46 protein-coding genes (1 of these 46 running past the window's edge) are annotated in these 57671 nt (G+C 70.0%); 18 read left to right on the top strand and 28 right to left on the bottom strand.

The genetic code is table 11. The features are described from left to right. The 17 genes from D7W82_RS07760 to mraZ form a co-directional block, all read right to left on the bottom strand. On the bottom strand, positions 1-4860 hold the 5' portion of the coding sequence (locus tag D7W82_RS07760; RefSeq protein ID WP_233587368.1) for an Ig-like domain-containing protein. It extends 2784 nt beyond the left edge of the window; the window shows 4860 of its 7644 coding nt (coding positions 1-4860); the start codon lies at positions 4858-4860; its stop codon lies off the left edge, out of view. A 343-nt stretch (positions 4861-5203) separates the two neighbouring features. Next, complete coding sequence (gene ftsA, locus D7W82_RS07755; protein WP_014398878.1) at positions 5204-6439, bottom strand: cell division protein FtsA; 1236 nt, start codon at positions 6437-6439, stop codon at positions 5204-5206. Positions 6440-6480: 41 nt separating this feature from the next. Continuing rightward, complete coding sequence (locus D7W82_RS07750; protein WP_120617715.1) at positions 6481-7338, bottom strand: cell division protein FtsQ/DivIB; 858 nt, start codon at positions 7336-7338, stop codon at positions 6481-6483. Positions 7339-7473: 135 nt separating this feature from the next. Continuing rightward, positions 7474-8430 carry a D-alanine--D-alanine ligase gene (locus D7W82_RS07745; protein ID WP_120617714.1) on the bottom strand — a complete coding sequence of 319 codons (957 nt, stop codon included), beginning with the start codon at positions 8428-8430 and terminating at the stop codon, positions 7474-7476. Beyond that, a complete protein-coding gene (gene murB / locus D7W82_RS07740; protein WP_120617713.1) occupies positions 8427-9359 on the bottom strand; it encodes a UDP-N-acetylmuramate dehydrogenase in 933 nt (310 codons plus the stop codon). Before murB ends, D7W82_RS07745 begins: the two co-directional genes overlap by 4 nt. Before the next feature lie 3 nt (positions 9360-9362). Then, positions 9363-10787, bottom strand: a complete 1425-nt coding sequence (gene murC, locus D7W82_RS07735) for a UDP-N-acetylmuramate--L-alanine ligase (RefSeq protein WP_120617712.1) — start codon at positions 10785-10787, stop codon at positions 9363-9365. Beyond that, positions 10784-11935 (bottom strand): undecaprenyldiphospho-muramoylpentapeptide beta-N-acetylglucosaminyltransferase, encoded by a 1152-nt coding sequence (murG, locus tag D7W82_RS07730; RefSeq protein ID WP_120617711.1) that lies wholly within the window; start codon positions 11933-11935, stop codon positions 10784-10786. Before murG ends, murC begins: the two co-directional genes overlap by 4 nt. Then, positions 11932-13095 carry a putative lipid II flippase FtsW gene (gene ftsW, locus D7W82_RS07725; RefSeq protein WP_120617710.1) on the bottom strand — a complete coding sequence of 388 codons (1164 nt, stop codon included), beginning with the start codon at positions 13093-13095 and terminating at the stop codon, positions 11932-11934. The genes murG and ftsW overlap by 4 nt, the downstream gene beginning before the upstream one ends. Before the next feature lie 5 nt (positions 13096-13100). Then, on the bottom strand, positions 13101-14471 hold the full coding sequence (murD, locus tag D7W82_RS07720; protein WP_120617709.1) for a UDP-N-acetylmuramoyl-L-alanine--D-glutamate ligase: 1371 nt from the start codon (positions 14469-14471) through the stop codon (positions 13101-13103). Between the two features lie 32 nt (positions 14472-14503). Beyond that, positions 14504-15682, bottom strand: a complete 1179-nt coding sequence (mraY, locus tag D7W82_RS07715; protein ID WP_120617708.1) for a phospho-N-acetylmuramoyl-pentapeptide-transferase — start codon at positions 15680-15682, stop codon at positions 14504-14506. Continuing rightward, the gene (murF, locus tag D7W82_RS07710) at positions 15682-17082 is read right to left on the bottom strand and encodes a UDP-N-acetylmuramoyl-tripeptide--D-alanyl-D-alanine ligase (RefSeq protein ID WP_120617707.1); all 1401 of its coding nucleotides are present in this window, start codon (positions 17080-17082) and stop codon (positions 15682-15684) included. Before murF ends, mraY begins: the two co-directional genes overlap by 1 nt. A 27-nt stretch (positions 17083-17109) precedes the next feature. Beyond that, positions 17110-18648, bottom strand: coding sequence for a UDP-N-acetylmuramoyl-L-alanyl-D-glutamate--2,6-diaminopimelate ligase (locus D7W82_RS07705; RefSeq protein WP_120617706.1), 1539 nt, complete (start codon positions 18646-18648; stop codon positions 17110-17112). A gap of 49 nt (positions 18649-18697) precedes the next feature. Next, complete coding sequence (locus D7W82_RS07700; RefSeq protein ID WP_120617705.1) at positions 18698-20719, bottom strand: penicillin-binding protein; 2022 nt, start codon at positions 20717-20719, stop codon at positions 18698-18700. Further along, positions 20716-21108: a cell division protein FtsL gene (ftsL, locus tag D7W82_RS07695; RefSeq protein ID WP_120617704.1), complete on the bottom strand. Its 393-nt coding sequence runs from the start codon at positions 21106-21108 to the stop codon at positions 20716-20718. The genes D7W82_RS07700 and ftsL overlap by 4 nt, the downstream gene beginning before the upstream one ends. Then, positions 21105-22010 (bottom strand): 16S rRNA (cytosine(1402)-N(4))-methyltransferase RsmH, encoded by a 906-nt coding sequence (gene rsmH, locus D7W82_RS07690; protein WP_120617703.1) that lies wholly within the window; start codon positions 22008-22010, stop codon positions 21105-21107. The genes ftsL and rsmH overlap by 4 nt, the downstream gene beginning before the upstream one ends. Before the next feature lie 23 nt (positions 22011-22033). After that, on the bottom strand, positions 22034-22417 hold the full coding sequence (locus D7W82_RS07685) for an STAS domain-containing protein (protein WP_014398892.1): 384 nt from the start codon (positions 22415-22417) through the stop codon (positions 22034-22036). Between the two features lie 50 nt (positions 22418-22467). Beyond that, positions 22468-22920: a division/cell wall cluster transcriptional repressor MraZ gene (gene mraZ, locus D7W82_RS07680; RefSeq protein ID WP_120566798.1), complete on the bottom strand. Its 453-nt coding sequence runs from the start codon at positions 22918-22920 to the stop codon at positions 22468-22470. 238 nt (positions 22921-23158) lie between these two features. Here mraZ and D7W82_RS07675 point away from each other — a divergent pair, with 238 nt between their 5' ends. Then, complete coding sequence (locus tag D7W82_RS07675; protein ID WP_014398894.1) at positions 23159-23869, top strand: PilZ domain-containing protein; 711 nt, start codon at positions 23159-23161, stop codon at positions 23867-23869. Positions 23870-23902: 33 nt separating this feature from the next. Here the strand turns inward: D7W82_RS07675 and D7W82_RS07670 are convergent, their stop codons facing one another. Next, entirely contained in the window at positions 23903-25711 is a 1809-nt protein-coding gene (locus tag D7W82_RS07670) for an acyl-CoA dehydrogenase family protein (protein WP_120617702.1), read from the bottom strand. 181 nt (positions 25712-25892) lie between these two features. Continuing rightward, a complete protein-coding gene (locus tag D7W82_RS07665; protein ID WP_233587367.1) occupies positions 25893-26615 on the bottom strand; it encodes a hypothetical protein in 723 nt (240 codons plus the stop codon). A gap of 223 nt (positions 26616-26838) precedes the next feature. Between D7W82_RS07665 and D7W82_RS07660 the strand changes: the two genes are divergently transcribed. The 7 genes from D7W82_RS07660 to D7W82_RS07630 all read left to right on the top strand — a co-directional run bounded on the left by D7W82_RS07660 (position 26839) and on the right by D7W82_RS07630 (position 34520). Beyond that, on the top strand, positions 26839-29058 hold the full coding sequence (locus D7W82_RS07660) for a serine/threonine-protein kinase (protein WP_120617700.1): 2220 nt from the start codon (positions 26839-26841) through the stop codon (positions 29056-29058). A gap of 97 nt (positions 29059-29155) precedes the next feature. Beyond that, positions 29156-29371: a hypothetical protein gene (locus D7W82_RS07655; protein ID WP_120617699.1), complete on the top strand. Its 216-nt coding sequence runs from the start codon at positions 29156-29158 to the stop codon at positions 29369-29371. Positions 29372-29449: 78 nt separating this feature from the next. Continuing rightward, on the top strand, positions 29450-30409 hold the full coding sequence (locus tag D7W82_RS07650; RefSeq protein ID WP_120617698.1) for a CarD family transcriptional regulator: 960 nt from the start codon (positions 29450-29452) through the stop codon (positions 30407-30409). 87 nt (positions 30410-30496) lie between these two features. Beyond that, positions 30497-31009, top strand: coding sequence for a hypothetical protein (locus D7W82_RS07645; RefSeq protein ID WP_014398900.1), 513 nt, complete (start codon positions 30497-30499; stop codon positions 31007-31009). Further along, positions 30996-31946, top strand: a complete 951-nt coding sequence (locus D7W82_RS07640) for a hypothetical protein (RefSeq protein ID WP_120617697.1) — start codon at positions 30996-30998, stop codon at positions 31944-31946. The genes D7W82_RS07645 and D7W82_RS07640 overlap by 14 nt, the downstream gene beginning before the upstream one ends. Beyond that, positions 31943-33805 carry an ArnT family glycosyltransferase gene (locus D7W82_RS07635; RefSeq protein WP_370450950.1) on the top strand — a complete coding sequence of 621 codons (1863 nt, stop codon included), beginning with the start codon at positions 31943-31945 and terminating at the stop codon, positions 33803-33805. The genes D7W82_RS07640 and D7W82_RS07635 overlap by 4 nt, the downstream gene beginning before the upstream one ends. Positions 33806-33953: 148 nt before the next feature. After that, positions 33954-34520, top strand: a complete 567-nt coding sequence (locus D7W82_RS07630) for a hypothetical protein (protein ID WP_120617696.1) — start codon at positions 33954-33956, stop codon at positions 34518-34520. 80 nt (positions 34521-34600) lie between these two features. Here the strand turns inward: D7W82_RS07630 and D7W82_RS40005 are convergent, their stop codons facing one another. The 3 genes from D7W82_RS40005 to D7W82_RS07615 all read right to left on the bottom strand — a co-directional run bounded on the left by D7W82_RS40005 (position 34601) and on the right by D7W82_RS07615 (position 37020). Then, positions 34601-34912: an ATP-dependent DNA helicase gene (locus D7W82_RS40005; RefSeq protein ID WP_147439260.1), complete on the bottom strand. Its 312-nt coding sequence runs from the start codon at positions 34910-34912 to the stop codon at positions 34601-34603. 132 nt (positions 34913-35044) lie between these two features. Then, positions 35045-35581, bottom strand: coding sequence for a hypothetical protein (locus D7W82_RS07620; RefSeq protein ID WP_120617694.1), 537 nt, complete (start codon positions 35579-35581; stop codon positions 35045-35047). Between the two features lie 5 nt (positions 35582-35586). Beyond that, positions 35587-37020 (bottom strand): hypothetical protein, encoded by a 1434-nt coding sequence (locus D7W82_RS07615; RefSeq protein WP_120617693.1) that lies wholly within the window; start codon positions 37018-37020, stop codon positions 35587-35589. Positions 37021-37274: 254 nt separating this feature from the next. On the opposite strand from D7W82_RS07615, the gene D7W82_RS07610 reads away from it, so the two are divergent. After that, complete coding sequence (locus tag D7W82_RS07610; RefSeq protein WP_233587366.1) at positions 37275-37802, top strand: hypothetical protein; 528 nt, start codon at positions 37275-37277, stop codon at positions 37800-37802. Positions 37803-37882: 80 nt separating this feature from the next. On the opposite strand, the gene D7W82_RS07605 is transcribed toward D7W82_RS07610, so the two are convergent. The 4 genes from D7W82_RS07605 to D7W82_RS07590 form a co-directional block, all read right to left on the bottom strand. Continuing rightward, the gene (locus D7W82_RS07605) at positions 37883-38338 is read right to left on the bottom strand and encodes an ATP-dependent DNA helicase (RefSeq protein WP_120617692.1); all 456 of its coding nucleotides are present in this window, start codon (positions 38336-38338) and stop codon (positions 37883-37885) included. Positions 38339-38496: 158 nt separating this feature from the next. After that, entirely contained in the window at positions 38497-39681 is a 1185-nt protein-coding gene (locus tag D7W82_RS07600) for an iron-containing alcohol dehydrogenase (RefSeq protein ID WP_120617691.1), read from the bottom strand. Between the two features lie 18 nt (positions 39682-39699). Continuing rightward, the gene (locus tag D7W82_RS07595; RefSeq protein ID WP_171423376.1) at positions 39700-41163 is read right to left on the bottom strand and encodes a glutamine synthetase family protein; all 1464 of its coding nucleotides are present in this window, start codon (positions 41161-41163) and stop codon (positions 39700-39702) included. A gap of 67 nt (positions 41164-41230) precedes the next feature. After that, positions 41231-42718 (bottom strand): aldehyde dehydrogenase family protein, encoded by a 1488-nt coding sequence (locus D7W82_RS07590; RefSeq protein ID WP_120617690.1) that lies wholly within the window; start codon positions 42716-42718, stop codon positions 41231-41233. Between the two features lie 109 nt (positions 42719-42827). On the opposite strand from D7W82_RS07590, the gene D7W82_RS07585 reads away from it, so the two are divergent. The 5 genes from D7W82_RS07585 (at position 42828) to D7W82_RS07565 (ending at position 48992) form a co-directional block, all read left to right on the top strand. Beyond that, positions 42828-43565 (top strand): glutamine amidotransferase, encoded by a 738-nt coding sequence (locus D7W82_RS07585; RefSeq protein ID WP_120617689.1) that lies wholly within the window; start codon positions 42828-42830, stop codon positions 43563-43565. A 78-nt stretch (positions 43566-43643) separates the two neighbouring features. Then, positions 43644-44474, top strand: a complete 831-nt coding sequence (locus D7W82_RS07580; protein ID WP_120617688.1) for a triacylglycerol lipase — start codon at positions 43644-43646, stop codon at positions 44472-44474. 3 nt (positions 44475-44477) lie between these two features. Beyond that, complete coding sequence (locus D7W82_RS07575; protein WP_120617687.1) at positions 44478-44939, top strand: hypothetical protein; 462 nt, start codon at positions 44478-44480, stop codon at positions 44937-44939. A gap of 129 nt (positions 44940-45068) precedes the next feature. Continuing rightward, positions 45069-46286 carry an AI-2E family transporter gene (locus D7W82_RS07570; protein ID WP_120617686.1) on the top strand — a complete coding sequence of 406 codons (1218 nt, stop codon included), beginning with the start codon at positions 45069-45071 and terminating at the stop codon, positions 46284-46286. 138 nt (positions 46287-46424) lie between these two features. Continuing rightward, positions 46425-48992, top strand: coding sequence for an ATP-binding protein (locus D7W82_RS07565; protein ID WP_120617685.1), 2568 nt, complete (start codon positions 46425-46427; stop codon positions 48990-48992). Between the two features lie 22 nt (positions 48993-49014). Here D7W82_RS07565 and D7W82_RS07560 read toward each other — a convergent pair whose 3' ends face one another. Continuing rightward, entirely contained in the window at positions 49015-49335 is a 321-nt protein-coding gene (locus D7W82_RS07560) for a hypothetical protein (protein WP_120617684.1), read from the bottom strand. Positions 49336-49360: 25 nt separating this feature from the next. Continuing rightward, a complete protein-coding gene (gene rho, locus D7W82_RS07555; protein WP_120617683.1) occupies positions 49361-50974 on the bottom strand; it encodes a transcription termination factor Rho in 1614 nt (537 codons plus the stop codon). A 496-nt stretch (positions 50975-51470) separates the two neighbouring features. On the opposite strand from rho, the gene ligA reads away from it, so the two are divergent. The 4 genes from ligA (at position 51471) to D7W82_RS07535 (ending at position 57496) form a co-directional block, all read left to right on the top strand. After that, entirely contained in the window at positions 51471-53495 is a 2025-nt protein-coding gene (ligA, locus tag D7W82_RS07550) for an NAD-dependent DNA ligase LigA (RefSeq protein WP_120617682.1), read from the top strand. A gap of 10 nt (positions 53496-53505) precedes the next feature. Then, positions 53506-53793 (top strand): acylphosphatase, encoded by a 288-nt coding sequence (locus tag D7W82_RS07545; RefSeq protein ID WP_120617681.1) that lies wholly within the window; start codon positions 53506-53508, stop codon positions 53791-53793. Further along, the gene (locus D7W82_RS07540) at positions 53790-54233 is read left to right on the top strand and encodes a DUF3052 family protein (RefSeq protein WP_120617680.1); all 444 of its coding nucleotides are present in this window, start codon (positions 53790-53792) and stop codon (positions 54231-54233) included. The genes D7W82_RS07545 and D7W82_RS07540 overlap by 4 nt, the downstream gene beginning before the upstream one ends. A gap of 575 nt (positions 54234-54808) precedes the next feature. After that, positions 54809-57496 carry an Rne/Rng family ribonuclease gene (locus tag D7W82_RS07535; protein ID WP_120617679.1) on the top strand — a complete coding sequence of 896 codons (2688 nt, stop codon included), beginning with the start codon at positions 54809-54811 and terminating at the stop codon, positions 57494-57496. Positions 57497-57671 lie beyond the last annotated feature (175 nt).

The raw sequence follows: 57671 nt of genomic DNA, 5'->3' as shown, positions 1-57671 counted from the left end.
GTCCTTGTCCTCGTTGCCGTCGAGGATGCCGTCGTCATCCGAGTCGTCGTCGAGCGGATCCGTGCCGCCCACCTTGACCTCGATGCCGTCGGGGATGCCGTCGCCGTCGGTGTCCGGGTTGTTCGGGTCGGTGCCCTCGGCGACCTCCTCCTCGTCCGTCAGGCCGTCGTTGTCCGTATCCACCGTGCCCGACTGGTTGACGGTGAAGGTGGTGGTCGCGGTCGTGCTGTTGGTGGTGCCATTCGTGGACACCGCCGTGACGGTGTACGTGCCGTCCGCCAGCGGGCCCGGCAGCGCCACGGTCCAGTTACCGCCGGTCAGCGTTGCGGGATAGTTGGTGCCATTGAACGTGACCGTGACGCTGGTCGCGTTCGCGGCGGTGCCCGTCACCGTCACGTTCGGGTTCGTCACCGTGGAGCCGTTGACCGGCGAGGTGATGGCCACCGTCGGAGCGGCCGTGTTCACCGTGAAGGTGGAGGTCGCGGTCGTGCTGGTGTTGCCCACCGCGTCCACCGCCACCGCCGTCACCGTGTACGTGCCGTTGGCCAGCGGGCCGGGCAGCGCCTGGCTCCAGCTACCGGAGGCATCCACCGCGATGGGGCCGTAGTCCGTGCCCTGGAAGGACACGGTCACGCTGGTCGCACCGCCCGCGGTCGTGCCGGTGACCGTGACGTTGGCGCCCACCGTGGAGTTGTTGGCCGGAGTGCTGATGGCCACCGTCGGGCTGGTCGTGTCCACCGTGAAGGTGGTGCTGTCCGGCGTGCTCTCGTTGCCAGCCGCGTCCGTGGACACCGCGGTCACGGTGTACGTGCCATCCGCCAGCGGGCCGGGCAGCGCCTGGCTCCAGTTGCCGGAAGCATCCACCGTGATGGGGCCGTAGTCATTGCCTTCGAAGGTGAGCGTCACGGAGGTGGCGCCCACTGAGGTACCGGTGACGGACACCGTGTTGGAGGCCACCGTCGTGCCGTCCACCGGCGCGGTGATGTCGACTTCCGGCGCCGTCAGGTCGACCGTGAAGGTGGTGCTGTCCGGCGTGCTGGTGTTGCCCGCCGCGTCCACGGCCACCGCGGTCACGGTGATGGAGCCCTCCGGCAGGGACACCGGCAACTGGTAGCTCCAGTTACCCGTGCCATCCACGGGGATGGGGCCGTAGTTCGTGCCGTTGTAGGTCAGCGTCACGGACGTCGCGCCCGTGGAGATACCCGTCACCGTCACCGTGCTGGTGCCAACCGTCGTGCCAGACACCGGAGTGCTGATCTCCACCGTCGGCGCGGTCAGGTCCACCGTGAAGGTGGTGGTCGCGGTCGCGCTGGTGGTACCCGCGCCATTCACGGACACCGCGGTCACGGTGTACGTGCCCTCTGCCAGGGGGCCGGGCAGCGGGTAGCTCCAGGTGCCGTCACCATTGACCGTGACGGGGCCATGGCTGGCGCCATCGAACGTGAGCGTCACGGAGGTCGCGTTGGTCGTCGTGCCGGTGACCGTCACCGTGCTGGTGTTCAGCGAGCTGCCGGTCAGCGGATTGGAGATGGCGACCGTGGGGACCGTCAGGTCCACCGTGAAGGTGGACTCGTCCGGCGTGCTCTCGTTGCCCGCCGCGTCCACGGACACAGCGGTCACGGTGTGGGAGCCCGGCGGCACGGCCAGGGGCAGCGTGTAGCTCCAGTTGCCCGCGCCATCCACGGGGATGGGGCCGTAGTCCGTGCCGTTGTAGGTCAGCGTCACGGACGTCGCGCCCGAGGCCGTACCGGTGACGGTCACCGTGCTGGTACCGATGACGTCGCCGTCGCCCGGAGTGCTGATTTCCACCGTCGGCGCGGTCAGGTCCACCGTGAAGGTGGAGCTGTCCGGCGTGCTGGTGTTGCCCGCCGCGTCCACGGCCACCGCGGTCACAGTGTACGTGTTCTCGGCCAGGGGGCCGGGCAGCGGGAAGCTCCAGCTGCCGTCACCGTTGACCGTGATGGGGCCGTAGCTCGCGTTGTCGAAGGTCAGCGTCACGGTCGTCGCGCCCACGGACGTGCCCGTCACCGTCACGTTCGGGGTGTTGATCGTCGAGCCGTCCGTCGGGGTGATGATGGCCACCGTCGGAGGCGTCTGGTCCACCGTGAAGGTGGAGGAGGCCTGGGTGCTGTTCGTGCCCTGGGCGTTCGTGGACACAGCCGTCACGGTGTACGTGCCATCCGCCAGCGGGCCGGGCAGCGCCACGGTCCAGTTACCGCCGGTCAGCGTGGCAGGGTAGTTCGTGCCGTTGAACGTGACCGTCACGCTGGTCGCGTTCGCGGCCGTGCCCGTCACCGTCACGTTGGGGTTCGTCACCGTCGAGCCGTTGGCCGGGATGCTGATGGCTACCGTCGGCGCGGGCACGTTCACCGTGAAGGTGGAGGAAGCCTGGGTGCTGTTGGTCGTGCCGTTCGAAGACACCGCGGTCACGGTGTACGTGCCATTGGCCAGTGGGCCCGGCAGCGCCACGGTCCAGTTACCGCCGGTCAGCGTTGCGGGATAGTTCGTGCCCTGGAAGGTCACGGTCACGGACGTGGCGTTCGCAGCCGTACCGGTCACCGTCACGTTGGGGTTGTTCGTCGTGGAGCCGTTGGCCGGGGTGCTGATGGCCACTGTCGGGCCCGCCACCGTGAAGTTGGAGGTGGCCGTGCTGCTGTTGGTCGTGCCGTTCGAGGACACCGCGGTCACGGTGTACGTGCCGTTGGCCAGCGGGCCGGGCAACGCCACCGTCCAGTTATTGCCGGTCAGCGTGGCGGGGTAGTTCGTACCCTGGAAGGTGACGGTCACGCTGGTCGCGTTCCCGGCCGTGCCGGTCACCGTCACGTTCGGGTTCGTCACCGTCGAGCCGTTGGCCGGGGTGCTGATGGCCACTGTCGGGCCCGCCACCGTGAAGTTGGAGGTGGCCGTGCTGCTGCTGGTCGTGCCGTTCGAGGACACCGCAGTCACGGTGTACGTGCCGTTGGCCAGCGGGCCCGGGAGCGCCACGGTCCAGGTACCGCCGGTCAGCGTGGCGGGGTAGTTCGTGCCCTGGAAGGTCACCGTCACACTGGTCGCGTTCGCGGCCGTGCCGGTCACCGTCACGTTCGGGTTGCTCGTCGTCGAGCCATTGGCCGGGGTGCTGATGGCCACCGTCGGCGTCGCCGCGGCGGTGATGGTGAAGGTGTTGGTGTTGCTCTTGGGGCTCGCCTGGCCGTTGACCTCCGCGTACGCGTACACGGTGTGAGCCGCGACGGTGAGCTGGGTCGTGGGCGTGAAGGTCCAGTTGCCCAGGGCATCCGACGTCGTCCGGCCAATCTCCACGTTGTCCACGATGACGACGATGGTCGTGTTCACCGGGCCCGTGCCGCTGATGACGGGCGTCTGGTTGGACGTGGTGGAGCCGTTGGCCGGCGTGGTGACCACCGGAACCGCGGGCACGGTCAGCGCGGACGTGAGCGTGTTGACCACGCCGACATTGCCCGCCGCGGAGCCGTACGTCGCGCCGTCATAGATAGAGCCCGCGAGCGCCTGCGTGCCCGGCGCACCGCCCGAGGTCTCCGTGGCCGCCACGGTGTTGCAGTTGATGGTCGCGCCCTGGAGGAAGATGTTGCCGCCTCCCGCGCCTCCGCCCGTCCCGTGCTCGTCCGCGGAGCTGATGCCGCCACGGCCGCCCTTCGCGGAGATGTTGCCGGGGTTGCAGGTCAGGTTGCCATTGAAGCGCAGGGACAACGTACCGCCCGCGCCACCGCCACCCGCCGCGTCATTATCCGAGTCGCCGCCCGCCGCGCCGTCCGCATTGATGACACCGGCGCCCGCGAGCGAACCGCCGCGGATGAACACGGCACCACCCGCGTTGCCGCCACCACCGCCCACTCCGTCGTTGCCATGACCCGAACCGCCACCGCCGCCGAACAGCACGCGCGTCGGAGGCAGGAAGTTCATCTTCGCGCCGCCCAGGCCGCCCACCGGGCGCGCCGGGGCGGTGTCACCCGTCCACGTCCGGCCGCCGATACCGCCCTGGCCGCCGTTGCCGCCGCCGCCACCGCCGGAGTTGTGGCAGATGCCGGCGCCGCCCGCGTTGAGGATGTTGCCCCGGCCCGTGATGCCCTCGGCATCAGGGTACGCCGCCGGCAGCTTGAAGCGACCCGGCACCACGCCTTCTCCCTTGATGGCTCCGCCCGGATACACCTCGTCGAACTCCGTGCAGTTGTCGCCGTCCCCGTTGAAGTACGTCGCGCCACGGAAGCCCGCGCCACTGGCGGAGATGGTGCCGTTATTGATGACCGCGCCCTGGGCCAGGAACACCACGATGCCGCCCAGGCTGTCGATCTGGTCCTCGTCGTTGGACCAGCCCTTGGCGACGATGCGGCCCCCCGCACTGACGGTCACCGTCGTGTACTCGGGCACGCGGATGGCCTGGGCCGCGGTGCGGCGGGCCAGCTCGTCATCGTCCGGGCCGCCCAGGAACGGCACCGTGAGGGGCGAACCGAAGGTGAGGCGCGTGCCCGTCAGCGCCGTCACGCGCGCGAACTGCCAGCGGCCCACCGGGTCTGCTGAGAAGTCGAACGGCCCCTGGTTACCGGACGTCACCGGGCCCGCATAGCCGGTGGTCTGGTACACCATCACCAGGTCGCCGGCGGCGAAGCCCGTCGTGTCCGTCACCTCCACGAACGACTGCCCGGCGTTCGCGGGCTCCGTCAGTCGCGCGTAGGTGTTGATGGTCAGCGTCTGGCCGGCGCCGACCGTCAGCGCACCGTTGTGGCCATTGCCCAGGCCGAAGGTGTCAGGTTCCGCGTAGGCGGGTGGCGCCAACAGCACGGCACACAGCAGGGCCAACAGGCCTGCGGCCGAGCGGCGAAGTCCCGTGAGGGGCGTCAGCAACCGCGAAGTCTTTTGTGGAGTCATAAGGTCAGAGGCTCACCAGGAATGGAGAAATCCGTTCCGGGAGCCACGGGCTCCCATAGCAAGCCGGAAGCCATCCTCTGTCGAATTCCCAATCCGTCCAAATCCTGGAACTTGCACGACTGGCCGCCCGTACCTACGGCGGGAGTCCTGAAGCCGGATCCAGATTCCGGAATCTGGAAGACACTCCGCGTCCTGGACAGACGCGTCAGCGTCCCCCTCTGACACGTCAATCCAGTTCCCGGACACGCGCCTCCAGAAACGCGAAAAGGCCCCCGAAGGGGCCTCCTGGCTCAGCGCGTCAGCGGCGCCGGAAACCGTCCTAGAAGATCTCTTCCAACCACTCGCGCATCCGGCCCTTCACCTTCTTGTAGACGTTGCCGTCCTCGCGGATGCGGAACATGCGGCGGTCCATGTGCTTGGCTCCGTAGACCACGAGGCCCACGCCCGTGGCGTACATGGGGCTCTTCACCACGTCCACCAGGCCGCCAATGCCGCGCGGCATGCCCCGGCGCACCGGCAGGCCCAGCACCTCTTCCGCCAGCTCCGGCATGCCCGCGAGCAGCGTGCTGCCACCCGTGATGACGATGCCGGACGCGAGCAGGTCCTCGTAACCGCACTTCTGGATCTCCCGGTGCACCAGCTGGAAGATCTCCTCCACGCGCGGCTCCAGGATCTCCGACAGAATCTGCCGGCCCAGGACGCGCGGCTGACGGCCGCCCACGCTGGGCACTTCAATCGTCTCGTCCTTGTTGATCATGGACGCGAGCGCGCAGCCGTACTTCTGCTTGATGCGCTCGGCCTCGTGCGCGGGGGTGCGCAGGCCGATGGCGATGTCGCTCGTCAGGTTGTTGCCGCCCAGGGCGATGACGGCCGTGTGGACGATGGAGCCGCCGGAGAAGATGGCGATGTCCGTGGTGCCGCCGCCGATGTCGACGAGGCACACGCCCAGCTCCTTCTCGTCCTCGCTCAGCACCGCCTCGGCGGAGGCCAGCGGCTGGAGCACGATGTCGGAGACGTTCAGGCCGGTGCGGTTGGCGCACTTGACGATGTTCTGCGCGCTGGAGACGGCGCCCGTGACGATGTGCACCTTGGCCTCCAGGCGCACGCCGGCCATGCCCAGGGGCTCCTTGATGCCGCCCTGGTCGTCGATGATGAACTCCTGCGGCAGGACGTGGATGACCTCCCGGTCCAGGGGGATGGCCACCGCCTTCGCCGCGTCGATGACGCGCGCGATGTCCGCGTCGCGGACCTCCTTGTCCTTCACCGCGACGATGCCCTGGGAGTTGAAGCCCTTGATGTGGCCGCCGGCGATCCCCGTGTAGACGTGGGAGATCTCCGCCCCGGCCATCAGCTCGGCCTCCTCCACAGCGCGCCGGATGGACGACACCGTGGCCTCGATGTTGACCACGACGCCCTTGCGCAATCCCTTCGACGGATGCGTGCCGATACCGATGATGTCGATACCGCTATCGGTCAGCTCGCCGACGATGGCGCAGATCTTCGTCGTGCCGATGTCCAGGCCGACGATGATCTCCCCCGACTTCTGCTTCGCCATGACTCCTCCCAGGCTCCCTCACTTTCGTGAAGGAAGCATCCTCACTGCGTCGAGTCCCCGCTCCGCACGGAGTCGGACCCACTCGAAAGCCTCACCGCCACCCAACCCGGTCGGGCACGGTTATCCAGGCGAATGATCGCGGCTGCAAGCCCCCTTGTACTGAGCTCGCGTCGAACGCGCGCCAGCCGCTGGAGCTTGACTTCCGTATCGCCAGCACCGAGGCGCACCTCCTGCCCCGTCGCCGTCACCAGCGCAAGCCCGGTGTTCTCCAGGCGCACCTCGGACAGCCGGTCGGATCGCCCCGGCGACAGCCGCGCATAAGCACGGGTTACATCCAGCGCCTCGCGGAACTTCGAACGCACCGCGTCCGGGTCCGCCACGTACGCATCGCGCTCCACGCCCGTGACGAGCGGCAAATCCAACCCGTCCCCCGGGGTGACGCGCTTGAAGGGCTCGCCCTCGTCGTCCAGCACGTACAGGTCGCCCAGCACCGCCAGCGCCGCGGGCGCGTGCTCCGTCACCTCCACGGACACCCCGCGAGGAAACCGCCGCGTCACCTCCACCGTGCGCACCCAGGGGTGCTGGCCCATGGACCGCGCCAGCGCGGCCGGGTCCAGCGTCCACAGGTTCTGCCCCGCGGTGAGCCCGGACAGCTTCAGGAGCTCCGGGCGCGACGCGCGCTCCAGGCCGGTGAAGTTCACCGACTCCAGCGCGAAGCGCGGCGACACCACCGCCCAGGCGCGCAGCTCGATGCCGCCCCAGATGAGCCCCGCCGTCGCCACCGCCAGCCCCAGCGCCTTCGCCACCGACGGCCCGTGCGAACGGACCGCGCCCTTCACCGCGTCATTGCGCGGTGCGGCGTCCAGGCGGCGGCGGTTCTTGGATTTTCCGAAGGCCATGACTAGGGAGGCGCATGCTGCGTGCGGACATCGAACCACGCCAGTTTTTGGCTACAGGCACGTCGCTGTAGCGGCATGGGGGGACCACCCCGGCCCCGCAAGAGACCGGAACTCCAGGAAAGAACGCGGAGCGGCTCAAGCCTTGAGTGAAGCGCCCTGGAGCAGCCGCTCACAGAGGGCCGGGAAGTCGATGCCCCGCCCCGCCGCGATCTTGGGCAGGAGGCTGGAGGCCGTCATTCCGGGCAGCGTGTTGATTTCCAGCAGGAACACGTCGCCACTCTCCGTGACGATGACGTCCGAGCGCGACCCCCCGGAGCACCCCAGCGCCTTGTGGGCGCCCAGGGAGACCTCGTTGACGCGCGCGTACAGGTCCGGGGGCAGCGGCGCGGGGAAGAGATACTGAGTACCGCTGCCGGCCTTGTACTTGGCTTCGTAGTCGTAGAACTCGCGGGCGGCCTTCACTTCAATGACGCCCAGGGCCTCGTTGTCCAGCACCCCGCCCTGCACTTCCCGGCCCTTGATGAACTGCTCCACCAGGAGCGTGCCGGCGTGCTTCGAGGCGTCCTGGACGGCGGCGGTGTACTCCTCGCGCGTCTTGCAGATGTGCACGCCCACGCTGCTGCCCTCGCGGCTGGGCTTCACCACCACCGGGAAGGGGAACGGCAGCCGGTCCGCCTCCGCGAGCGCTCCTTCCGCCGAGTCGAAGGCGCGGTAGGGCGGCGTGGGGATGCCGCGCGCGACGAAGATCTCCTTCGCGTACACCTTGTCCATGCCCACGGCGGAGGCCATCACGCCGCTGCCGGTGTAGGGGATGAACATGGCCTCCAGGAGGCCCTGGATGCAGCCGTCCTCGCCGAAGCGGCCGTGCAGCGCGAGCCACGCCACGTCCACCTTCTCCGCGATGAGGCGCGCGGGCAGGTCCTTGCCCACGTCGATCTCCACCACGTCGTAGCCCAGCCCCTTGAGGGCGCCCGACACCGCGGCGCCCGTGCGCAGCGACACCTCGCGCTCGCTGGAGAGGCCGCCATACAGCACGCCGACGCGCCTGGCCTTCAACTCAGCGGGGGTGAAGCCTCGGGGACCGGTGGTCATGGCAGGAAGACTCCGACGAATTTGACTTCGGGGTGCATGACGACGCCGGAGGCTTCCTTCACCCGCTCTTGCATCAGGGTGATGAGGCCCCGCACGTCGCGAGCGGCCGCGCCGCCCAGGTTGACGATCCAGTTCGCGTGCAGGGTGGACACCTGCGCGCGCCCCAGGGTGTGCCCCTTCAGGCCCACGAGTTCAATGAGCCGCCCGGCGTGGTCGCCCGGCGGGTTGGTGAACACGCTGCCGAAGTTGGGCTGACTCAAGGGCTGCGTGCGCTTGCGGTAGCCCAGGTCCGCGTCCATGGCCGCCTTGCTGGCCACGACATCGCCCTTGGGAAGATGGAAGCGCACGCGGGTGACGATACCTCCGGCGGGCAGCGTGGCGTGACGGTAGGTGTGGGGCACCTGCGCTTTCGTCAGCCACCCCACCCCGTCCGCGGTGGCGACTTCAATCGCCTCCACCACGCGGAAGCACTCGCCGTTCTTGGTGCCGGCGTTCATGGTGACGGCGCCGCCCAGGGTGCCGGGGATGCCCGCGAGGAACTCCGCGCCCACCAGGCCCTGCGCGCGCATCACGTTGACGAGCCGCGCAATGGCCGCGCCCGTGCCCAGCGTCACCCGGCCGTCGTCCGGGCCCACGTCCAGCGCCTCCGGGAACAAATCCGGAGGCAGCTTCACGGTGAGCCCCGGCACGCCGCCGTCGCCCACCAGCGTGTTGGCCCCGCCGCCCAGCACCGTCACGGGGAGGCCCTCGTCGCGGGCCAGGCGCAAGAGGTCCACCAGCGCGTCCGGTGAGCGCGGACGCACCAGCGCCTCCGCCGGTCCGCCCACGCGCACGCTGATGAGCGGCGCCAGGGGCTCGCCCGGCTTGACGTCCAGGCCCGGCAGCCGCGCCACGCGCGCCGCCAGCGGTGTCACCTCGCCCGGCTGCATTCCCTACCCGCCCTTCGCCGCGCCCATCAGGCTCAGCAGGTCCGGGCCCACCTGGGTGATGTCGCCCGCGCCCAGCGTCAGCACCAGGTCGCCCTCGCGCACGCGCTCGTGGAGCGCCTTCGCCACGTCCGCGCGCTTCTCCACGAACGTCACGTCGCGGTGACCGTGCGCGCGGATGGCCTCCGCAAGCGCGTCGCCGGTGGCGCCGGGAATCGGCTCCTCGCCCGCCGCGTAGACGCTGGTGACGAAGAGCACGTCCGCGTCGTTGAACGCGGTGGCGAACTCCTTCATCAGGTCGTGCGTGCGCGTGTAGCGGTGCGGCTGGAAGGCGGCCACCACCCGGCGGCCGAAGGCGCGGCGCGCGCCGGACAGCGTGGCCATCACCTCCGTGGGGTGGTGCCCGTAGTCGTCCACCACGGTGATGCCGCCCACCTCGCCGCGCACGGTGAAGCGGCGCTGCACGCCGCCGAACTCCGCCAGCGCGGAGCGCACCGTCTCCAGCGGGATGTCCATCTCCTCCGCGATGGCCACCACCGCCAGCGCGTTGAAGGCGTTGTGCGCGCCCACCATGCGCACGCGGAACTCGCCCAGGTCCTCCTCGCGGCGGAAGGCGCGGAAGGTGGTGGTGAAGCCGTCCAGCGAGATGCCCTCCAGCCGGTAGTCCGCCATGTGCGAGCTGCCGTAGGTGACGAAGCGCTTCTCGATGCGCGGCAGCAGCGCCTGGACGTTGGGGTTGTCCAGGCACAGCACGTTGAGTCCGTAGAAGGGGACGCGGTTGCAGAACTCCACGAAGGCGGACTGGAGCGTCTCCAGGTCGCCGTAGTGGTCCATGTGCTCCGGGTCGATGTTGGTGACGACCGCGATGGACGGGTGCAGCTTGAGGAAGCTGCCGTCGGACTCGTCCGCCTCCACCACCATCAGCTCGCTCTTGCCCAGCTTGGCGTTGGAGTCGAGCACGTTCACCTTGCCGCCCACCACCGCCGTGGGGTCCAGGCCCGCCGCGGACAGCACCGTGGCCACCATGGACGTCGTCGTCGTCTTGCCGTGGCTGCCGGCGACGGCGACCGCGTACTTCAGGCGCATCAGCTCCGCGAGCATCTCCGCGCGAGGGATGACGGGAATCTTGCGCTGGCGCGCCGTCACCACCTCCGGGTTGTCCTTGCGCACCGCGGAGGAGATGACCACCACGTCCGCGTGCACCAGGTTGGACGCCTTGTGGCCCTCGTAGAGCGTGGCGCCCAGCTTCGCCAGGCGGCGGGTGATGTCGCTCTCGCGCAGGTCCGAACCGGAGACCCGGTAGCCCAGGTTGAGCAACACCTCCGCGATGCCGCTCATGCCGATGCCGCCCACGCCCACGAAGTGCACGTGCGCCGCGTGGCGCGTCTTGAAGAGGCTGCCGGGCTTGTTGCTGACGGTCTTGCTGCTCATGCCTTGCTCCCGGGTGCCTTCTTCACGTCCTTCTGTCCACGGTCGCGTCCGCCCGGGCCCCAGGCCTGGGTCGTGAGGTCCACGCACACGTCCGCCAGCTCCTTCGCGGCGGCGGGGCGGCCCAGGATGCCCGCCTTCTTCGCCATCTGCTTGAGCTTCGCCGGGTCCGTCATCAGGCCGCGCAGCGTTTCCGCCAGCTTCTGCCCGGTGAGCTCCGACTCGCGGAACATGATGGCCGCGCCCACGTCCACCAGCGCGCGGGCGTTCACCTCCTGGTGGTTGTCCGTGGCGTGCGGGAAGGGCACCAGGATGCTGGCCTTCTTGCACACCGTCAGCTCCGCCAGCGACGTGGCGCCCGCGCGGCAGATGACCAGGTCCGCCTTCGCGTAGGCGGAGGACATGTCGTCGATGAACTCCACCACCTGCGCCACGTCCGCGAAGCCCTTGTCCGCGTAGCCCTTCTTCACGCTCTCCAGGTCCAGCTTCCCCGTCTGGTGGACGATGTCGAGCTGGCCCTTCACGTCGCCCAGCGAGTCCAGCGCCTCCAGCACGCGGTTGTTGAGGCCGCGCGCGCCCAGGCTGCCGCCGAAGATGAGGACGGAGAACTTCTCGTGCGCGGAGCTGCTGCGCAGGTAGTTGTCCATCAGCTTCTTGCGGATGGGGTTGCCAATCATCTGCACCTTGGCTTCCGGGAAGTGGTTGCGCGCTTCCTCGAAGGAGGTGAAGACGACCTTCACGATGCGGCCCAGCACCTTGTTGGTGAGCCCGGGCAGCGCGTTCTGCTCCTGGATGGCGGTGGGGATGCCCATCAGCCACGCGGCCAGCACCACGGGCCCACTCGCATAGCCGCCCACGCCCACCACCACGTCCGGCTTGTGGCGCGACAGGATGCGGAACGACGCGAGGAACGCCAGAGGCAGCGCGATGAGCCCCTTGAGGAGGCCGAGGAGCCCCTTGCCCTTGAGCCCCTGCACCTTCACCAGCTCCAGCGGGTAGCCCTCCTTGGGCACCACGCGCGCTTCCAGCCCCTTCTCCGTCCCAACGAAGACGACCTCGTTGTTCGGGTGGCGGGTCACGACCTCCTCCGCCAGCGCGATGCCCGGGAACAGATGGCCCCCGGTGCCGCCGCCCGCGATGAGCACCTTCACGCCGTCACCTCCCGCAGGTCCGTGGTGCCCGTGCGCACCGGCCGCGTCGCGCCCTGCGTGTTCGCGCTGAGCGACAAGAGAATGCCCGCGGAGCCCATCAGCACCACCAGCGACGTGCCGCCGTAGGACACGAACGGCAGCGTCAGGCCCTTCGTGGGCAACAGGCCCATGGCCACGCACATGTTCACCGTGGCCTGGAACGCGATGATGGAGCTGATGCCCAGGCCCAGGTACGTGCCGAACGTCTCCCCCGCCGCCAGCGCCGCGCGGATGCCGCGCCACAGGACGATGGCGTACAGCACCACCAGGAGCCCCACGCCGATGAGCCCCAGCTCCTCACCGAGGATGGAGAAGATGAAGTCCGTGTGCGCCTCCGGCAGGAAGAACAGCTTCTGCCGGCCGTCCCCCAGCCCCAGGCCGGTGATGCCGCCAGAGCCGATGGACATCAGCGACTCCGCCACCTGGTAGCCCACGTCGTGCCGGTGGGCCCACGGGTCCAGGAACGCGAGGATGCGCTTCATGCGGTAGGGGCTGGTCGCGATGGCGACGAAGGCCAGCGGCAGCGCGAGCAGGATGGAGCCCACCAGGTACGACAGCTTCGTGCCCGCCGCGAACAGCAGCACGAAGAGCATGAACACCAGCAGCACGCTGCTGCCGAAGTCCGGCTGGAGCATGCACAGGAACACCAGGATGCCGCACAGGGCCAGGTGCGGCAGGAAGCCAATGGAGAACGTGGCCACCTTCTCCCGCTTCTTCGCCAGCGAATAGGACAGGTAGACGACCCACGCGAACTTGGCGAGCTCCGCCGGCTGGAGGCTGAAGCCCGGCAGGCGGATCCACCGCCGCGCGCCGCCCGCCGTGGTGCCGATGCCGGGGATGGCTACGGCGATGAGCAGCACGATGGCGATGAGCAACAGCGGGTACGCCAGCCGCGCCAGCTTCCGCCACCCCAGCTTCATGCCCACCGCCATGGCCACGAGGCCCAGGCCCGCGGCGGACAGCTGGCGCTTGAGGAAGTAGAGGCTGTCGCCCAGCTTGTCCTGCGCGAGCACGGCGCTGGCCGAGTACGTCATCACCAGGCCCAGCGCCACCAGCGCCAGCACCGCGCACAGCAGAATCGGATCGAACCGCACGGGGGCGGCCGGAGGAGAGGTCTTCATCACGGTCAGAGCGCCCCGACGAGGCGCTTGAACGTGTCGCCCCGGTCCTCGAAGTTCTTGAACTGGTCGTACGACGCGCACGCCGGGGACAAGAGGACCGTGTCCCCCGCCCTCGCCACCTCACGCGCCTTCGCCACCGCCTGGGCCAGATTTCCGCACGCGTGCACCGGCGCGTCGTTCGCGTACGCCCGCGCCAGCGCGTCCGCGTCCTGGCCAATGGTGAGCACGCCCTTCACCTTGCCCTGCCCCGCCTCCACCATGGGCGCGTACGGCGCGCCCTTGCCCTTGCCGCCCGCGATGAGCCACACGTCCCCGGCGAACGCCTTGAGCGCCACCAGCACGGAGTCCACGTTGGTGGCCTTGGAGTCGTTCACCCACTCCACGCCGTCCAGCACGCGCACGCTCTCCAGCCGGTGCGCCAGGCCCGGGTAGCTGTCCAGCCCCGCCTGCACCGCGTCCTTCGCCACGCCGCCCAGCCGGGCCAGCAGCGCCGCCGCCATCGCGTTCTGCGCGTTGTGCGAGCCCCGGAGCGAGCGATTGGTGAGCGTGTAGGACTCGCCCGCGAACTCCAGCTCGAAGCCGCCGGGCCGGGCAATGGCCAGCCCCGCCAGCTTCGGCGCATCCACCACCGGGCGGCCCGTGAGGCTGAAGCCGTACACGGGCGCGCGCGCGGAGGCCGCCAGCCCCATCACCGCCGCGTCGTCCGCGTTCACCACGGCGAAGTCGCTGCCGCCATCCTGGTTCATGAAGATGCGCGCCTTGGCCTCGCCGTACACGGCGTGGCTGGCGTAGCGGTCCAGGTGGTCCGGCGTGAGGTTGAGGATGGCCGCGCCCGTGGGCTTGAGCTGGTGGATGCCCTCCAGTTGGAAGCTGGACAGCTCCACCACCAGCGCGTCCCAGTCCCCGGGGGACATGGCGGCCTCCGCCAGCGGGCGCCCCAGGTTGCCGCCCACGAAGGTGCGCAGGCCCGCCTTCGCGTACAGCTCGCCGGTGAGCGCCGTGGTGGTGCTCTTGCCGTTGGTGCCGGTGATGCCCAGCAAGCGCGTGCCCGTGAGGAGGCGGCCCGCCAGCTCGATTTCGCCCCACACCGGAACGCCCGACGTGCGCGCGGCCTCCAGCTCCGGCAGGGACAGCGGCACGCCCGGGCTCACCACCACCAGGTCCTGGCGGGTGAGCAGCCCCGGGGGCGTGGCGCCCGTGACGAGCGTCACGCCCTTCGCGTGCAGCTCCTTCGCGACGTCGCCGAGCGCGTCCTCGGAGCGCGCGTCCAGCGCCGTCACCTGCGCGCCGTGCTGGACCAGCAGCCGCAGCGCCGCGACGCCGCTCTTGGCCAGCCCGAACACCGCGACCTTCCGACCGGACAGCGAGGGATTCATGGGGCGGGCCGACCTCGATGGGGGCAAAGCGACTAGCGCAGTTTCAGGGACAGCAGGGCCACGCCACCACAGAGGATGGCGACAATCCAGAAACGCACGATGATCTTCGGCTCGGCCATGCCCTTGAGCTCGAAGTGGTGGTGCACCGGGGCCATCTTGAAGACGCGCCGGCCCGTCATCTTGAAGGACGCCACCTGGATCATCACGGAGAGCGCCTCCGCGAAGAAGATGCCGTGGATGATGGCGGACACGACTTCGTTCTTGGAGAACACGGCCAGCCCGCCCAGCGCGCCGCCCAGGGCCAGCGAGCCGATGTCGCCCATGAACACGGACGCCGGGTAGGTGTTGAACCAGAGGAAGGAGATGCCCGCGCCCACGATGCTCGCGCAGAAGACGGCCAGCTCCGCGCCGCCCGGCACCTGGAGGATGCCCAGGTAGCGGTAGAGCGGCGTGGCCGTGAGCTTCGCGACGCCGTTCACCGTCTCCGTGTCCGCGATGTGCAGCGTGGTGCCCGCCACGTAGCAGAGCACGCAGAAGGTCACCGCCGACACGATGGTGGGCACGATGGCCAGGCCGTCCAGGCCGTCCGTGAGGTTCACCGCGTTGGACGTGCCCACGATGACGATCCACGCGAAGACGACGTAGAACCAGCCCAGGTCCGGGTTGAACCAATGGGACGGAACGAAGGGCAGCGTGAGCCGCGTGTCTATGAGCAGCGTGGGCCCGAAGGAGCCGTCCGCCTTCGTCCACGTGCACATCAGGCCGAAGATGGCGATGAGGAAGAAGAGCGTCTGCAGCGCCATCTTCTTGCGCCCGGCCAGGCCCTTGGAGTTGCGCTTGGACAGCTTGAGCCAGTCGTCCAGGAAGCCGATGAAGCCGTAGCCGAAGGTGAGGAGGATCATCACCCAGACGCCGCGGGACTTCAGGTCCGCGAACAGGAGCGTGCCCGCCGCGATGCAGATGAGGATGAGCGCGCCACCCATGGTGGGCGTGCCCTTCTTCTTCTGATGTGAGTCCGGCGTGTCCTCGCGCACGTTGCTCTGCCCGTGCTGCTTCAGGCGCAGCCGCGCGATGAGGCGTGGACCGATGAGCATCCCCAGGAGCAGGGCGAAGACGCCCGCGGCGATGATGCGGAAGGTCGGGTAGCGCAGGAAGTTGAGGACGCGCCCGGCCTCGGTGTTCTGGATGAGCTCGTACAGAAGGTACAGCACTAGTGACTCCCTCCGGGGGGGGCCGCGCCCGTGAGGGCCGCCACCACGCGCTCCAATCGCATGCCGCGACTGGCCTTCACCAGCACCACGTCACCGGGCTGAAGCCGGGGCGTCAACCACGCCACCAATGGCTCCACTTCGGTGAAATGGGCGGCGGAATCTCCCATGTCCGCGCTGCCCAGACCGCCCGACGAGCGGGGGCCGAAGAACGCGACCAGCTTCGCGTGCCGCGCGACGAGCTCACCCAGCCGGGCATGCTCCTCCGCCTCGCCCGCGCCCAGCTCCAGCATGTCGCCCAGCACCGCCACCGCCCGGCCGCCTTCCGGCACCAGCGTGCCCAGCGTGACGAGCGCGGCCTCCATGGAGGCAGGGTTGGCGTTGTAGCAGTCGTCCACCACCGTGATGCCGTGCCTGCCATCCACGATGTTGAGCCTGCGCGCGTACGGCCGCGCGGACTCCAGGCCCTTGACGCACTCCTCGGGGGAGTAGCCCAGGGCCAGCGCCGTCGCGAACGCCGCCGTCGCGTTCTGCGCGTTGTGCGGCCCCACGAAGTGCAGGCGCACCGGCCAGTCCTTCCCCTGGTAGCGCACGGTGGCCACCATGCCGTCGCGGCCCAGCGTGTGGACCGCCGTGAGGCGCACGTCCGCCCCTTCCGCCCGGCCGAACGTCAGGTGCTTCGCGCCGCTGCGCGCGGCCTGGCGCACGATGAGCGCGTCGTCCAGGTTCACGACGGCGGTGGCCTGGGGCAAGAGCTCGCGGAACATCTCTCCTTCCGCCTCCGCCACGCCCTCCAGGCTGCCCAGCCCCTCCAGGTGCTCCGGCTGGACGACGGTGATGACCCCGGCGTCCGGCTGCACCTTGCGGGTGAGCCTTTCGATTTCGCCCGGCTGGTTCATCCCCACTTCGATGACGGCCGCCACGTGGGACGGCTCCAGCCGGAAGAGCGTGAGCGGGACGCCCACCTCGTTGTTGAAGTTGCCCTCAGTCTTCAGCGCGGGGCCGCGCGTGGCCAGGATGGCGCCCACCATCTCCTTGGTGGTCGTCTTCCCGTTGGAGCCCCCCACCGCCGCCACCGGGATGCGGAAGCGGCGGCGGTGCAGCGCGCCCAGGCCGCCGAGCGCGGCCAGGGTGTCCTCCACTTCGTACAGGGCGAAGCCCGGGGGCAGGGCCGGCAGCGCCCTCCCCCGCTTCACCACCGCCCCGGCCGCTCCCTGGCGCTGGGCACCGTCCACGAAGTCGTGGGCGTCGAAGCGCTCACCCTGCAGCGCCACGAAGAGGCACCCGGGGGTGAGCGACCGCGTGTCGGTGCAGACCGCGGGGAAGCCCGCTTCCACGGGCTCCCCGCGCCGGGTCGCACCCGTCGCCTGCACCACCTCGTCATCGGAGAATCGAACGGCCATGGAGGGGGGGTGTGGCCTTGAGCAGGTTCAGCCCGGGATGCGGTTGGCCAGCGCGCGCGCGGCGACCTCGCGGTCGTCGAACTTGAGCTTCTCGGTGCCCACCGTCTGGTAGGTCTCGTGGCCCTTGCCGGCGATGAGGACGACGTCGTCGTCCTTGGCCAGGTTGATGACCTGCTCGATGGCGGCGCGGCGGTCCGCGTCCACCAGGTAGCCCTTCTCCCCGTTCTTCGCCTTGCCCTCGGAGATGCGGCGCAGGCCGCCCTTCTCCAGGCCCGGCGTCACCTCGGAGATGATGGTCTCCGGGTCCTCCGTGCGCGGGTTGTCGCTGGTCACCATCACCAGGTCCGCGCCCTCGGCGGCCACCGTGCCCATCAGCGGGCGCTTGCCCTTGTCGCGGTCGCCGCCGCAGCCGAAGACGACGATGACGCGGCCCTTGGCCAGCGCGCGCGCCGCTTCGATGGAGCGCTTGAGCGCGTCATCCGTGTGCGCGTAGTCCACCAGCACGGCGGGCGCCGGGCCGCCGCGGTGGTTCTCCGCGCGGTCCATGCGGCCAGCCACGCCCGTGACGAGCTCGATGCCGCTCTTCACGTCCGAGCGGCTGATGCCCGCGCCCAGCGCGATGCCGGCGGCGAGCATGATGTTCTCCAGGTTGTGGGGCCCCAGCAGCTTGCTCTTCACCTTGATGTCGCCCGCGGGCGTCTTCAGGGTGGCCTCGATGCCCTTGAGCGAATAGGCGGCGTCCGCGGCGGAGATCTCCCCCGCGCCCGTGCGGCTGAACTTCCACGCCATGCGCTTCTGGTTGCGCAGCTCCGTGTAGACGCGGCTGGCGAAGGTGTCGTCGCCGTTCACGACCGCGGTGCCGGAGGCGGCCAGGTTCTCCAGGAAGAGCTTGCGCTTCACCTGGAAGTACTCCTCCAGGTCCTTGTGGTAGTCCAGGTGGTCGCGGGACAGGTTGCTGAAGCCCGCGGCCTTGAAGGTGAGCCCGTGCACGCGCTCCTGCGCGAGCGCGTGGCTGGAGACCTCCATCACCACCGTCTCCACGCCCGCGTCCACCATCTCGCGGAAGATGCGGTGCAGCTCCAGCGGGTCCGGGGTGGTGTTGGCCAGCTCCGTCGTCTTGCCGCCGAACTTGTAGCCCAGCGTGCCGATGACGCCCGGCGCCGGAGAGCCGGTGTACATGGCGGCCGTGGCGAGGATGGCCTCCAGGAGGTACGTGGTGGTCGTCTTCCCGTTGGTGCCGGTGACGCCCAGGAGCGTCAGCTTGTCCGCGGGGCGGCCGTGGAAGTTGGCCGCGATGAGGGCCAGCGCCTTGCGCGCGCTGCTCACCTTGAAGAACGGCACCTGCGACGACTGGCCCTGCTTCTCCGACACGACGGCCACGGCGCCGCGCGACACAGCCTCACCAATGAACTGGGCCCCGTCTTCCTTCAGGCCCGGCACGGCAATGAAGAGATCCCCCGGCTTCACGCGCCGCGAATCCTGCGTCACTCCCGTGACGTCGACCGCGGAACGGCCGCCCGAGGTCTGCTCGGCTCCACACCCTGCGAGGACATCCGTCAGCTTCATCTCTTCCCCTTCACACGCATTGCTTGCGGGGCCTGGAAAGGACACGGCCTCATTGCCGTGCCGCCATTTCCAGCGTCACCCGGGCCCCCTTCTCCACCAGCGCACCGGCGGGGGGGGTCTGAGATACGACTCGTCCACTTCCTTGCAGCTGTGGCTCCAACGCCGCGGCGAGCAGCTTCACCACGGCTTCGCGTCCTGCCTGTCCCTGGACGTCCGGCACACGCACCGTGCCGGGCTCCGGGGTCTCGGTCACCGCATCCTCCAGGCCGGCCCGGACGGGCACGGCCTTCGCCAGCGCCTTCGGTGCCGGAGGGGGCACCACGGGCGTAGCGGCCGCGGCCACCTCGGCGGGTGCCACCGTCCGGGACGGGGGCACGGCCAGGTGGGCCATGGCGGCGGTAGCGATTTCCTTGAAGGCAGGGGCAGCCACGTTCCCCCCGTATACGTCTGTCTTGGGTTCGTCCACCACCACGAGAATCACGGCGCGCGGGGCCTCGGCTGGCACCATGCCCGCGAACGACGCGATGCGTTTGTCGGAATACCCCCGTGCCACGGGGTCCGCCTTCTGCGCCGTGCCCGTCTTTCCGGCCACCCGGTAGTCGTCCATGGCGGCCTTGGGCGCGGTCCCTCCCTTGACTACCACGCTCTCGAGCATGCCCACGACCTGGCGCGCCACCCTCTGGGAAACGACCCGGCGCAGCTCCGTGGGCTGGTTCTCCAGCAGCACCACGCCGTCCGGGTCCACCACCTTGGAGACCAGGTACGGGCGCATCAGCACGCCGTCGTTGGCCAGCGCCCCGTAGGCCGCCGCCAGCTGGACGGCGGTGGAGGTCATGCCCTGGCCGAAGGACTGGGTGGCCAGGGAGATGTCCGATTTCGGAAACGGGATGACGCCGCGGCTCTCGCCGGTGAGCGCCAGGCCGGTGCGCTCCGCGAAGCCGAAGGCGTGGTAGCCGGCGACGAACTTCTCGCGGCCCAGGGCGTCGGCGATCTTCGCGGCGCAGATGTTGGAGGACACCTGGAGGATGCCCTGCGCGTTGAGCCAGCCGTGCGGGTGGGTGTCCCGGATGGTGTGACGGCCGATGCGCAGGGAGCCGTTCTCACAGAAGAACAGCTGGTCCGGGGTGATGACCTTCTCCTCCAGCGCGGCGGCCACCACGAAGGCCTTCATCGTGGAGCCGGGCTCGAAGGAATCCAGCGCGGCGCGGTTGCGGATGGCGTTCTTCACGCCGTCTTCCGGCGTGTTGGGGTTGAAGCGCGGGTTGTTGGCCAGCGCGAGAATCTCCCCCGTGCGCGGGTCCAGCACCACCGCCATGCCCGCCGTCGCCTTGGCGTCGTCCACGGCCTTGGCCAGCGCCTTCTCCGCGACGTACTGGAGGTGCCGGTCCAGCGTGAGCGTCACGGTGGCACCCTGGCGCTCCAGCGGATCCATGGCGCCCTGGACCATCAGCTTGCGGCCCTTGGCGTCCCGGAAGCCGGAGGTGCGCGAGTTCTGCCCGGACAGCTCGTCCTCGAAGGCCAGCTCCAGGCCCTCCAGGCCGTGCCCGTCGGTGCCCACCATGCCGACGATGTGCGCGCCCAGTTCACGCTGGGGATAGAAGCGCTTGGGCTCCTTGGTGAAGCCCAGGCCCGGCAGGCCCAGCGCCTTCACCGCCTCCACCTCCTGGGGCTTCGCCTGGCGCTTCACCCACGCGAAGCGCCTGGCGCGCGACAGGCGCGCGACCAGGTCCTTGCTGTCCAGGTGCACGGCGCGGGCGAGCTGACGGGCCGCCTGCGGCACGTCGGGGAGCATGGACGGATCCACCCAGATGGAGTCCACCTCCACGCTCTGCGCGAGCGGCGTGCCGCGCCGGTCGTAGATGTCACCGCGCCGGGCCGGGATGTCGATCTGCCGGACGTACTGGTCCTGCGCCAGGCCGCGCAGCTTCTCCTGCTGGAAGACCTGGAGGTAGACCGCGCGGCCGAACGCCGTGCCCAGGAGCGCGAGGAACAGCCCGAACAAGAGCTGGACCCGCAGCCTGAGCCCCTTCGTGTTCGACTCCGGAATCCGAGCGCTCTTGAGATCCCTCACCGCCCGGTCCCCCGCTCCGCCACGCGGACGGCCGGGGCCGCCGAACGGGCCTGCGCGGTGCCGGAGCCCTTCACGCGCTCGTCGGCGATGGACACCACCGCGCCGCCCTTGGGCATGGCCATGCCCAGCTGCTCACGGGCCACGCGCTCCAACCGGCCCGGCGCCTTGAGCGTGGCCAGCTCCAGCTTGAGCCGGTCGTTCTCCCGGGTGAGCGAGCGGCTCTCGCCCTCCGCGTTGGACAGGCGGTAGCCCATGTCCACCACCAGCACGCGGCTCGTGACGTGGAGGATGCCCACGGCCGCGAACAGGGTGAAGAGCATGACGGCGGGCAAGAGGTGCATCAGCACGCCGGCCACGGACACGGAGGGACGCGAGAGGGCCTTGCTCATCGGATTTTCTCCACCGCGCGCAGGTGCGCGCTGCGAGAGCGGGGGTTGGCCTCGACTTCCGCTTCGGAAGCCGCGACGGCCTTCTTGGACACGAGGGCGAAGTCACCCTGGCTGTTGCACACGCACACCGGGAAGCCCGGCGGACAGGTGCACCCGCCCACCAGGGCGCGGAAGGCTTCCTTCACCTTCCGGTCCTCCAGGGAGTGGAAGGAGATGACCGCGGCGCGGCCCCCCACCTTCAGCAGCGAGGGCAGCGCGGCGAGCAGCGCGTCCAGCGCCTCCAGCTCCCCGTTCACCGCCATGCGCAGCGCCTGGAAGGTGCGGGTGGCGACGTTGATGCGGTCCGGCCACGCCTTGCGGGGCACGGCGCGCTTCACCACCTCCACGGCCTCCAGCGTGCGCTGGGGCAGCGCCTTCTTCAGCTCCCGCGCGATGGGCCGCGCGAAGGGCTCTTCGCCGTAGTCCTTGAGCAGCCTCGCCAGGTCGCGCTCGTCCGTTTCGGCGATGAGCTGGGCGGCGGTGATGCCGCTGTCCCCCATGCGCATGTCCAGCGGGCCGTCCTTCATGAAGGAGAAGCCGCGCTCGGCCACGTCCAGCTGGGGCGAGGACACGCCCAGGTCCACCAGCACGCCGTCCACGGGCAGCAGGTCGTGCGCCACATGGGGCAGGTCCGCGAAGTTGCCCTGCCGGGCCTGGAAGCGCGCGTTGCCGCCCATGCGGGCGGTGGCCGCGGCGAGCGCCACGGGGTCCCGGTCCACGCCCACCACCGTGGCGCCCCGGGCGAGCAGCGCCTGCGTGTGGCCTCCGCCGCCGAGCGTGCCGTCGAGGATGACCTTGCCCTCCGCCGGGTTCAGCAGCTCCACCGTCTCGTGGAGCAGGACGGTCTGGTGCTGGAAGTCCACGGGAGGGGCCTTGGGGTGCGGGGTCAGACGAAGGGAGCGCGCGCGAGCTGGAAGGCGGCCCGGGCATCGTTCATGTGCGGGTACAGCTCGAAGGCGTCATGGGCGCCGGCCGCGCGGAAGATGGCGGCCAGGTACGGCGACAGCCCGGACAGCTTCACGTCCCCACCGGCGCGGCGGAACGCGTCCGTGCGGGCCATCAGCGGGCGCACGCCGCGGTAGTTCAGGTGCGACACGTCCGCGAAGTCCAGGACGACCTGACGGGTGCCCCGGTGCAGCCGGTGCATCAGGTCCTCGCACAGCTTGAGCAGGTCCGCCTCCTCCAGCTCGCCCTCCAGCATCAGCGTCTCCACGCGCTCGGACGCCGCCACCACCGCCCTGTTCCGACGAACCTCCTGCACCTGGTCCATGCGCCTGCCCACCCTTCTCTTCGCGAAACCTGAAGCTGTCGACTTCCTGGCTACGGCTGGCGCAGCTCGCCCAGCACCCGCAACACGTCCGGGGAGGTGGCTTCCTGGCGCGCGTCCTCCTGCGCCTTCGCCCAGCCTTCCTGGCTCCAAAGCTCAATCACCTTCACCATCCCCGCCCACACCACTTCCTTCTCCAACTTCGCGTACGCCCTGAGCGACGGGGGAATCAGCAACCGTCCCAGCTTGTCCAGCGGGCACTCCTGCGCGCTGGCCACGTACAGCCGCATCAACGTCTTGACCCCCGGCTCCATGGGGTTGCGCCGGGCGAGCGCGGTTTCCAACGCCTCCCACTCCCGCACCGGGTAGGCGTGGAGGCAGGGGTCCAGGGCCGTGGTGACGATGAGCCGCTCGTCGTAGGCGCCCACCAACGTCTCCCGGAGCTTCGCCGGGAGGCTGGTGCGCCCCTTCGCGTCGATCTGGTGCTCATAGACGCCTCGGAACACGCGGGACGATCCACCTTTTCAGCCCGACACGGGACGGACCACCACTCCTTCCCACTTCTTACCCCTCTGCGGCCGGCATACATACGCGCCCCCCCCAGGGGGGTCAAGAAAGCGCGCAACAGGCTGGAACACCGCGCGCCCGGCGCCGGACATCCCCCAGGGCACATGCCGGACGGCCTACCTTTGAGGATGGGGTAAACTTGAGTTCTTTCGCTCCCAGGCTGAGACTGGCGGGCGCGTGAACACGAACGTTCGACTGAAGGTGGCCTACAAAACGCCGCAGTCGCTGGTCGGCGAGTACACCCGCAGCGTGGGTCAGGGCGGCGTCACCCTGGAGACGCGCAGGGCCCTGCCGCTGGGCACCCGCTTCACCTTCGAGCTGCACGCGGGCGGCATGCCGCGGCCGGTGGAGGTGCTGGGCGAGGTCGTCAAGGTGGAGCCGCGCCCCGGCGAGCGCTTCATGCTCACCGTGCGCTACGACGGCGCGGAGGATCGCAGCGCGCTGGACGCGGTGCTCCAGTTCATCTTCGCCCAGGAGGAGCAGAACGGCCTGCGCCGCTTCCCGCGCCTGCCGCTGCACCTGCGCGCGAGGGAGAGCGACCCCCGGGCGCCGTTCTTCTACGTGCGCGACATCTCCCGCGGCGGCGTGGGCCTGGAGGTGGACGCCCCCGCCCTGCCCCGCGAGGTGCAGGTGGGCACGCCCTTCTTCATGGAGATGGACATGACGGAGGGGCCGCTCCTGCTCCACGGCGAGGTGGCGTGGACGTCGTCCGTGCCGCGCAAGGGCGTGGCGCAGGCGGTGACGCCGGGCTTCGGCGCGACGTTCGGCCGGCTGCGGCCGGACATGCTCCAGCGGCTGGAGGACCTGATGGCGCTGGAGCACCTGCCGCCCGCGCCCTGGCGGGCCCGGGTCAGCTTCGGCCTGGATGCCGTGTCGCGGATGCCCTGACGCCGCGTCCAGGGCACCCGCGCGCTTCCGCCATTACAGCGGGTTGTACGGGTAGCCGCCGGCCTCTTCCAGGCCCGCGACGATGGTCTCGCGCAGCTCCGCCGGGTCGTACGGCGAGAAGGCGTCCAGCGCGGCCAGGCGCTTGAGCTCCAGCGAGAGCGCGTCACCCTTGAGCGTGGCGCAGAGCGCGCGGCGGGTGCGCTCGAAGGCGCGGGTGGTGGACTCCATCGCGTACAGCCGCACCAGCGCCACGCGCACCGGGTCCAGCACCCCGCTGGTGGCGCCCTGACGGGTGCGCGTCACCATGGAGTCCAGCGCGTACGCGTCCATCACCACGTCCGCCAGCGCGGCCATGACCTCCTGGTGCTTGTCCAGCTCCGTGCCGAAGGTCTCCGCGGCCAGGCGCATGCCGTGGATGGCCAGGTGCTTGGCGCACTCGGCGGCGATCTCCTCGTTGGCGAGCGCGTCGTGGCGGCCCGCGCGGGGACGCTCGCCGCGGCCCAGCTCCTCCGCCACGGAGCGCGCCTGCGCGAACAGCGGCAGGTCGCCCTTCACGGCGCGCTTGAGCAGCATGCCGGTGATCAGCATCCGGTTGATTTCGTTGGTGCCCTCGAAGATGCGGTTGATGCGCGCGTCGCGGTAGGCGCGCTCCACCGGGTACTCCTCGATGTAGCCGGCGCCGCCGTGCACCTGCACCGCGTCGTCCACGAGGAAGCCGAGTGCCTCCGAGCCGAAGACCTTCATGATGGAGGCCTCGGTGGCGAACTCCTCCATCGCGGCGATGACGTGCGCGTCGTAGTCCGCGTCCGAGCGCTCCTTGGACGCGAGCCGCCCGTCCACCAGCCCCGCCGTGCGGTACGTCATGCTCTCCACCGCGTAGACGAGCGTGGCCATGCGCGCGAGCTTCTCGCGGATGAGCGGGAACGTGGCGATGGGCGCCTTGAACTGCTTGCGCTCCTGCGCGAACTTCAGCGCGCTCTGCAGTTGCAGCTTCATGCCCCCGATGACGCCCGCGCCCAGCTTCAGGCGGCCGTAGTTGAGGATGTTGAAGGCGATGCGGTGGCCCTTGCCCAGCTCTCCCAGCAGGTTCTCCACGGGGACGAGCGCATCCTCGAAGTAGAGCGGGCACGTGGACGAGCCGCGGATGCCCATCTTGTGCTCCTCCGGGCCCACGGTGAGGCCCGGGGTGTCCTTCTCCACGATGAAGCCGGTGAACTTGTCGCCGTCCACCTGCGCGAAGACGACGAACACGTCCGCGAAGGCCGCGTTGGTGATGTAGAGCTTGGAGCCGTTGAGGACGTAGTGCTTGCCGTCCTGGGACTTCACCGCCTTCGTCTTCGCCCCGCGCGCGTCGCTGCCGCTGCCCTGCTCCGTCAGCGCGTACGCCGCCACCCACTCACCCGTGGCCAGCTTCGGCAGATACTTCGCCTTCTGCGCCTCGTTGCCGAACCACACGATGGGCAGCGACCCGATGCCGGTGTGCGCGCTGGACGTCACCGACCAGGAGCCCAGGAGGCTCATGGCCTCCGCGAGCAGCAGCGACGTCGTCTTGTCCAGGCCCGTGCCGCCGTAGGTCTCCGCGATGTCCACGCTCAGGAGGCCCAGCTCGCCCGCGCGGCGCAGGAGGTCGCGCAAGAGCGCGTTGTCCTTGCCCTCGATGCGCGCGGCCTGGGGCAGCACCTGCTCCCGGCAGAACTGGAGCGCCGTCTTGAAGAAGAGCCGCTGCTCCTCGGAGAACCCCTCCGGCGTGAGGATGCGGGTGGAGCCCACCTCCTGGAAGAGGAAGGTGCCCCCGGCGAGAACATCCTGGGGACGGGAAGCGGGCTCGGTTGCGGCGACCATCGACGACCTCCGGGGAGGGAGCATTGCCCTCCGAAGCCTTCAGGGGAAAAGGCGCGCGGCACATTAGGGCGCGCGGACCTCTGGGGGTAGTAGCGGCGAGCCCCCACCGCCTCAATGCGACGTGGGACTGCACCCCGGGTGCGTGCCCGCCCGCCAGGCGGGAGGCTTCGTGGCCCCTTGCCTACGGTGAACCCGCGTCCGGTGCGGACCGGGGCGTGGGGTACACGAGGCAGAGCGTGTCGAAGAGCGCCTCCTCCGGCGCGACGTACGTGCCGCCGAGCGCCCGCGCCACCTGCACCACCTCCGTGCCGAACGAGGGCACGAGGCACAGGTCGTCCGACGTGGTGAAGCGCGTCTTCAGCCGGGCCAGCTCCCGCCGCAGCGTCGCGATGTCCTGACGCCCGCCGCGCACCGGCACGGACGGGCCGTTGCGGTCCGGCCCCGGCAGCTTGCCCACGCTGGTGCTCAGCTCGAAGCCGTCCGCGCGCTGGATGATGCGCAGCTTGCCGGGCGCCACCTCGTCCAGCCACGCCCGGAAGCCCTGCTCGTCGCGCAGCACCAGGCGGTAGGCCACCGGCGCGTCCGGGTGCCGGAGCCACACCTCCGCCGCCCGCGCGCGAAGCACGGCCAACGCGTCCGACACCTGCGCGAGGAACGTGTCCGCGTCCTCCACGGCGACGAGCACGTCCCGGCCCCGCACCCGCTCCGCGAGCCTGGCCGCGTCCGGGGCCCGGGCCGGGGTGAAGGTCTCCGAGCCCAGGCGCACCTGCTCTCCCGACAGCTCCAGCCGGAGGAGGTCCTCCGGAAGGGGCTCTCCCCAGGCGGGCGCGGACACGGGCGTGACGGTCGCATCCGCCCAGGTGCCCGCGTCCACGGGAGCCGGTGGAGGGGGCGCCGGATCCACGCGGAGTGCTGGCTCCGGAGATACCGTGCGTACCGGTTCGGCGGGCGGGGACTCCCGGCAGCCACACCATGTGAGGCTGCTCCACACCAGGAGGAAGAATGCAGGGTTACGGGAACAGGCTGGCGAGCGTAGCGGAATATTCCACCCGGAGCGTCTGAATGGCCTCATGATAGCTTCTCGCGGTTTTTGCGAAGGACTCCCCTCCACCGGAGCCGATTCGAACGTGCCGCCTTCCGCCGGCTTCCAGTTCGGCAAGTACAAGCTGCTCGAGCGCATCGCGACGGGCGGCATGGCGGAGATCTACCGCGCCCGGATGACGGCGGTGGCGGGCGTGACGAAGCCAGTGGTCATCAAGAAGATCCTCCCGGGCTACGCGGACGACAGCGCGTTCGTGTCCATGTTCATCAACGAGGCGCGCATCGCGCTGGGGCTGTCGCACGGCAACATCGCGCAGATCTTCGACTTCGGCGAGGTGGAGGGCGAGTACTTCCTCGCCATGGAGTGGGTGGACGGCCATCCGCTCTCGCGCGTGATGCGCCGCGCGCGGGAGAAGGGGCTGCCCGCGCTGCCGCCGCCCCTGGCGGTGCTGGTGGCCATCGACATGCTGCGGGGGCTGGCGTACGCGCACACGCGGCTGGATGACAACGGCCGCCCGCTGCACATCGTCCACCGGGACGTGAGCCCGCAGAACGTGCTCCTCTCCTTCGAGGGGCAGGTGAAGCTGGTGGACTTCGGCATCGCGCGGGCGCGGCTCGCCGGGCGCTCCGACACGAAGGTGGACCCCGCGAAGGGCAAGTACGTCTACTTCGCGCCGGAGCAGGCGCGCGGCGAGGCGCTGGACGCGCGCACGGACGTGTTCGCCGCGGGCACGGTCCTCTACGAGATGCTCTGCGGACGGCGCCCCTTCGAGGGCTCGCTCCAGGACGTGCTGCGCAAGATTTCCCAGGGCGACTTCCCCCGCCCGCGCGAGTGGACGCCGAACATCCCGGCCGCGCTGGAGCGCATCCTGCTCACCGCGATGGCCACGAGCCCGGAGCAGCGCTACCCCACCGCGCAGGCCTTCGCGGAGGCGCTGGCGCGCCAGCTCCACGTCACCGCGCCGGACGTGTCCACCAGCGACCTGGGCCACTTCATGGGCTACCTCTTCGAGCCGGAGCTCGTGGAGGCCGGCCGCCCGGTGCAGCTGCCGCGCGAGTTCGTCGCACGGGTGGGCCGCTGGAGCGGCGTCGCCGAACCGCCGCCCATCGACACGCCGCCGGAGGTGCCCCGCCACGTCTCCGAGCCCCGGGGTGAGCCCGGCGAGCCCCGAGGCGATTTGACGACGCAGCCCCTGCCCCCGCAGGCGATGCCTCCAGAGCCGAGGCCCGCGTGGCACCGCTCCCTGCGAGGCTGGGCGGTGCGCGGCGCGCCGGTGGTGGTGGCGGCGCTCGTGGCCACGTGGCTGGGCCTGGTCATGGGCGGATCCAACACGTTCGCGGTGGAGCTCAGCTCCTCGCCTCCGGGCGCCACCATCCGCGTGGACGGCCGGACGCTGGCGGCGACGACGCCCACGCTCATCACCCAGCTTCCGTCGGACCGCGACCACGTGCTGGAGGTGCTGCTGCCGGGCATGGTGCCCTTCAGCCAGCGCGTGCACGCCGAGCGCGGCACCACGCTGGCGGTCCACGCGCGGCTCTCGCCGAAGCAGGCGGTCGCCGCGCGGGCCCTGCCCCGCGCGGGTCCGAACGACGCGCCCGCAGCCATCGCCCGCTATTCCTCTGGAGGCCCGTTCGCGCTCAGCGCGGTCGCGCATGCCCTGCGCGTGCCCTCGTCCCAGGCGGCGCGCATGCGGTTGGATCCGTCCCGCACCTACGGCCTGCGCGTGGAGGGCCGCGTGTCGGTGGGTGGACCGCTGCCGGTGGCCCAGGCCGTGTACTTCCTGGAGGGCGGCACGGCGCTGGCCGCGCGCGACAGCTTCGGCCTGGTGGGCACGGACGAGGTGCTGGTGCGCGACGCCTCCGTCCTCTACGTGTTCCTCTGGGACGACCGCCCCGACGACAACCGCGGCGCGCTCCAGGTGCACGTGCGCGAACAGGCGAGCGGCGCCATCACCACCCTGCTCCTGGACGCGCGCCGGCACGCCGTCTCGCTGTCCCCCCACGACGGCTTCACGCTCCGGGAGCTGGATCCGTCCACCACGTACCGCGTCGTCGTGCGCTCGGCCGGGGAGCCGGCGCGCACGCGCGGCTTTGGCGGTGGAGAGGTGGGCGGAGTGCTCGCGTTGCATGGCGCGGGGCCGTCCCCGGCCGTGGCCCCGGGCACGCTGGAGGTGCTGGAGGTCAACCAGCCCACGGTGATGCGCGGCGCGAGCTGGCTGCGGCTCGCGTTCCCGGATGACGACGTCCGCGACAACTCCGGCGGCCTCACGCTGGAGGTCACGCCGGTGGCGCCGCTGCACCAGTAGCGCGCGCGACGGGCCGCTACAGGACACCGCCAGCCTGTAGCCGAAAAATTGATCATCCGGGCGCCGCCCCTACCCTGGGCCGCCACGGAGGACGCTCATGAAGAAGCTGCTGGCAGTGCTGGCCCTGGGGATCGCGGTGATGGCGACGGTGGGACTTTCCACCCGCGTGGACGCTCGGCCCGGAAGCACGGCGGACGAGGGGCCGACCGACGCCCAAATCGACGCGGTCCTGGACTCGCAGGCGCACGAGGTCATGGCCAAGCTGTTGGAAGCGCAGCGCAGTGCCAACCGGCTGACAATGCTTCCCCGGTAATCTCGTGGCATCCGGCGGGGCACGGTGCTACGACCGGCGCTCGCTTCGGTGCTCATCACACCCGCCCACGAGGGGGCCATGCCAGAAGGGTCCGCTGCACTCCAGCTCCAGGTTGGAGACCGGGTCGTCTACCCCAACCAGGGGGTCTGCCGCGTCGCCGCCATCGACGTGAAGGAGGTTGCGGGCCAGAGCCTCACCTTCGTCACCATGCGCCGGGAGGAAGACGGCGCGGTCGTGATGGTGCCGCAAGGGAAGATCCTCTCCATCGGCGTGCGCAAGGTGGCCAGTCCGGCCGACGTGGAGGAGATCTACGCGTTCCTCCGCTCGGACAGCGACAAGGCCGACCTGGATTGGAAGCAGCGCGCGCGCACCAACCTGGACCGCATGACCCAGGGCGGCATCCTGGGGCTGGCGGAGGTCGTCAAGGGCCTCCAGGTCCTCAGCGAGCTGCGCCCGCTGCCCACCAAGGAGCGCGAGCTCTACGACAACGCCCGGCACCTGCTGGTCTCGGAGGTCGCCGCCGCGCTGGGCACCGCCGAGGCCAACGCCGAGGACTCCATCGACATCGTCCTCTTCCCGCCCGGGAAGGAGCGTCCCAAGCGCACCGCCGCGGAGTTCGCGCGGCCCGGTGGCGACGAGGACGACATGGACCTGGACGGCGACCTGATGGGTCTGGAGGGCGGAGAGCTGGACCTGCCCTCGGACGAGGAGCCGCAGGCCGAGTCCGACGAGGAGTCCTCCGAGGAAGAGGGCGGCGAGGAGGAAGGCGGCGAAGAGGGGGGCGAGGACGCTCCCAAGAAGCGCGGCCGTCCGCCCAAGGCCAAGCCGGCCGAGGGCGCGGAAGCCGCCGCCCCCAAGAAGCGCGGCCGTCCGCCCAAGCCGAAGCCCGAGGTGGCGGAGGGTGCCGAACCCGCCGCTCCGAAGAAGCGCGGCCGTCCGCCCAAGGCCAGGCCGCCCGAAGGCGCCGCGCCCGCGGAGCCCGCCGCGCCCAAGAAGCGTGGCCGTCCTCCCAAGGCGAAGCCGCCCGAGGACGAGTGAACCCCACGGCCCTCCCGGCCGCCCGCGTCGCGCGTTCAAGCGCGCGCCCGGCACGCCGCGAGGGCCTCCCCGCCGAGGTGACGCCCCGTGATTCGCGTCGTGACGCTGGACCCCTTCGACGACAAGCAGCTCGCCAAGTTCAACCGCACGCTCTACACGGCCTTCGGCGTGGGCAGCGAGCACAGCGGCTCCGCGGAGGTCCCCGCGGGCATGTCCGAGCCCCTGGACGCGGAGAAGCTGCTCGATGAGGTGAAGGGCATCCGGGCCTACAAGGACGACAAGGTGCTGCTGCTCACCTCGCGCAAGCTGAAGGACCGCGACCTGCCCAGCGGCAAGGCGCCCACGTCGGGCTTCGCCAGGTACGGCAAGGACCGGGCAATCCTCTCCATCGCGCCGTTCAAGGACCTGGAGAAGGACTTCAAGCCCATCGCGCGGCACGCGCTGCACCAGCTGGGCACGCTCTGGGAGCTGCACCACTGCCTGGATCCGCGCTGCGCGATGTATCCGCCCTGGACGCCGTCCTTCAATCAGGGCGACCACATCTTCTGCACCTTCTGCCGCGAAAAGAGCGAGCAGAAGATCCGTCTTGCCAAGTCCTAAGGCCCTGCGCGCCCTGCCCCTGGTGGAGCTGGGGGCCCTGTTGCTCGTCGCGCTCGGGTGCCTCGCCTTCCAGCTGAGGCTTCCGGGCCGGCTGCCCACGGACGCGGACGAGCGCGCCGTGGCGGACGTGCTGGCCCGCGACGCGCGCCCCGGGGACGCGGTGCTGCTGTTCCCCTGGTGGACCGAGCGCGCCCGCCTCTTCGTGCCTCCTGCCGTGCCCGTGTACGGGTGGCTGGAGTCGGACCGCGCGGACCTGAGCGCGCACCCGCGCATCTGGGTGCTGGGCCAGCCGGAGCTGCCCCGCTCCGACGTGGGCGCGTTCGAAGCGGCCTTCCTCCCCGGCCGCAAGGCGCTGGGCCCCGAGTCGCGCCTGGGCCCGCTGTCGCTGCGCCTCTATGAGAACGGCCGCTACCGCCCGCGCCACTGGGTGGCGAGCGAGTCCGCGAGCGCGGCGCGTGTGTACCTGGAGCAGCCGGACGGCTCGCGCCGGGACTGCCCCTTCGACGGCAAGGTGCACCGCTGCCCCGGCCCACCGCACCTGTACGTGGCGCCGGAGTGGCACGAGATCCTCTACGAACCCCGGCGCTGCCTGTGGATGCACGCGCCGGGAGGGCCGCAGCGGCTGGTGGCGGAGTTCGCCAACGTGCCGTCCGGCATGGGCCTGCGGCTGGAGGGCGGCATCATCTTCGAGTTCGCGCACTCCAAGGACCCGCGCCTGTCCACCTCGTACCTGGGCGTGGATGACGCGGCCACGGGCGAGCGGCTGTTGGACGTGCCCATTCCCCCGGGCCGCGAGGGCGTGCAGAAGGCGGAGGTGGTGCTGCCGCCCGGGCCGCCGCGCACGGTGAAGGTCTGGGTGCAGGCGGACAACGCGGAGTCGCGGCAGGTGTGCCTGGACGTGATGGCGCTGGAGCCCGCGGTGGGGGTGAAGCCATGACGGCTCCGGTGACGTTCGAGATGACCGGACGCCCCGCCACGCGCGAGGAGAAGCTCACGGCGCTGGCGCTGTGGGTGCTGGCCTTCGCGGCGCTGTGGAGCACGGAAGCGGCCGTGGGCTTCACGCGCGACGAGAGTGTCTACTTCGCCGCGGCGGAGGGCTATTCGCAGTGGTTCCGGCTGCTCTTGCGCTCGCCCGCGCAGGCGTTCACGGACAGCGCCATCGTGCGCTTGTGGGACTACAACCACGAGCACCCGGCGCTGATGAAGACGCTGTTCGGGTTGAGCCACCTGCTCTTCCACGACACGCTGGGCGTGCTGCGCGACGCGACGGCCTACCGGCTGCCCGCGTTCGCGATGGCGGCGCTGGTGCCCGCGCTGTGCTTCCTTTTGGGCAGCGCGCTGTACGGCCGCACCGCGGGGTGGTTCGCCGCCCTCTCCTTCCTGCTGGTGCCCCGCCAGTACTTCAACGCGGAGCTGGCGTGCTTCGACATGCCGGTGGCCGCGATGTGGCTGCTCGTCGTGTACTGCTTCTGGCGCGCGCTGGAGAGCACCCGCTGGGGCGTCGCGTGCGGCGTGGCGTTCGGCCTGGCCATCGCCACGAAGCACAACGCCCTGTTCATGCCGTTCGTGCTGTCGCCGTTCGCGCTGTGGCGCGCGTGGCGGGCGAGCGAAGGCAACCCCGAGGCCCGCGTGCGGCTCTTCCGCTTCGTGGGGCTCTTCGTCGCGGTGGCGGTGCTGTACGGCCTGCTGGTGGTGTTCCTGGGCGGGCCCGCGGGGTTCCAGAAGAAGTTCCTGCTGCTGAGCCCGCACACGCTGTTCTTCGTGGGGCTCGCGGTGGGCTGCGCGGTGCTGCTGAGGGATTCGCGGCGCGTCAGCCTGCCGGTGACACGGGCGCTGGTGCCGCTGGCGGCCATGGCGGTGCTGGGCCCGGTCATCTTCTATCTGCACTGGCCCTACCTCTGGCACGCGCCGGTGGACCGCACGGCGTGGTACCTGGCCTTCCACGCGACGCACAACCACTACGCCTGGTTCTACCTGGGCACGTTGATGCGCGGGCCGCCCTTCCCGCTCAGCTACGTGGTGGTGAAGACGGCGCTGACGGTGCCCACCAGCCTCTTCGCGCCCATGGTGACGGGCTTCGTGGCGCTCGTGGGCCGCGCGCTGCTCAGCCTGAGTGAGCGCACGCGCGACCAGGTGCGGATGCCCACCGCGTCGGAGGCGCTGGTGGGCGTCAACGCGGTGACGTCCATCCTCATCATCAGCCACCCGCAGGTGCCGCACTTCGGCGGCGTGAAGCACTGGTTCCCGTCCATGCCCTTCCTGGGCATCCTCGCGGGCGCCGCGGTGGCGCGCGGGTGCTTCGCGCTGTGGGAGGTGCTGAAGGCGCGGCGGCCGTCGGTGTCACCGCTGGCGGTGACGGTGCCGGTGTTCGCGCTGCTCATGGTGCCCGCGCTGCTGGGGCTGGTGCGGGTGTTCCCGTACGGCACGGCGGCGTACTCGGAGCTGGCGGGCGGGCTGCCGGGCGCGGCGACGCTGGGGATGCAGCGGCAGTTCTGGTCCAGCCACGTCACCGGCGTGCTGCCGTGGATCAACGAACACGCGAAGCCGGGCGCGCGCGTCTACCTGCACGAGGTCAACGGCTTCTCGTTCCGCGACTACCAGCGCAACGGCATGCTGCGTCCGGACGTGCGGCCGGTGAACAGCCCGTCCGACGCGGACATCGTCGCGTACCAGTACCACCAGGAGTTCCGCGAGCACGAGTACCTCACGTGGCAGGCCTTCGGCACGCGCACGCCCGTCACCGGGCTGTACCTGGACGAAACGCCGCAGGTCATCGTCTACCAACGCCCGGAGTAGGTCCGGGCCCGGATGACGCAGGAAGCCATGTGCACGACCGTGCACTCGGCGGCCCCGCGGGCGTCCACGAAAAGCGGACAGGACGGAAAGGCGTGGGGCCGGGGTAGGCTCGGCGTGTCGGCCATTCCACCTTCCCGAGGAGGAACACATGACGCGCTGGACGGGCTTGTTGACGGTGATGGTGCTGGGCGTGGGCGTCGTGGGTTGCGACGACTCGAAGCCACCCGCGAAGGTGGCGCGCGCGCAGGTGAAGCGCACGGGCCCCGCGACGATGGAGATCATCCCCGTCGAGGGACAGCTGCCCTACTGCATGCTCTTCACGATGTCCGAGAAGGGCGTCATCCGGCAGCTCACGCTCACGCGAGAGAACCGCTCCATCCGCTGCGACCCGGGCCGCCCCGTCGCGAACACCAGCTTCCGCGTGCCGGTGCAGGAGGGGAAGGTGCGCGTCTACATCTTCTTCTCCGACGAGCGCGTGCCCGCGGGCTCCGTGGCGCAGCAGCTCTACGACTTGCGCGACCGCGAGCGCGTCACCGCCATGGACCTGCGGCTGCCGGGGCGCATCTTCGTGGAGACGCTGGAGTTCACGCCGGAGACGGGCGAGCCGGAAGCCACGGGCGGCATCGTGGGCGCGGGCGGCGTGGTGACGTCCGACGGAGGCACGGCCCCGGACGCAGGCTCCCCCTCACTGACCATGGAGCCGCTGGCCAACTGACCTCCAGACGCAAAGAGGCCCGAGGGTGGATGTCCACCCCCGGGCCTCCGTCCTGCTTCAAGCCGTGACACCGTGGCCGCCTAGTTCAGCCAGCCACCGCTGTAACGGTTGCGCTCCAGCCGGGCCAACCGTTCCCGCTCCTGCCGTTCCCGCTCCAGCCGCGCCTGGCGCTCCCGCTCCTGACGCTGGCGCTCCAGCCGGGCCTGCCGCTCGCGTTCCTGACGCTCGCGCTCCATCCGCGCCTGCCGTTCCCGCTCCTGCCGCTCGCGCTCCATGCGGGACTGGTCCTGGCGGCTCACGAGAGGGGTGGCGGCGTGGAAGTCCGCCGCCATCACCGGGGAGCTCGCGACGAGCGCCACAGCCACCACCATCTTCTTGAGCATCGCCTTCATGACCTGCCTCCGTGAGCCGCGTTGTTGCTGCGTTCTGAACCTACTGACGGGGGAGGCCCTGATTGATTCAACCGCGCCATCGGAAGATGGCCCTGTTGAAACACTCTGAAATGGAGCCGGAGTGAAGCCGCTTTACCCTTCGAAGGCGGGATAGCCCCGAAGGTGGAGCAGCCAGCAGAGCGCGAGGAAGGCAATCAGCGGCGCCCCGAGACAGAGCCCCCGCCGAAAGCGCGATCCCAAGCCTGCTGCGTAGCCCAGGGCGGCAAGGAACAGCAGCCAGCTCAGGCCTCCGGTGAAGAACGGATGCAGGGTGGTGCGGTAGGTACTGGGACCCAACCACTGCGACTCCTGAATGACGGCGTAGGGGGCGAACCACGCCACGGCCACCGCGGCCACCACCAGGGGCCATCCGAGTGCGAGCAGGAGCGTCTGGAGGAGCAGCGACTCGAAGAGTCTGGGCAGGAATCCCGCGACCACCAGCACCGCGAAACCGGCCACGAGCAGCACGCCCTGGGTCTGAAGACCACCCAGGGGCCCCCACTGGATGCCCAGCAGAGAAACCAGGGGGTGCGCCACGAGGTAGCCCAGCGCGGCAAGCCAGGGCCGGAGTCGTGACAGGGCAGGAGCGCCCGGTGCACTCATGGACGCGTTCCCGTGACCACCATCCATTCGGTTCATCTCCTGGCCGCGGGGGCCACGCTGGGAAGCAGGCCATTGAGCCGACACTGCTCATCCAGCCACCGCAAGTACAGAGCCGCCATCTTCTCGCTTATCGCCGCCAGCTCGGGCTTGTCATAGCGTGATCCAAGCCAAAACGAATTGCCAAGAAAGTCATTCTTCATCTGTGCGCGGTATACCCAGACACGACCAAAGTCATTGATATAGTACTTCAAGACCTCCAGATTGGCGACAGAGACGAGCGAGGAGCCACTCATCGTGAGGCCATGGCGTGCGAAGAAATTCTCCAGCGCGTACCTTCGAAGCTGGGGAGTCCCCATCTTCGTCGCGTTTCCACGCCCGTAGACGCTTTCGATGATCGATGAAATCGTGTCGCCCGTCGCATCATGGTCGACACGCCCCGCGACTCCCCACGCATCCAAGTCTCCAAGCAGATCCTGCGAAGGCGCCCGGGTCTGGTAGTAGTGAAGGATGCGCTCCGCCTCGGTCTGGCCAGGGTGATTGTCCTCGTAGTCCTTGTCCTTGTGCAGCAGCGCATCCGCCGCACCGGCTCCGATGTCGCCGGCCCAGGTCGCGGAAGGATCGCTCTCTCCCAGCCTGATCAACTTGACCCGCTCGCGCCCCATCCGGCCCTTCTGGTACACGTCCATGCCGACAATGAAGTGGTAGATGTCGACCAGTTCTCCGCTGGGAGTGAGGAAGGCCTTCGCATCCCTCACGAGTTGGTACACCTCATGGACCTTGGGGCGCGTCTCCTCGTAGACGCTGCCTCCCGAGGTGCCAATCATCGTGTCGAAAGGCAGATCGCTCGGATGGGCCATCTGCCGCAGCAAGGTAATTCGCTGCTTGAGTGAGAGCTTGCGGTGAATCATCTCGAAGGCTCGCAACTGAGCCATGAAGACATTGTAGTCAACGTACGTCGCAACAGCCGACTCGATGGCCCAGGCACGATGGCTCTTGTAGAGCGCGCGAATGTCGCCGGCGGCGTCCTTCGGAACTGACACGACCTTTGGGTAGTCGTTCGCGGAGAACTCCAGCAGGTACCATGTCGAGCCGTCCTTGATTGCTTTGCCATGGACCGTCACGGGCATGTTGGCCCCGATGAGCTTCCCGATGACCACGGAGCTCTTGGACGTGCCAGGGGTTGCCCGGAGATTCAGATAGGAGGCCGTTGTGGTCGCGGAGATGGCGCCCGCCTTGACGGACTTTCCCGTCAAGCGCTCCCATGCCTGGAGTTCTTCCTTGTCGTCCAGCACCCGTGCCAACTCATCAAAGAGAATCAGGTTCGGGTAGAGCAGATTCCAGGCCTGGAGCAGCTTGGGAACCTGATCCGGGGAGGAGAGCTGGGAGAGGGCCTGAAAGATGGGCATGCGATCTTTCGGCGCATCCAGTCCCTTCTTGATCTGCAGACACAGCGCGGCGAAGTCCATGTGCTCCCCCACTGTCGTATCCGTGCGGCCCCTTCATTCTACCCCACCGGGAGTCCTCCACGTGAGCCCATCCACGGCGGAGAGCGATTGCGTCTGGTTGAAAAGGCATGGGCCAAGCCAGCGAAAACCTCTCATCCCCATGCGCCACTGTCGCCCCAGCTGATTCTGGGGCCACGTCTTCCCCCGGCGCACGCCCACTGTGTTACGTCGAGGTAGACTCGCGGTCGGTATCCCACCTTCCCAGGGAAGAACACGTGACGCGCTGGACGGGCTGGTTGACGGTGATGGCGCTGGGCGCGGGTGTCGTGGGCTGCGACGACGCGAAGCCGCCCGCGAAGGTGGTGCGTGCCCTGGTGAAGCGCACGGGCCCCGCGACGATGGAGATCATCCCCGTCGAGGGACAACTCCCCTACTGCATGCTCTTCACGACGTCCGAGAAGGGCGTCATCCGGCAGCTCACGCTCACGCGAGACAACCGCTCCATCCGCTGCGACGCCAACCGGCCCGTCGCCAACACCCGCTTCCGCGTGCCGGTGAAGGAGGGGAAGGTGCGCGTCTACGTCTTCTTCTCCGACGAACCCGTGCAGACCGCCTGGGTAGCGCGGCAGCTCTACGAACTGCGCGACCGCGAGCGCATCACCGCCATGGACATGCGGCTGCCGGGGCGCCTCTTCATGGACACGCTGGAGTTCACGCCGGAGACGAGCGGCGGCGTGGACGCGGGCAGCACGGCTCCGGATGCAGGGGCCCGCACGCTGTCCGTGGACTCAGGCGCCCGCTGACCTCCAGACGCGAAGAAGCCCGAGGGTGGTCATCCGCCCCCGGGCCTCAGTGCTGCTTCAGGTTGTGGCCCCATCGCTGCTCAGTTCACCCAGCCGCCCCGGTAGTGCGAGTCACGCCGCGCCAGCCGCTCCCGCTCCTGCCGCTCGCGCTCCATCCGAGCCAACCGCTCCCGCTCCTTGCGCTCCCGCTCGATGCGGGCCTGACGCTCCCGCTCCAACCGATCCCGCTCGATGCGAGCCTGACGCTCCCGCTCCAACCGCTCGCGCTCCAGCCGCGCCTGACGCTCGCGCTCCATCCGCGCCCGCTCCTTGCGCTCGCGCTCCAGCCGGGCCTGACGCTCACGCTCCATCCGCGCCCGCTCCTGCCGTTCCCGCTCCAGCCGCGCCAGCCGCTCCCGCTCGTTCCGCTCGCGCTCCATGCGAGCCTGGTCCTGACGGCTCACGAGGGGGGAGGCGCCGTGGTAGTCCGCCGCCATCACCGGGGAGCTCGCGACCAGCGCCACAGCCACCACCATCTTCTTGAGCATCGCCTTCATGACCTGCCTCCGTGAGCCGCGTTGTGCTGCGTTCTGAACCTTCTGACGGAGGAGGCACCGCTTGATTCACGCGCACCAAAGGCACGGGGCCCCTCCCGTTTCCCTCGGAAGAGGCCCCGCTGAAACACTCTGAAATCAAGCCGGAGTGAAGCCGCTCTTCAGTACGCCTCGCGGGCCATGGCCAGCAGGTCCGCCTCCGTCACGGCGCGCGGGTTCCCCTGGTGGGACGCGTCCTGGAAGGCCTTCTGCGCGATGTGCTCCAGGTCCTTCTCCTGCACGCCCGCGTCACGCAGCCGCGCCGGAATCCCCACGGCCGCCGCAAGCTTGCGCACGCGGTCGATGGCGTTGGCCGCGAGCACCTCCTCGCGCGCGTTGGCCGTGTCTCCCAGCGCCGCGGCGATGCGCGCCAGCCGCGCCGTGCAGGACGCGCGGTTGAACTCCATCACCGCGGGCAGGACGATGGCGTTCGCCAGGCCGTGCGGCACGTTGGAGATGGGCGTGAGCGCGTGCGCCAGCGCGTGGCTCGCGCCCAGGCCCTTCTGGAAGGCCATGGCGCCCTCCATCGCGGCCACCATCATGTCCGTGCGCGCCGCCAGGTCGCGGCCCTCCTTCACCGCCGTCACCAGCGAGCGCCCCACGCGCATCACCCCGTCAATGGCCACCGCGTCCGCGAGCGGATGGAAGCCATTGGCGACATACGCCTCGATGCAGTGGGTGAGCGCGTCCATGCCCGTGGCCGCCGTGACGGACGGGGGCAGGCCCAGCGTCAGCTCCGGGTCGATGACCGCCGCCCTCGGCAGCAGGTGCGGGCTGAAGATGACCGTCTTGCGGCCCGTGTCCGCCAGCGTCACCACGCCCGAGCGCCCGACCTCCGAACCCGTGCCCGCCGTCGTCGGGATGGCGATGAGCGGAGGCAGGTCGTCGCGCACGTACTGGTCGCCGCCCTTCGCGTCGTCGTAGCGGCTGAGCGGCGGCTCATGCGTGGTGAGCAACTGCACCAGCTTGCCCGCGTCCAGCGCGCTGCCACCGCCCAGGGCGACGATGCCGTCCGCCTTGTGCGCGCGGTACGCCTCCAGGCCCGCGAACACGTCCTTCTCCGTGGGGTTGGGCTCCACGCGGTCGAACACCGCGCACTCCAGGCCCGCCCCCTTGAGCACGTCCGCGACGCGCGCGGCGAGGCCCGCCTTCACCACGCCCGCGTCCGTCACCAGCAGCGGGCGCTTCATTTTCAACCGGGCCGCGTGCGCGGGCAGCTTCTGGAGCGCGCCCGCGCCGAACACGATGCGCGTGGGCCAGGCCATCTCCGTGACGCGCGGCTCGGAGGGAATATCGAAAGGCTTCATGAACGGTCCTCCTTCGAATCAGATGAGTTCCAGGTAGCGCTCCAGCTCCCAGGAGGTGACCGCCCGCTCGTACTGGCGCACCTCCCACTCGCGGGTGCGCACGAAATGGTCCACGAAGCCGTCGCCCAGGATTTCGCGGGCGCGCTCGCTGTTCTTGAGCAGCGCCACCGCGTCCTTCAGGTTGCGGGGCAGCGGCTTGGTGTTCTTCGCCTCGTAGGCGTTGGACAGCACGGGCGCGGGCGGCTCGACTTCGTTCTCGATGCCCCACAGGCCCGCGGCCAGGCTCACCGCCATGCCGATGTACGCGTTCATGTCCGCGCCCAGCTGGCGGTACTCGATGCGCATGGACTTGCCGCTGTCGCCGATGACGCGGATGGCGCAGGTGCGGTTCTCCAGGCCCCACGTCGCGGTGGTGGGCGCCCAGGTGTTCTCCACGCTGCGCTTGTAGCTGTTGATGGTGGGCCAGTAGAGCGCCGTCAGCTCCGGCATCAGCGCCACCTGCCCGCCGATGTAGTGCCGCATCAGCTTGCTCATCCCGTGCTTCTGCGACGGGTCGTGGAAGAGGTTCTCCTCGTCCTTCAGGTTCCACAGCGACTGGTGCACGTGGCCGGAGCAGCCCGGCAGCTTCGGGTCCACCTTCGCCATGAAGCACGCGGACACGCCGTGCTTCGCGCAGATCTCCTTCACCACCGTCTTGAAGAGCGCCGCGCGGTCCGCCGCCAGCTCCAGCGTGTCGTAGCGGATGGCGGCCTCGAAGACGCCGGGGCCCGTCTCCGTGTGGAAGCCCTCGATGTTGAGCCCGTACGCGTTGCACCCGTCGATGAGCGCGTGCACCAGCGGCGCGTTCATCGACGTGCGCAGCCACGAGTAGCCGAACATGCCCGGCGTCAGCGGCGTCAGGTTCTTGAAGCCCTTCTCATGCAGGCTCTGCGGGTTCTCCTTGAAGAGGAAGAACTCGTACTCCGCGCCGAACTTGGGCAGGAAGCCCAGCTTGCGCGCGCGCTGGCCCATCTTCTGGAGCAGCTGCCGGGGGCTCGCCTCGAAGGGCGTGCCATCCGGGTTCACGAAGTCGAGCAGGAACGCCGCGGTGTCCGGCTCCCACGGGATGATGCGCGCGGTGGACAGGTCCACCTTCGCGGGCGTGTCCGGGTAGCCCGTGTGCCAGCCCGTCACCTTCGTGTTGTCCAGCAGCTCGTCGCCCAGGTCCCAACCGAAGACGACGTCGCAGAAGCCCATGTTGCTCTTCGCGGCGCTGTAGAACTTCTCCAGCGAGATGTACTTGCCGCGCCAGACACCATCCATGTCGATGGCGCCCACCTTCACCTTGCGGACGCCCTTCTCGTCCATCCACCGGCGCAGGGAGTCCATGTCCCCCTGCTGTCCGGACACCGCTCGCGGCCCTCCCTCGCTCCGCTCCTTTCCGCGGGCCCGGCGGGCCATCGCCGGATGGGTGAGCACCTTGGCCTTGGGACGCGACGCCATGCGGACCTTCCTTTTCTTCGTCATGCGGCGGTGAAGCGGTGGAATGGAATGGAGCGCGCGGGTTGCGTCAGGGGGACGGCAGCTTCGTCCACACGGCCTTGGTCTGGAGGTAACCCTCCAGCGCGTGGTGGCCCAGGTCCTTGCCCCAACCGGATTCCTTGTAGCCACCGAAGGGCGCCGCGTCGTCGAACTCGTTGAAGCAGTTGATCCACACCACGCCGCTCTTCACCTGCTTCGCCAGCGCGTGCGCCTTGGCCACGTCGCCCGTCCAGATGGACGCGGCCAGGCCGTACTGCGTGCTGTTCGCCATCGCGATGGCCTCCGCGTCGTCGCGGAAGCGCAGGCAGCTGAGCACCGGGCCGAAGATCTCCTCCTGGGCGATCTTCATGTCCGGCTTCACGTCGCCGAAGATGGTGGGCTTCACGAAGCAGCCCTTGGCCTTGAGCCCTTCGGTGTCGCGGCCACCGCCCGCGAGCAGCTTCGCGCCCTGCTGCTTGCCGCTCTCGATGTAGCCCAGCACCACGTCCATCTGCTTCTGGCTCACCAGCGCGCCCATCTCCGTGGTCGCGTCCAGCGGGTCGCCCACCTTCATCGTGCGCGCCTTCTCCGCGAGCTTCGCGACGAAGGCGTCGTAGGCCTTCTCATGCACCAGCACGCGGCTGCCCGCGTTGCACGTCTCACCCTTGTTGCCGAAGATGCCCCAGAAGCACGCCTCCACGGCGCGGTCGAAGTCCGCGTCCGGGAAGATGATCTGCGGGCTCTTGCCGCCCAGCTCCAGCGTCAGCTTCTTCAGGTTGCTCGCGGCGGAGGCCTGGAGCAGCCGGCGCGCGGTGCGGCCGGAGCCGGTGAACGAAATCTTGTCCACGTCCGGGTGCCGGGCGATGGCTTCACCCGCGGGGTCGCCCAGGCCGGTGATGACGTTGATGACGCCGGGCGGGAAGCCCGCCTCCAGCGCCAGCGCGCCCAGCTTCAGCGCGGTGAGCGGCGTGTACTCGGAGGGCTTCACCACCACCGTGCAGCCGGCGGCCAGCGCGGGCCCCAGCTTCCAGCCCAGCATGCACGTGGGGTAGTTCCACGGCACGATGGCGCCCACCACGCCCACCGGCTCCTTGAGCGCGTAGGTGTGGAAGGGGCCGTCCACGGGCAGCACCTCGCCCGTGATGGTGCTGGCCATGTCCGCGAAGTTCGCGAGCGTCGCGGCGGCCGGCGCCACGTCACCCCGGATGGCGTCCTTGAACGTCTTGCCGTTGTTCAGCGACTCGACGAGCGCGAACTCCTCGCGGCGCTCGTAGAGCAGGTCCGCCAGCTTGCGGATGAGCTTGCCGCGCTCGCGGCCGGTCATCTTCCCCCACGGTCCGGCTTCGAAGGCGCGGCGCGCGGCCTTCACCGCGCGGTCCACGTCCGCGGCGGTGCCCGCGGGCACGTCCGCGATCTTCTGGCCGGTGGCGGGATTCACCACCGCGAAGGTGCCCCCTTCGATGGGGTCCACCTGCTGCCCGTCGATGAGCAGCTTGAGGACAGGGAGCTTGGGAGTGAGCGAACGAGCGTCGGTCATGGCGAGGCCTCGGGTGAGCACGGCGCGCGAGCGACCTGGAAGTGGCGGGCACCGGACACGGACGGCTGGACACGGTAGGAATGAGGACATGACGCGGCAAGCTGCCCCCATGAAGAACGTCCTCCTGCTGAAAGCCGGCGACGCGGCGACCTCCGTCCAGCTCTCCGTGGGCGACTACGAGCGGTGGTTTCTGCAAACCATTGGACTGTCTGGCCGGCGCTTCGACATCCTCCCCGTGCACAAGGGCGCCCCCCTGCCCAAGGACGCGAAGGGCTACGACGCGGTGATGATGACGGGCTCCCCCCTGTCGGTGACGCAGCGCGAGCCGTGGATGGAGCGCGCGGGCGCCTTCATGGTGGAGGCGGGCGAGCAGGGCATCCCCGTGCTCGGCGTGTGCTTTGGCCAACAGCTGCTCGCGGAGGCCTACGGCGGCAAGGTGACGCGCAACCCCAACGGCCGCGAGACGGGCACCGTGGAGGTGACGCTCTCACCCGAAGGCCGCGCGGATCCGCTGTTCACCGGCCTGCCGGAGCGCTTCGCCGTGCAGCAGACCCACGAGGACATCGTCTCCCATCTGCCAGGGGGCGCCACGGTGCTCGCGGGCAACGCCAATACCGCGAACCAGGCGCTCGCGTTCCGGAACAACGTGCGCGGCGTGCAGTTCCACCCGGAGATGGCCACGGACGCCATGCGCGCGGTCATCCTCGCCCGCGAGGACAAGCTGGACGCGCTCGCGCAGGAGAAGGGCGTCCCCGAGGGCGAGTACGTCCCCCGGCTCCTGTCAGGCATCACGCCGACCCCGTTCGCGCACCGGGTGCTGGTGAACTTTCTCCAACACTTCACCTGACCGGACGGGCGCTGATCCGGGCCGCGCGCGGACGCGCTCCCTAGCTTTCTCCCGTGCAGGAGGGACGGGGGCGTTGGGATGAATCCGTTCGTGATGCAGTACCGCAAGCTGAAGTGCCAGTTGAAGTACCTGGCCAGCTACGTGGATCTGGATCCACGCGGCAACCACGTCGTGCGCCGTACGGACTTCAAGCGCTGCCAGAAGCCGGTGCTCCTGTTGCACGGCTTCTTCAGCACGCGCCGCGTCCTGGAGGTGCTGGAGCACCGCCTGCGCCGCGAGGGCTACTGCGTCTGGTCCATCCACCTGGGCGGCACCATGGACCGCTTCAACACGCACCGCATCGACGAGCTGGCGCGCAAGGTCCAGGGCAAGGTGGACCGGCTCTACGAGCGCCACCCGGGCATGGGGCCGCTCACCATCATCGGGCACTCCAAGGGCGGCCTCATCGGCACGTACTACGTGAAGCGGCTGGGCGGGGACGTGCGCGTGAAGAGCCTCATCACCCTGGGCACGCCGCACCGGGGCACGCGCATGGCATACCTGGGCTGCGCGACGCTGGGCTGGTTCAGCCGCAGCATGTGGCAGCTCACCCCGACGTCGCGCTTCATCAAGGACCTGGGCGTGGGCGCCTTCCCCCGCCACGTGCGGCTCACGTCCATCTACTCGCGCGACGACGTCATCGCGCCCTACCCCTCCTCCGTGCTGGAGGTGGACGGCCAGCCCAACGTCTTCAACGTGGAGCTGTCCGGCGTGGTGCCCCACGGCGAGCTGCTCACGCGCCGGGCCGTGTGGGAGGTCATCCAGCGCGAGCTGTCCCTGGGCTATGTTGACGGCCCCGTGGCCGCACCCGTCGCCGCGCTTGCATCCCCTCCCCTTCCGGTGGCCCTGCCCGCCGCAGCCAGTCCCTGACACATGCCCTCGCGCTGGGATCACCTCTTCGACCTCAAGCCCGTCGCCCTCGTGGAGCACCTGCTGGACGAGGTGGCGCGGCTGCTCGCCAAGGACCTGGCGTCCTGGCCCCCGCCCGTCCAGGACCTGGACCCGGCCACCCTGGGCGAGTTCGCCCCGCTGTTCCAGGAGGCCACCCGGCGCCCCGACCCGGCCGTCTACACGGAGGCCCTGCGGCTGGCGAAGTGGGACCTGGCCCGCGAGTTCGACGCCTTCGACGACTACGTGCGCAACAAGCGCTACCTGGAGCGGGGCCTGGCCCCTGACGACCGCGTCCCCCTGCTCTTCCTCACCCGCTGGCTCACCGAGCAGATGCTGGGCCTGGGAGAGGCCACCCAGGGCCGCATCAAGCGCCCCCTGATGCGCGAGTGCCTGGACCGCGTGGAGGCCCGGCTGGGCGACCGGTCCCGGCTGCCCCAGGCCTGAGCCCCCGTCCGGCCGCCTGCCTTCATCCGGGAGGTTCCGGACCCTTTGGGGGCATAGGAGCCGGGGCCCACAAGAGGCTTTCCTTTCGGGAGCTTGTCAGAGGGAGGCCGCTGCCTTAAGCCCGGGTGCATGTCGCCGCCCGTGGAAGCCACCGCCCCCGACGAACGCCGCAAGCGCCTGCTCCTCCTCGCCGGGTTGTGGGTGGCCATCGCGGTGACGCTCTTCGCCCTGCGCTCGGTGGTGATGCCCTTCGCGGGCGCGGCGCTCATCGCGTACCTGGTGCAGCCGCTGGTGGCGCGCATCACGCGGCTGAAGGTGGCCGGACACAGCGTGCCGCGCTGGGTGGCCATCCTGCTCATCTACGCGGGGTTCTTCCTGGCGGTGTACCTCTTCTTCGTCGCGCTGGTGCCGCAGCTCTACCGCGAGGTGGCGCGCATCAGCCGCGAGATGGCCGCCTTCGCCAGCGCGCTCACGCCGGAGCACGTGCAGGGGCACGCGCAGCGCGCGGAGGCGTGGCTCAACACGTACGGCATCCCCGTGGCCCTGTCGGACCGGGCCATGGAGGACGCGGCGGGCGCGTCCGGCGGCTTCAGCATGGCGCTGGACCTGGAGCAGATGCTCACCGACGCGGTGACGCGCGTGACGTCGCTCGCGAAGGAGAACCTGGCGGACATCGTCAACGTGTCGCGCCGCATCGTCACGGAGGTGCTGACCGGCGTCTTCATGCTGTTCTTCATCCTGATGGTCGCCGCGTTCTTCTCCATCGACGCGCAGGCCATCCGCCGCTACTTCGGCACGCTCATCCCCGCGGAGTTCCTGCCGGACGCGAAGACGCTGGTGGCCCGCATCGACAAGTCGCTGTCCGGCGTGGTGCGCGGTCAGGTCACCATCTGCCTGGTGAACGGCGGCCTCACGCTGCTGGGCCTGCTCCTGTTCGGCGTGAAGTTCGCGTTCCTGCTGGCCACCATCGCCACGCTCTTCAGCCTCATCCCCATCTTCGGCACCATCATCAGCTCGGTGCCCATCGTCCTCATCGCGCTGGCGGACGGCTTCCAGAAGGGCGTCGCGCTCCTCTTGTGGATCATCGGCATCCACGCGCTGGAGGCGTACTTCCTCAACCCGAAGATCATGGGCGAGGCCGCGCGCATCCACCCCGTGGTGGTGGCCTTCTCCCTCATCGCGGGCGAGAAGCTCTTCGGCCTCTGGGGCGCGCTGTTCGCGGTGCCGGTGGCCTCCATCGCGGTGGCCTGCTTCGACTATGCGCGCCTCAAGGCGCAGCCCCCCCCGCTGGTGGCCGCTCCGGCCCAGCAGCCGGTCGCCGCCACGGACGCCGCCCCCGCCGCCTGAACTTCTCCACCGTGGCGGGAAGCCCGTCCCCCCAAGCGTCCACCGTTGGAAAACCGGGGGCCGGGTCCTACTTCCCCCCTGGCCATCCCGGGGGTGAGTGACTAATTCCTTGCACGCCTCCGCCTCTGAGGACGTGTGATGCCCCCCAGCCCCTCACCGGCCCCGGACTACCGGAGCCTGTTCGAAGCCGCGCCCAACCCGTACCTGGTGCTGACACCGGAGTTCGTCATCGTCGCGGTGACGGACGCGTACCTGCGCGTCACGCGGACGCGGCGCGAGGACATCCTGGGCCGCGACATCTTCGACGTCTTCCCGGGCAACCCCGAGGACCCGCTGGCCAGCGGGGTGACCAACCTGCGCGCGTCGCTGGAGCGCGTGGTGAAGACGCGCACCCCGGACGCGATGGCCGTCCAGAAGTACGACCTCCCCCGGCCCGAGGAGGACGGCGGCGGGTTCGAGGCGCGCTACTGGAGCCCGCTGAACACCCCGGTGTTCGGCGAGGACGGCGCGGTCCGCCACATCATCCACCGCGTGGAGGACGTCACCGACTTCATCCGCCTGAAGCACCTGGACGAGGAGCAGAGCCGCCAGCACGCCGAGCTCCGCGCCCGCGCGGATGAGATGGAGGGCGAAATCTTCCGGCGCGCCCAGCAGATCCAAGAGGCCAACCAGCAGCTGCGCGTGGCGAACGAGCAGCTGGGCGAGCTGGACCGGCTCAAGTCGGAGTTCTTCGCCAACGTCAGCCACGAGTTCCGCACGCCGCTGACGCTGATGCTGGGCCCCACGGAGGACCTTCTCGCCGGGCGGGCGGGCCCCCTGTCGGACGAGGTCCGCAAGGAGATGGAGCGGGTGCACCGCAACGCCGGGCGCCTGCTCAAGCTGGTGAACGCGCTCCTGGACCTGTCGAAGCTGGAGGCGGGCCCCAAGGAGGAGCGCTTCGCGCCCACGGACCTGGCCGCGCTGACGAAGGACGCGGCGTCCAGCTTCCGCTCCGCCATGGAGCGGGCGGGCCTCAAGCTCACGGTGGACTGCCCTCCTCTGTCCCAGCCCGTCTACGTGGCGCCGGACCTGTGGGAGCAGATCGTCCTCAACCTGGTCTCCAACGCGTTCAAGTTCACGCTCCAGGGCGGCGTCACGCTGCGCCTGCGCGAGCACGGGCTGAAGGTGTCGCTGGAGGTGGAGGACACCGGCTCGGGCATCCCCGCGCACGAGCTGCCCCGCCTCTTCGAGCGCTTCCACCGCGTGTCGGGCTCGCCGTCGCGCACGGTGGAGGGCAGCGGCATCGGGCTCGCGCTGGTGCAGGAGTTCGCCCGGCTGCACGGTGGCGCCGTGTCCGCGCGCAGCACGGAGGGCGAGGGCAGCGTCTTCACCGTGGAGCTGCCACTGGGCCATGCGCACCTGCCGCAGGAGCGCATCCGCACCACCTCCCGGCCGCGCTCCGCGGCGCGCGAGGCCACGTCCGCCTACGTCGAGGAAGCCCTGCTGTGGGGCAGCGCGAAGCCCAAGGACCGCACGCAGTCCTCGCACCACCCCCACCCGGCGTCCGCGGACGGCCACGCGGTGGCCCCGGTGCCGCGCGCGCGCATCCTGCTGGTGGACGACAACCGGGACATGCGCGACTACATCCAGCGCGTGTTGTCCGCCGAGTACGACGTGGAGGTGGCGACGGACGGCGCGAAGGGACTGGAGGCCGCGCTGGCCCGGCCGCCGGACCTGGTGCTGTCGGACGTGATGATGCCGAAGCTGGACGGCATGGGCCTCCTGAGGGCCCTGCGCGCCGCGCCCACCACCCGCGAGCTGCCCATCCTGCTCTTGTCCGCGAAGGCCGGAGAAGAGGCCACGGTGCAGGGCCTGGCGTCCGGCGCGGACGACTACCTGGTGAAGCCCTTCTCCGCGGGCGAGTTGCTCGCGCGCATCGCGTCCAACCTGAAGCTCGCGACGATGCGCGGGGAGATGGCCAACGAGCGCGCCCGCGCGGAGAGCCTGACCGAAGCCCTGCGCGCCCGCGACGACTTCCTCTCCGTGGCGGCGCACGAGCTGCGCACGCCGCTGGCGGCCTTCCAGCTGCACCTGGAGCTGGTGGAGCGCGGCCTGGGCAAGGACGCTCCGCCCAAGGCGCTGGAGCGCCTGAAGCAGGCGCGGTCCTTCATCCGCCGGCTGGCGATGCTCGTGGACGTGCTGATGGACGTGTCGCAAATCACCAGCGGCCGGCTGAAGATCAACCGCACGGACGTGGACCTGGGAGACTTGCTGGTGGAGGTGACGCGCTTCGCGGAGGAAGAAGCGCGCCGTGACGGCACGCCGCTCACCGTGGACGTGAAGGGCCCGGTGATGGGCACCTTCGACCCGTCCCGCATCTCGCAGGTGGTGCACAACCTGGTCGCCAACGCGCTGAAGTTCGGCCGAGGCCGTCCGGTGGACGTGTCACTGCAACCGGATGGCGAGTTCGTGCGCCTGTGCGTGGTGGACCACGGCATCGGCATCAAGCCGGAGGACCGCGAGCGCATCTTCGACCGCTTCGAGCGCGCCGTGTCCACGCACCACTACGGCGGCCTGGGACTGGGGCTCTGGGTGTCGCGCCAGGTGGTGGAAGCGCACCAGGGCCGCATCGACGTGGAGGACACGCCGGGCGGCGGCACCACCTTCCGCGTGACGCTGCCCCTGAGGGACCCGCCGGTGGACGCGGTCCGCGGGCTGGCCGGCTGAAATCCGGCCGTGCGGCCGCCCGCTACTGGCAGGCGGCGGCGCAGCGCGCGTTGCGGCAGGTGGGGATGCACCGGCCGCAGTCCACGCTGTTGGGGGTACACGTCCCGTCGCACCGCACGCCGGCGCAGTCCGGCCCCACGTCGCGGTGGGTGATGGCGGTGCCCTCACCACAGCACGCGTTCGCGACGCAGTCCGAATCGTCGTAGCAGACCTGACTGGAGAGCACCGGTGGGGTGTCTCCAATGGGCAGGTCCTCCACCCCCAGGTCGCAGCCCGCCAACAGCCCCAGGGTGAGGCCCGCGACAGCGCGGGCGACAATTAGAGGGAGGCGGGCACGACGCATGGGGGCTCCTTGGGCCGGAAGTGAACTACCGGTTCATCGAGCCCAGGAACTCCGCGTTCGCCGCCGTCGGACGCATGTGCTTGAGCACGAACTCCATCGCGTCGATGGGGGTGAACGGGTGGAGCACCTGGCGCAACGCCGTAATGCGCACCAGGTCCGCCTGAGACAAGAGCAACTCCTCCTTGCGGGTGCCGGATTTGTTGATGTCGAGCGTTGGGAAGATGCGCTTCTCCATCAACTTCCGGTCCAGGACGATTTCGGAGTTACCCGTGCCCTTGAACTCCTCGAAAATCACTTCATCCATGCGGCTGCCGGTGTCGATGAGCGCCGTGCCGATGATGGTGAGGCTGCCGCCCTCTTCGATGTTGCGGGCCGCGCCGAAGAAGCGCTTGGGCTTGTGGAGCGCGTTGGCGTCCACGCCGCCGGACAAAATCTTGCCGGACGCGGGCACCACCGTGTTGTAGGCGCGCGCCAGACGGGTGATGGAGTCCAGCAGGATGCAGACGTCGTACTTCTGCTCGACCAGGCGCTTCGCCTTGTCGATGACCATCTCCGCCACCTGCACGTGGCGCGTGGCGGGCTCGTCGAAGGTGGAGGACACCACCTCGCCGCGCACGCTGCGCTCCATGTCCGTCACCTCCTCCGGGCGCTCGTCCACGAGCAGCACGATGAGGTAGACGTCCGGGTGGTTGCGGCTGATGGCGTGCGCGATGTTCTGCAGCAGCACCGTCTTGCCGGCCTTCGGAGGCGCCACGATGAGGCAGCGCTGGCCCAGGCCGATGGGGCAGAACATGTCGATGATGCGCGTGGTCATCTCCGACGACTCGTGCTCCAGCTTGAGCTTGCGCGTCGGATAGAGCGGCGTGAGGTTGTCGAACAGGATGCGCTCGCGCGCCGCGTCCGACATGGGGTCCGCGAAGTTGACCTTGTCCACCTTCTGCAGCGCGAAGAAGCGCTCGCCCTCGCGGGGCTGGCGGATGGGGCCCGTCACGGTGTCGCCGGGCCGCAGGTTGAAGCGGCGCACCTGCGACGGCGACACGTAGATGTCGTCCGGGGACGGCTGGTAGTCGCTGTCCGCGCTGCGCAGGAAGCCGAAGCCGTCGCTGAGCAGCTCCAGCACGCCTTCCGCGTGGACCTCGAAGCGCTTGTCGGCGATGCCGCCCAGCAGCGCGAAGATGAGGTCCTGCTTCTTCAGCCCCTGGTAGCCCTCGATGCCCGTGTCGTGGGCCATCTTCGCCAGGTCGACGATCTTCATCCGCTTCAGGTCATTGAGCTTGATGACCTGCATCGGGGTGCCGTCGCGCTCGACCTCCGTAATGGCGGGGGATTCGGCGGACTCCTGAGGGGCGGCCGGAGCGGCCTCCTCCGCGGGCGCCTCCTCCTCCGTGCCGCGCAGCTCCTGGAGCTCGTCGTCGCGGACGGGACGGGAGATGGGAGTGAGCACCGGGCGGGGCGCTTCCGCGGCGACCTCGGGGGCCTCGGCCTCCTCGGCGGGAGCCTCTTCACGACGAGCCGGAGCACGGCGAGAGCGGGGCGCGGGCTTCTCCGCCTCCTTCGCCGCCGCGCGCTTGCGCCGGGGCTTCTCCTCGGTGAACGCGGGCTCGACTACCTTCTCTCGGGGGGAACGGGCTTTGGCCATGACGGTCTGCGAACGGAAGTAGGGGGGAAGCGCCCGAAGGCTCGGGCAGGCTGTACGCGGGACGGCGATCCGTCCGCGCGGCGCTCGGAAGCACCTTCCAGGGGGCAGCACCACCCAAGTCCTGGGAACGGACCGGAGGGCGCGTGGGCCTGTGGTTGGGAAGAGACGGCGCCGGGGGAACCCCTGCGCCTGGAACCGCGCTGGAAACTATTGACCGCCTCCAGAGCTGTCAAGGCATCCGTGCCTGGCTCTGTCCCGTTTTTCAGGGGGTTGCACTGAAGGGCGGGGGGATTGCGAACAGGGAATCCGCTATGTAGCTGAAATTCGGGCCTGATGGGGCGGCGGATGCGCTCCCTTGCCGGGAACACGCGCCCCCGGGTTCGCCTTCCCAGGTGCGTGAAGCGGTCCTGTCAGGTGGTGCCGGTAGAGTGCTCCTCCTCCAACGCGGGGCGTGCGCGACTGGCCGCGCCCCTGAATTGGGGTAAGGACACACCCCGTGGACACCTTCCCGAAAGCCGAAGCCCGCGCCCGAGCGCTCCGCCAGGAGCTGGCCCACCACAACCACCGCTACTACGTGCTGGACGCGCCGGAAATCAGCGACTCCCAGTACGACACGCTGATGCGTGAGCTCCAGGGGCTGGAGGAGCAGTACCCCCAGCTCGTCACGCCGGACTCGCCCACCCAGCGCGTGGGCGGCGCGGCGGTGGAGGACTTCGGGCAGGTGGTGCACACCACGCAGATGCTGTCCCTGGCGAACATCTTCGATGACGCCGGGCTGACGGAGTTCGACGACCGCATCCGCAAGCTGACGGGCCTGTCGCAGGTGGGCTACGTGTGCGAGCCCAAGCTGGACGGCCTGGCCATCTCCCTGAGATTCGAGGACGGCCGCTTCGTGCAGGGCGCCACGCGCGGCGACGGCACCACGGGCGAGGACGTCACGGGCAACCTGCGCACCATCAAGAGCCTGCCCCTGGAGCTGTTCCCCCAGGACGGCGTGAAGGTGCCCGGGCGGCTGGAGGTGCGCGGCGAGGTCTTCATCCGCAAGGAGGACTTCCGCAAGCTCAACGAGAAGCGCGAAGAGGCGGGCGAGTCGCTCTTCGCCAACCCGCGCAACGCCGCCGCGGGCAGCCTGCGCCAGTTGGATCCCAAGGAGACCGCCGCCCGGCCCCTGTCCGTCTACCTGTATGAGTGCGTGCCCGGCGACGGCGTGCCGGCCTTCAAGACGCACACAGAGAAGCTGGAGTACCTCAAGACGCTGGGCCTGCCCATCAACCGCTACCAGCACGCGGCCGGGGCGGACGGCGTGCGCCAGCGGTACGACGAGTCCCTGAAGGGCCGCCACGCCCTGCCCTTCGAGGTCGACGGCATGGTGGTGAAGGTGGACGACGAGGACCTGCGCCGCCGCCTGGGCCAGGTGTCCAAGAGCCCTCGCTGGGCGGTGGCCTACAAGTTCCCGCCAGAGGAGGAGTCCACCACGGTGGAGGACATCGGCATCCAGGTGGGCCGCACGGGCGCGCTCACGCCGGTGGCGCACCTGAAGCCCGTGAAGGTGGGCGGCGTGACGGTGTCGCGCGCCACGCTGCACAACGAGGACGAGCTGCGCCGCAAGAACGTGCGCAAGGGCGACACCGTCTTCGTGCGCCGCGCGGGTGACGTGATTCCTGAAATCGTCTCCGTGGTGCTGTCCAAGCGCCCGGAGGACTCCCAGCCCTTCACCTTCCCCACCCACTGCCCGGTGTGCGGCGCGGTGGCGGCCAAGGACGAGGACGGCGCCATCATCCGCTGCACGGGCGCGTCCTGCCCCGCGCAGCTGGTGGAGAAGGTGCGCCACTTCGCCAGCCGCATCGCCATGGACATTGAAGGCCTGGGGGACAAGCTGGCCATGCAGCTCGTCACCTCCGGTCAGGTGAAGACGTTCGCGGACCTGTTCGCGCTCACCCGGGACTCGCTGCTCAAGCTGGAGCGCATGGGGGAGAAGAGCGCGGACAACCTGCTGGCCTCCATCGAGGGCAGCAAGGCCACCACCCAGCGCCGCTTCCTGTATTCGCTGGGCATCCGGCACGTGGGCGACTCCACGGCGCGCGCCCTGGCGGAGGCCTTCCCGGAGGTGAAGTCGCTCTTCACGGCCAGCCTGGAGGACATCAGCCGGGTGAAGGACGTGGGCCCGGTGATGGCGCAGGTCATCCACACCTTCTTCCAGGAGCCCCAGAACCAGGCCGCCATCCAGGCCCTGCTGGACGCGGGTGTCCACCCTGCCCCCCCGGCGGTCGCCACGGGCGGCCCCTTCGTGGGCAAGACGGTGGTGCTCACCGGCACCATGGAGCGGCTTGCGCGCGAGCAGGCCAAGGAGGAAATCGAACGGCGCGGCGGTAAGGTCTCCGGAAGTGTCTCGCGCAAGACCGATTTCGTGGTCGCCGGCGAGGACGCGGGTACCAAGCTGAAGAAGGCGCAGGAATTGGGCGTAAGAATCCTGGATGAGCAGGCGTTCCTGAAGCTGCTAGAAGGGGACGTCAGAGCATGAGGCCAGAGGCATGAGCACGCAGCGCCGGGCGACCCTGCGCATCCAGGGCACGGTCCAGGGCGTCTCCTACCGGGAGAGCGCCCGCCAGGAGGCGCTGCGCCTTGGCCTGTCCGGCTGGGTCCGCAACCGGAGCGACGGCTCCGTGGAGGCCATGGTGGAAGGCGAACCGGGCGCGCTGGAAGACTTCATCCGCTGGTGTCACTCGGGTCCCCGCATGGCGCGCGTCGCGGACGTGGCGCGCACGGACGGGCAGGCCTCTGGCGAATTCCGCACCTTCACCGTGGAGCGCACATCATGACGCCCTACGCGCTGGCTTCCCTGCCGGCCATGCTGGGCATCCGGGCCGGCACCAAGGTTTCCGTCATCAACCCCCCGCGGGGCTTCGTACAGAAGCTCAACCCGCTGCCGGACGGGGTGGAGTTCCTCGTCACGGCCCAGACGGGGCTGGACGTCATCCTCTTCTTCACCTCCGACGCCACGGAGCTGGTGCAGCGGCTGCCAGCGCTGTCGCGCGCCACCACCCTCAACGGCGGCATCTGGGTCTGCTGGCCCGCCGGCGAGGGCGTGAAGACGCGCCTGTCCGAGGACTTCGTGCGCCAGGCGGCGCTCGACATCGGCCTGGTCGACAACAAGATCTGCGTCATCGACGAGACCTGGACCGGCCTGCGGCTGGTGCGCCGTCCGCGCGGGAAGCTGGACAAGCCGGAAGGGCGCAAGCAGGCCCCTGCCCAGGCCTGAACGTCCGTTTCCGAGCGCCCGGGGACCCGCCGGGCGGGCTCGCCTTCCATCTGCCCGACAGTGGATGAACGGGCGCATCGGGCCTTTACACACCTGGAGGGGCGTGGAAAACTCTCCGTGTTTCTGGGCGGTTGTGTGACGCCCCGCGTTGGCGGGACATCACGCCCAGGCAGGAATTTCGACGGGTTGCGCTTCCGGATTCCTCCGGATGCCCCTGCTGCTCCGGGGCCCCCAGACACCCCCCCAAGGTGGCCCACATGACGGGCACCGACCGGGTGTGGAAGAGGGGGCGGACGGCACGGGCGTGGGGGAAGCCTCGAGCGCGTGAAGAGAAGCAGCCCCGCCCGGCACGGTGCCGGTCGCAATGCGGGGCGACATGAACTCGGAGGAGCAGGCGGCGATGTCCTCGGCCCCCACCCAGGTGATGCGTTCTCCCTCCGGGCCTACCGGAAGGCGTCCACGCGCCGGGGGGCTGCTGGCCGCCTCTCCCCTCGCGGCGTGCTCGGAGGTGTGGCGTCTCGCCGCCTCCCGTCCGGTGAGGTCCCCCCTACCGCGCGCGCTACCAGGATTCATCCATGAGCAGTGTGCTCGTCATCAATGCCGCGGGTCGGGAGACCCGGGTCGCCCTCGTCGAGGGCGGCCATATCGCGGAGTTCTACCTCGAGCGTAAGAAGGACAAGGGCGTCGTCGGAAACATCTACAAGGGTCGCGTCGTCCGGGTGCTCCCGGGCATGCAGGCGGCCTTCGTGGACATCGGGTTGGAGAAGGCCGCCTTCCTGTACGTCAGCGACGTCGTCTACGACCCGGACTTCGCCCGCGCGCAGTTCGAGTTGACCGAGGGCGAGCACGAGGACGCCCCGGAGGTCCCCACCGAATCCGAAGCCGACGCCGTGGAGTACGCGGCCGCCAACGTCCCTGACGCCACGCACGCGCTGCCCGCCGGCACGGAGGCCCCCGCGGCTGCTCCGGAGCCGGTGCTGGCGCACGACGGCGCGCTGGCGCTGGACGTCCAGGCCCAGGCCGCCCCGGCCGTGGAGTCGTCCCCGGAGGCGACGCCCGAGGCCGTGAAGCCGGCTCCGGAGGCCGCCCCGGCCCCGGTGGAGGCCCAGGCTTCCTCCGAGCCCGCCGAGCCCGCGGCGCCCGTGGGCGTCATCGTGGAGACCCCGGCCGAAGGCGCCACCCGGGAATCCCCGGCCGAGGTGTCCACCGCCGCCGTGGCGGTACCGCTGACGGAGAACGGCACGCCTCCGGCGGAGGCCCCCGCGGTGGTGCAGGAGACGCCCGCGGAGAGCGCCGTCGCCGGGTCCGGCGTGGCGCCCGCGGCGGAGGGCAGCGCCGCCGAGCCGCCGCCGCACGCGTCCGCCCTGGGTGAGATCATCCCCTCCCCCGCCGCCGACGCCCGTCCCGCCGAGGTCTCCGGCGAGCGCCGCACGCCGCGCGAGGCGCGCGAGGCCCGCGAGCCGCGCAACCGGGAGGGCCGCGAGAAGGACAAGGACAAGCGCCGCCAGGAGCAGCCCCGCCGCGACAAGCGCGACGAGGAGAAGGAGAAGCCCAAGCAGCGCAAGACGGACAAGATTGAAGACCTGCTGAAGGTGGGCCAGGAGGTGGTGGTCCAGATTTCCAAGGACCCCATCGGCACGAAGGGCGCGCGGCTCACCTCGCACATCTCCATCCCCGGCCGTCACCTGGTGTTCATGCCCACGGTGGACCACGTGGGCATCAGCCGCCGCATCTCCAACGAGAAGGAGCGCCGCCGGCTGCGCGAAATCGTGGACCGGCTGCGGCCGCCCGGCACGGGCTTCATCGTGCGCACCGTGGCGGAGAACGTTCCCCAGGAGAAGCTGGAGAGCGATATCCGGTTCCTCATCGAGGTGTGGAACCAGGTGGTGCGCCGCAACGAGAAGCGCGGCGGACCGGGCCTCTTGCACCCGGACCTGGACCTCATCCTGCGCGCCACGCGCGACCTGTTCGCCCACGACGTGGAGAAGCTCGTCGTGGACGACGCGGAGGAGTACGAGCGCATCCAGGGCTTCGTCACCGCGCAGGACCCGGCGCTGCGCGACCGCGTGGTGCTGCACGAGACGGACGAGCCCGTCTTCGACGCCTACGGGATTGAACAGGAGCTGCAGCGCGCCACCCAGCGCAAGGTGTGGCTGAAGAGCGGCGGCTACCTCATCATCGACCAGGCGGAGGCGCTCACCGCCATCGACGTCAACTCGGGCCGCTACGTCGGCAAGAAGAGCCTCGAGGAGACCATCACGAAGATCAACGTCGAGGCGGCCAAGGAGATCGTCTACCAGCTCCGGCTGCGCAACATCGGCGGCATCATCATCTGCGACTTCATCGACATGGAGAAGGCGCAGAACCGCGACAAGGTCTTCAAGTCGCTGCAGGAGGCGCTGGGCCGGGACAAGGCCAAGACGAACGTGCTGCGCATCTCCGAGCTGGGCCTGGTGGAGATGACGCGCAAGCGCGTGCGCGAGTCCATTGGCCGCGTGCTGCACGAGGACTGCCCGTACTGCGACGGCAAGGGCTTCGTGAAGACGGCCACCACGGTCGCGTACGAAATCTTCCGGGAGATCCGCCGCGAGGCGCCGGGCTACAAGGACTCCACGCTCGTCATCAACTGCAACGCGGAGGTCGCGCGGCTCTTGCAGGGTGAGGAGCGCAACGAGCTGCGGCACCTGATGGACCGCTACAACAAGTCCATCCAGGTGAAGGCGCAGCAGAACTACCACCGCGAGCAGTACGACATCTACGGCCGGTCGGCCACGGGCCCCGAGCACAAGGTGGCCTCGTCCCCGGGCTCCGGTGACGGCGAGCTGGCGATGCAGCAGCGCCGCCCGGAGAGCAACTACGGCGGCGGCCGTCAGGACCAGGGCCGCCGGGGCGGTGGCCGGGACCGCGACCGTGGCGAGCGCGGCGGCGGTGAGAACCGCGGCGGCGGTGAGAACCGCGGCGGCGGAGAGAGCCGTGGCGGCGGAGAGAGCCGTGGCGGCGGGGAACGCGGAGGCGAGCGCGGCGGCGGTGACCGTCGCGAGGGCCGCCGTCCCGAGCGCGGCGAGCGCGGCGGGGAACGCAACCGGGACCGGGGTGAGCGTCGCGGCGGTGGCGAGGGCCGTGGTGGAGAGCGGTCCGAGCGCGGCGGCGGCTCTGGCGGTGGCCACAACGGAGGCGGGAATGGTGGCACTGGTGGTGGCACGCCTCCCGCGGCGTCCGGCGGGGGCTCCTCCGAGCCGTCCGGCGGGAGCAGCGAAGGCTGAGCGTTCGAGCTGCACCGGGCCCTTGAGTCCGGACTTTGAGTGACCGCGAAGGCCCGGTGGGTGCACCCCGCCGGGCCTTCTGCATTGGCGCTGGAACACGGCCTCCCGCATGGTGACCGGCCAGGCGGCCGAGGCCCGTGCAGGTGCTGACAACGTCCGCTCGGGTGGGGTGGGA

The sequence above is a fragment of the Corallococcus sp. CA049B genome (assembly GCF_003611685.1).
Lineage (GTDB): Bacteria > Myxococcota > Myxococcia > Myxococcales > Myxococcaceae > Corallococcus > Corallococcus coralloides.
The sequence above is the reverse complement of the archived record's forward strand: the minus strand, read 5'-3'. Positions and strand labels throughout refer to the sequence as shown.

Excerpts from the sequence above, each read along its gene's own strand:
- murD (WP_120617709.1), bottom strand. The coding sequence starts at position 14,471 with ATGAATCCCTCGCTGTCCGGTCGGAAGGTCGCGGTGTTCGGGCTGGCC.
- D7W82_RS07565 (WP_120617685.1), top strand. The coding sequence starts at position 46,425 with ATGCCCCCCAGCCCCTCACCGGCCCCGGACTACCGGAGCCTGTTCGAA.
- D7W82_RS07655 (WP_120617699.1), top strand. The coding sequence starts at position 29,156 with ATGAAGAAGCTGCTGGCAGTGCTGGCCCTGGGGATCGCGGTGATGGCG.
- murC (WP_120617712.1), bottom strand. The coding sequence starts at position 10,787 with ATGAGCAGCAAGACCGTCAGCAACAAGCCCGGCAGCCTCTTCAAGACG.
- D7W82_RS07605 (WP_120617692.1), bottom strand. The coding sequence starts at position 38,338 with ATGAAGGCGATGCTCAAGAAGATGGTGGTGGCTGTGGCGCTGGTCGCG.
- D7W82_RS07705 (WP_120617706.1), bottom strand. The coding sequence starts at position 18,648 with ATGAAGCTGACGGATGTCCTCGCAGGGTGTGGAGCCGAGCAGACCTCG.
- D7W82_RS07540 (WP_120617680.1), top strand. The coding sequence starts at position 53,790 with ATGACGCCCTACGCGCTGGCTTCCCTGCCGGCCATGCTGGGCATCCGG.
- ftsA (WP_014398878.1), bottom strand. The coding sequence starts at position 6,439 with ATGGCGAAGCAGAAGTCGGGGGAGATCATCGTCGGCCTGGACATCGGC.
- D7W82_RS07600 (WP_120617691.1), bottom strand. The coding sequence starts at position 39,681 with ATGAAGCCTTTCGATATTCCCTCCGAGCCGCGCGTCACGGAGATGGCC.
- D7W82_RS07595 (WP_171423376.1), bottom strand. The coding sequence starts at position 41,163 with ATGGCGTCGCGTCCCAAGGCCAAGGTGCTCACCCATCCGGCGATGGCC.
- D7W82_RS07575 (WP_120617687.1), top strand. The coding sequence starts at position 44,478 with ATGCCCTCGCGCTGGGATCACCTCTTCGACCTCAAGCCCGTCGCCCTC.
- murB (WP_120617713.1), bottom strand. The coding sequence starts at position 9,359 with ATGCAGCCGGGCGAGGTGACACCGCTGGCGGCGCGCGTGGCGCGGCTG.
- ftsL (WP_120617704.1), bottom strand. The coding sequence starts at position 21,108 with ATGAGCAAGGCCCTCTCGCGTCCCTCCGTGTCCGTGGCCGGCGTGCTG.
- D7W82_RS07635 (WP_370450950.1), top strand. The coding sequence starts at position 31,943 with ATGACGGCTCCGGTGACGTTCGAGATGACCGGACGCCCCGCCACGCGC.
- D7W82_RS07535 (WP_120617679.1), top strand. The coding sequence starts at position 54,809 with ATGAGCAGTGTGCTCGTCATCAATGCCGCGGGTCGGGAGACCCGGGTC.
- D7W82_RS07630 (WP_120617696.1), top strand. The coding sequence starts at position 33,954 with ATGACGCGCTGGACGGGCTTGTTGACGGTGATGGTGCTGGGCGTGGGC.
- D7W82_RS07545 (WP_120617681.1), top strand. The coding sequence starts at position 53,506 with ATGAGCACGCAGCGCCGGGCGACCCTGCGCATCCAGGGCACGGTCCAG.
- D7W82_RS07615 (WP_120617693.1), bottom strand. The coding sequence starts at position 37,020 with ATGGACTTCGCCGCGCTGTGTCTGCAGATCAAGAAGGGACTGGATGCG.
- D7W82_RS07585 (WP_120617689.1), top strand. The coding sequence starts at position 42,828 with ATGAAGAACGTCCTCCTGCTGAAAGCCGGCGACGCGGCGACCTCCGTC.
- D7W82_RS07670 (WP_120617702.1), bottom strand. The coding sequence starts at position 25,711 with ATGGTCGCCGCAACCGAGCCCGCTTCCCGTCCCCAGGATGTTCTCGCC.
- D7W82_RS07685 (WP_014398892.1), bottom strand. The coding sequence starts at position 22,417 with ATGGACCAGGTGCAGGAGGTTCGTCGGAACAGGGCGGTGGTGGCGGCG.
- D7W82_RS07590 (WP_120617690.1), bottom strand. The coding sequence starts at position 42,718 with ATGACCGACGCTCGTTCGCTCACTCCCAAGCTCCCTGTCCTCAAGCTG.
- D7W82_RS07745 (WP_120617714.1), bottom strand. The coding sequence starts at position 8,430 with ATGACCACCGGTCCCCGAGGCTTCACCCCCGCTGAGTTGAAGGCCAGG.
- rho (WP_120617683.1), bottom strand. The coding sequence starts at position 50,974 with ATGGCCAAAGCCCGTTCCCCCCGAGAGAAGGTAGTCGAGCCCGCGTTC.
- D7W82_RS07620 (WP_120617694.1), bottom strand. The coding sequence starts at position 35,581 with ATGGATGGTGGTCACGGGAACGCGTCCATGAGTGCACCGGGCGCTCCT.
- D7W82_RS07750 (WP_120617715.1), bottom strand. The coding sequence starts at position 7,338 with ATGGCCTTCGGAAAATCCAAGAACCGCCGCCGCCTGGACGCCGCACCG.
- D7W82_RS07650 (WP_120617698.1), top strand. The coding sequence starts at position 29,450 with ATGCCAGAAGGGTCCGCTGCACTCCAGCTCCAGGTTGGAGACCGGGTC.
- D7W82_RS07570 (WP_120617686.1), top strand. The coding sequence starts at position 45,069 with ATGTCGCCGCCCGTGGAAGCCACCGCCCCCGACGAACGCCGCAAGCGC.
- D7W82_RS07580 (WP_120617688.1), top strand. The coding sequence starts at position 43,644 with ATGAATCCGTTCGTGATGCAGTACCGCAAGCTGAAGTGCCAGTTGAAG.
- D7W82_RS07560 (WP_120617684.1), bottom strand. The coding sequence starts at position 49,335 with ATGCGTCGTGCCCGCCTCCCTCTAATTGTCGCCCGCGCTGTCGCGGGC.
- D7W82_RS40005 (WP_147439260.1), bottom strand. The coding sequence starts at position 34,912 with ATGAAGGCGATGCTCAAGAAGATGGTGGTGGCTGTGGCGCTCGTCGCG.
- murF (WP_120617707.1), bottom strand. The coding sequence starts at position 17,082 with ATGGCCGTTCGATTCTCCGATGACGAGGTGGTGCAGGCGACGGGTGCG.
- ftsW (WP_120617710.1), bottom strand. The coding sequence starts at position 13,095 with ATGAAGACCTCTCCTCCGGCCGCCCCCGTGCGGTTCGATCCGATTCTG.